Annotated in this window: 50 protein-coding genes and 1 tRNA gene (1 of these 51 running past the window's edge); 14 read left to right on the top strand and 37 right to left on the bottom strand. The window is 52.0% G+C overall.

All coding sequences use genetic code 11. From position 1 onward, the window contains the following. Window positions 1-367, top strand: partial view of an alpha/beta hydrolase family protein gene (locus CWI71_RS09965; protein ID WP_126755120.1) — the final stretch only. 524 nt of this gene lie to the left of the window's left edge; the window shows 367 of its 891 coding nt (coding positions 525-891); its start codon lies beyond the left edge, outside the window; its stop codon occupies window positions 365-367. After that, window positions 363-1631, top strand: coding sequence for a kynureninase (kynU, locus tag CWI71_RS09960; RefSeq protein WP_126755172.1), 1269 nt, complete (start codon window positions 363-365; stop codon window positions 1629-1631). The genes CWI71_RS09965 and kynU overlap by 5 nt, the downstream gene beginning before the upstream one ends. Before the next feature lie 12 nt (window positions 1632-1643). On the opposite strand, the gene CWI71_RS09955 is transcribed toward kynU, so the two are convergent. The 4 genes from CWI71_RS09955 to CWI71_RS09940 form a co-directional block, all read right to left on the bottom strand. Continuing rightward, the gene (locus tag CWI71_RS09955) at window positions 1644-2495 is read right to left on the bottom strand and encodes a universal stress protein (RefSeq protein WP_126755119.1); all 852 of its coding nucleotides are present in this window, start codon (window positions 2493-2495) and stop codon (window positions 1644-1646) included. Window positions 2496-2511: 16 nt separating this feature from the next. Next, window positions 2512-4002, bottom strand: a complete 1491-nt coding sequence (locus CWI71_RS09950) for a SulP family inorganic anion transporter (RefSeq protein ID WP_126755118.1) — start codon at window positions 4000-4002, stop codon at window positions 2512-2514. A gap of 232 nt (window positions 4003-4234) precedes the next feature. Then, window positions 4235-5539: an NAD(P)/FAD-dependent oxidoreductase gene (locus CWI71_RS09945; protein WP_126755117.1), complete on the bottom strand. Its 1305-nt coding sequence runs from the start codon at window positions 5537-5539 to the stop codon at window positions 4235-4237. After that, a complete protein-coding gene (locus tag CWI71_RS09940; protein ID WP_157981090.1) occupies window positions 5539-6957 on the bottom strand; it encodes a DUF945 family protein in 1419 nt (472 codons plus the stop codon). Before CWI71_RS09940 ends, CWI71_RS09945 begins: the two co-directional genes overlap by 1 nt. Window positions 6958-7075: 118 nt before the next feature. On the opposite strand from CWI71_RS09940, the gene CWI71_RS09935 reads away from it, so the two are divergent. Next, entirely contained in the window at window positions 7076-7624 is a 549-nt protein-coding gene (locus tag CWI71_RS09935; RefSeq protein WP_126755115.1) for a DUF3750 domain-containing protein, read from the top strand. A 2-nt stretch (window positions 7625-7626) separates the two neighbouring features. Here the strand turns inward: CWI71_RS09935 and CWI71_RS09930 are convergent, their stop codons facing one another. Both CWI71_RS09930 and CWI71_RS09925 read right to left on the bottom strand, forming a co-directional pair. Then, complete coding sequence (locus CWI71_RS09930; protein ID WP_126755114.1) at window positions 7627-7845, bottom strand: hypothetical protein; 219 nt, start codon at window positions 7843-7845, stop codon at window positions 7627-7629. A gap of 10 nt (window positions 7846-7855) precedes the next feature. After that, window positions 7856-9601 (bottom strand): sensor domain-containing diguanylate cyclase, encoded by a 1746-nt coding sequence (locus CWI71_RS09925; RefSeq protein WP_126755113.1) that lies wholly within the window; start codon window positions 9599-9601, stop codon window positions 7856-7858. A 134-nt stretch (window positions 9602-9735) separates the two neighbouring features. Between CWI71_RS09925 and CWI71_RS09920 the strand changes: the two genes are divergently transcribed. Further along, on the top strand, window positions 9736-11919 hold the full coding sequence (locus CWI71_RS09920; RefSeq protein WP_126755112.1) for an OsmC domain/YcaO domain-containing protein: 2184 nt from the start codon (window positions 9736-9738) through the stop codon (window positions 11917-11919). A gap of 35 nt (window positions 11920-11954) precedes the next feature. On the opposite strand, the gene CWI71_RS09915 is transcribed toward CWI71_RS09920, so the two are convergent. From CWI71_RS09915 to CWI71_RS09900, 4 genes are all read right to left on the bottom strand, one after another. After that, window positions 11955-14087 carry a TonB-dependent receptor gene (locus tag CWI71_RS09915; protein ID WP_126755111.1) on the bottom strand — a complete coding sequence of 711 codons (2133 nt, stop codon included), beginning with the start codon at window positions 14085-14087 and terminating at the stop codon, window positions 11955-11957. 113 nt (window positions 14088-14200) lie between these two features. Further along, window positions 14201-15499: an erythromycin esterase family protein gene (locus CWI71_RS09910; RefSeq protein WP_126755110.1), complete on the bottom strand. Its 1299-nt coding sequence runs from the start codon at window positions 15497-15499 to the stop codon at window positions 14201-14203. A gap of 34 nt (window positions 15500-15533) precedes the next feature. Beyond that, window positions 15534-16679 carry a hypothetical protein gene (locus tag CWI71_RS09905; protein WP_126755109.1) on the bottom strand — a complete coding sequence of 382 codons (1146 nt, stop codon included), beginning with the start codon at window positions 16677-16679 and terminating at the stop codon, window positions 15534-15536. Between the two features lie 5 nt (window positions 16680-16684). Then, on the bottom strand, window positions 16685-17314 hold the full coding sequence (locus tag CWI71_RS09900) for a protein-L-isoaspartate(D-aspartate) O-methyltransferase (RefSeq protein ID WP_126755108.1): 630 nt from the start codon (window positions 17312-17314) through the stop codon (window positions 16685-16687). Between the two features lie 205 nt (window positions 17315-17519). On the opposite strand from CWI71_RS09900, the gene CWI71_RS09895 reads away from it, so the two are divergent. Next, entirely contained in the window at window positions 17520-19094 is a 1575-nt protein-coding gene (locus tag CWI71_RS09895; RefSeq protein ID WP_241967702.1) for an amidase family protein, read from the top strand. Here CWI71_RS09895 and CWI71_RS09890 read toward each other — a convergent pair. The 3 genes from CWI71_RS09890 to arcC form a co-directional block, all read right to left on the bottom strand. Beyond that, on the bottom strand, window positions 19060-19944 hold the full coding sequence (locus CWI71_RS09890; protein WP_126755107.1) for a patatin-like phospholipase family protein: 885 nt from the start codon (window positions 19942-19944) through the stop codon (window positions 19060-19062). The two genes, CWI71_RS09895 and CWI71_RS09890, sit on opposite strands and share 35 nt — an antisense overlap. 7 nt (window positions 19945-19951) lie before the next feature. Continuing rightward, on the bottom strand, window positions 19952-20653 hold the full coding sequence (locus CWI71_RS09885) for a tetratricopeptide repeat protein (protein WP_126755106.1): 702 nt from the start codon (window positions 20651-20653) through the stop codon (window positions 19952-19954). Between the two features lie 128 nt (window positions 20654-20781). Further along, entirely contained in the window at window positions 20782-21684 is a 903-nt protein-coding gene (gene arcC / locus CWI71_RS09880; protein WP_126755105.1) for a carbamate kinase, read from the bottom strand. Window positions 21685-21870: 186 nt separating this feature from the next. Here arcC and CWI71_RS09875 point away from each other — a divergent pair, with 186 nt between their 5' ends. Then, window positions 21871-22962: a zinc-binding metallopeptidase family protein gene (locus CWI71_RS09875; RefSeq protein WP_126755104.1), complete on the top strand. Its 1092-nt coding sequence runs from the start codon at window positions 21871-21873 to the stop codon at window positions 22960-22962. Here the strand turns inward: CWI71_RS09875 and CWI71_RS09870 are convergent. Further along, on the bottom strand, window positions 22959-23699 hold the full coding sequence (locus CWI71_RS09870) for a proteasome-type protease (protein ID WP_126755103.1): 741 nt from the start codon (window positions 23697-23699) through the stop codon (window positions 22959-22961). The genes CWI71_RS09875 and CWI71_RS09870 overlap by 4 nt on opposite strands. A 150-nt stretch (window positions 23700-23849) precedes the next feature. On the opposite strand from CWI71_RS09870, the gene CWI71_RS09865 reads away from it, so the two are divergent. Next, window positions 23850-25301, top strand: coding sequence for a circularly permuted type 2 ATP-grasp protein (locus CWI71_RS09865; RefSeq protein WP_126755102.1), 1452 nt, complete (start codon window positions 23850-23852; stop codon window positions 25299-25301). A gap of 2 nt (window positions 25302-25303) precedes the next feature. After that, window positions 25304-26224, top strand: coding sequence for an alpha-E domain-containing protein (locus CWI71_RS09860; protein WP_126755101.1), 921 nt, complete (start codon window positions 25304-25306; stop codon window positions 26222-26224). 103 nt (window positions 26225-26327) lie between these two features. On the opposite strand, the gene CWI71_RS09855 is transcribed toward CWI71_RS09860, so the two are convergent. From CWI71_RS09855 to rpsU, 8 genes are all read right to left on the bottom strand, one after another. After that, window positions 26328-28358, bottom strand: a complete 2031-nt coding sequence (locus CWI71_RS09855) for a CocE/NonD family hydrolase (RefSeq protein ID WP_126755100.1) — start codon at window positions 28356-28358, stop codon at window positions 26328-26330. Then, window positions 28355-29686, bottom strand: coding sequence for an ATP-grasp domain-containing protein (locus tag CWI71_RS09850; RefSeq protein ID WP_126755099.1), 1332 nt, complete (start codon window positions 29684-29686; stop codon window positions 28355-28357). Before CWI71_RS09850 ends, CWI71_RS09855 begins: the two co-directional genes overlap by 4 nt. A 153-nt stretch (window positions 29687-29839) precedes the next feature. Next, window positions 29840-29915: transfer RNA gene (locus CWI71_RS09845), tRNA-Ile, on the bottom strand. Between the two features lie 76 nt (window positions 29916-29991). Further along, on the bottom strand, window positions 29992-30786 hold the full coding sequence (locus CWI71_RS09840) for an amidohydrolase family protein (RefSeq protein ID WP_241967698.1): 795 nt from the start codon (window positions 30784-30786) through the stop codon (window positions 29992-29994). Window positions 30787-30918: 132 nt separating this feature from the next. Next, the gene (gene rpoD / locus CWI71_RS09835; protein ID WP_126755098.1) at window positions 30919-32763 is read right to left on the bottom strand and encodes an RNA polymerase sigma factor RpoD; all 1845 of its coding nucleotides are present in this window, start codon (window positions 32761-32763) and stop codon (window positions 30919-30921) included. A 114-nt stretch (window positions 32764-32877) separates the two neighbouring features. Beyond that, on the bottom strand, window positions 32878-33270 hold the full coding sequence (locus CWI71_RS09830) for a DUF3192 domain-containing protein (RefSeq protein ID WP_126755097.1): 393 nt from the start codon (window positions 33268-33270) through the stop codon (window positions 32878-32880). A 198-nt stretch (window positions 33271-33468) separates the two neighbouring features. Next, on the bottom strand, window positions 33469-35220 hold the full coding sequence (gene dnaG, locus CWI71_RS09825) for a DNA primase (RefSeq protein ID WP_126755096.1): 1752 nt from the start codon (window positions 35218-35220) through the stop codon (window positions 33469-33471). Window positions 35221-35402: 182 nt separating this feature from the next. Next, window positions 35403-35618 carry a 30S ribosomal protein S21 gene (rpsU, locus tag CWI71_RS09820; RefSeq protein ID WP_026860840.1) on the bottom strand — a complete coding sequence of 72 codons (216 nt, stop codon included), beginning with the start codon at window positions 35616-35618 and terminating at the stop codon, window positions 35403-35405. A gap of 391 nt (window positions 35619-36009) precedes the next feature. Between rpsU and CWI71_RS09815 the strand changes: the two genes are divergently transcribed. Further along, window positions 36010-36657 (top strand): MarC family protein, encoded by a 648-nt coding sequence (locus tag CWI71_RS09815; protein WP_126755095.1) that lies wholly within the window; start codon window positions 36010-36012, stop codon window positions 36655-36657. 32 nt (window positions 36658-36689) lie between these two features. Here the strand turns inward: CWI71_RS09815 and tgt are convergent, their stop codons facing one another. From tgt to CWI71_RS09780, 7 genes are all read right to left on the bottom strand, one after another. Continuing rightward, window positions 36690-37805: a tRNA guanosine(34) transglycosylase Tgt gene (gene tgt / locus CWI71_RS09810; protein ID WP_126755094.1), complete on the bottom strand. Its 1116-nt coding sequence runs from the start codon at window positions 37803-37805 to the stop codon at window positions 36690-36692. A gap of 54 nt (window positions 37806-37859) precedes the next feature. Continuing rightward, window positions 37860-38906: a tRNA preQ1(34) S-adenosylmethionine ribosyltransferase-isomerase QueA gene (gene queA / locus CWI71_RS09805; protein WP_126755093.1), complete on the bottom strand. Its 1047-nt coding sequence runs from the start codon at window positions 38904-38906 to the stop codon at window positions 37860-37862. A gap of 109 nt (window positions 38907-39015) precedes the next feature. Next, entirely contained in the window at window positions 39016-39936 is a 921-nt protein-coding gene (locus CWI71_RS09800) for a hypothetical protein (protein ID WP_126755092.1), read from the bottom strand. 4 nt (window positions 39937-39940) lie between these two features. Beyond that, window positions 39941-40516, bottom strand: a complete 576-nt coding sequence (locus CWI71_RS09795) for a hypothetical protein (RefSeq protein WP_126755091.1) — start codon at window positions 40514-40516, stop codon at window positions 39941-39943. Beyond that, complete coding sequence (locus CWI71_RS09790; protein WP_241967696.1) at window positions 40513-41028, bottom strand: RNA polymerase sigma factor; 516 nt, start codon at window positions 41026-41028, stop codon at window positions 40513-40515. The genes CWI71_RS09795 and CWI71_RS09790 overlap by 4 nt, the downstream gene beginning before the upstream one ends. Window positions 41029-41187: 159 nt before the next feature. Continuing rightward, complete coding sequence (locus CWI71_RS09785; RefSeq protein WP_126755089.1) at window positions 41188-42456, bottom strand: inorganic phosphate transporter; 1269 nt, start codon at window positions 42454-42456, stop codon at window positions 41188-41190. Window positions 42457-42470: 14 nt separating this feature from the next. Then, complete coding sequence (locus CWI71_RS09780; RefSeq protein WP_126755088.1) at window positions 42471-43151, bottom strand: TIGR00153 family protein; 681 nt, start codon at window positions 43149-43151, stop codon at window positions 42471-42473. A 163-nt stretch (window positions 43152-43314) separates the two neighbouring features. Here CWI71_RS09780 and CWI71_RS09775 point away from each other — a divergent pair, with 163 nt between their 5' ends. Beyond that, window positions 43315-44058 (top strand): TerC family protein, encoded by a 744-nt coding sequence (locus tag CWI71_RS09775; protein ID WP_126755087.1) that lies wholly within the window; start codon window positions 43315-43317, stop codon window positions 44056-44058. Between the two features lie 41 nt (window positions 44059-44099). Here the strand turns inward: CWI71_RS09775 and CWI71_RS09770 are convergent, their stop codons facing one another. From CWI71_RS09770 to CWI71_RS09735, 8 genes are all read right to left on the bottom strand, one after another. Then, window positions 44100-44900 (bottom strand): DUF481 domain-containing protein, encoded by an 801-nt coding sequence (locus CWI71_RS09770; RefSeq protein ID WP_241967694.1) that lies wholly within the window; start codon window positions 44898-44900, stop codon window positions 44100-44102. Between the two features lie 75 nt (window positions 44901-44975). Next, complete coding sequence (gene fba, locus CWI71_RS09765) at window positions 44976-46040, bottom strand: class II fructose-bisphosphate aldolase (protein WP_126755086.1); 1065 nt, start codon at window positions 46038-46040, stop codon at window positions 44976-44978. A gap of 34 nt (window positions 46041-46074) precedes the next feature. Then, window positions 46075-47259 (bottom strand): phosphoglycerate kinase, encoded by a 1185-nt coding sequence (locus tag CWI71_RS09760; protein ID WP_126755085.1) that lies wholly within the window; start codon window positions 47257-47259, stop codon window positions 46075-46077. A 30-nt stretch (window positions 47260-47289) separates the two neighbouring features. Then, a complete protein-coding gene (epd, locus tag CWI71_RS09755) occupies window positions 47290-48318 on the bottom strand; it encodes an erythrose-4-phosphate dehydrogenase (protein WP_126755084.1) in 1029 nt (342 codons plus the stop codon). Continuing rightward, window positions 48318-50327, bottom strand: a complete 2010-nt coding sequence (gene tkt / locus CWI71_RS09750) for a transketolase (RefSeq protein ID WP_126755083.1) — start codon at window positions 50325-50327, stop codon at window positions 48318-48320. The genes epd and tkt overlap by 1 nt, the downstream gene beginning before the upstream one ends. Before the next feature lie 81 nt (window positions 50328-50408). After that, complete coding sequence (gene metK, locus CWI71_RS09745; RefSeq protein WP_126755082.1) at window positions 50409-51557, bottom strand: methionine adenosyltransferase; 1149 nt, start codon at window positions 51555-51557, stop codon at window positions 50409-50411. 96 nt (window positions 51558-51653) lie between these two features. Further along, on the bottom strand, window positions 51654-52709 hold the full coding sequence (locus CWI71_RS09740; protein ID WP_126755081.1) for an NAD(P)-dependent alcohol dehydrogenase: 1056 nt from the start codon (window positions 52707-52709) through the stop codon (window positions 51654-51656). 3 nt (window positions 52710-52712) lie between these two features. After that, window positions 52713-54584: a M1 family metallopeptidase gene (locus CWI71_RS09735; protein WP_126755080.1), complete on the bottom strand. Its 1872-nt coding sequence runs from the start codon at window positions 54582-54584 to the stop codon at window positions 52713-52715. A 51-nt stretch (window positions 54585-54635) separates the two neighbouring features. On the opposite strand from CWI71_RS09735, the gene CWI71_RS09730 reads away from it, so the two are divergent. Genes CWI71_RS09730 through ruvX form a run of 4 tightly spaced genes read left to right on the top strand, consistent with a single transcriptional unit; the run spans window position 54636 to window position 57341 of the window. Then, window positions 54636-55406, top strand: a complete 771-nt coding sequence (locus CWI71_RS09730; protein WP_126755079.1) for a 16S rRNA (uracil(1498)-N(3))-methyltransferase — start codon at window positions 54636-54638, stop codon at window positions 55404-55406. Window positions 55407-55410: 4 nt separating this feature from the next. Beyond that, on the top strand, window positions 55411-56355 hold the full coding sequence (gshB, locus tag CWI71_RS09725; protein ID WP_126755078.1) for a glutathione synthase: 945 nt from the start codon (window positions 55411-55413) through the stop codon (window positions 56353-56355). A gap of 15 nt (window positions 56356-56370) precedes the next feature. Further along, window positions 56371-56928: a YqgE/AlgH family protein gene (locus tag CWI71_RS09720; RefSeq protein WP_126755168.1), complete on the top strand. Its 558-nt coding sequence runs from the start codon at window positions 56371-56373 to the stop codon at window positions 56926-56928. Beyond that, a complete protein-coding gene (ruvX, locus tag CWI71_RS09715) occupies window positions 56925-57341 on the top strand; it encodes a Holliday junction resolvase RuvX (RefSeq protein WP_126755077.1) in 417 nt (138 codons plus the stop codon). The genes CWI71_RS09720 and ruvX overlap by 4 nt, the downstream gene beginning before the upstream one ends. The last annotated feature ends 330 nt before the right edge of the window (window positions 57342-57671 follow it).

The following is a 57671-nucleotide window of genomic DNA, read 5'->3' as shown; positions in this document are numbered from 1 at the left end:
CAGCATGGATCGGGTGTTTGCCCTTGCCGCGATTACGGACCTTGCCAGCTATGCGCAAGGCGCAAATGGCTGCCAGCAAGCCGCCGGTAAATTTATGGGAGAAGCGGATCATCATGCCTGGCGCAGCGCTAATCCGCAGTTTCTGCCATCCCAAATTCCTACCTATCTCTGGCATGGTACCGCTGATACTATTGTGCCTCGTGAACAGACAGAGAACTTCAGCCAGGCAGCTGAGCATAAGTGGCTCGATGGGGCCGGTCATTTTGACCTGATCCACCCGCAAACCCGGGCCTGGAGCGAAATTTTAACTGAGTTACAGCGGCTTTCCGGTAATGAAAATAAGAGAGTTTTAACGGAAAATGATTGATTTTGAAAAACTTGCGCAGCTCGATGCGGCAGATCCCCTCGCGCATTGTCGCGCGCAGTTCGTGATTCCAGCGGATACCGTGTATCTGGACGGTAATTCGCTCGGGCTACTAAGCCATGCGACCCAGGCGCGGGTGGCCGAAGTGACCGCCGGGCAATGGGGACAAGACGGCATTAAAAGCTGGAACAAACACCAGTGGGTGCAATTGCCCCAACGCGTCGGCGAAAAACTGGCTCCGCTTATCGGCGCTGCACCCGGTCAGGTGGTCTGCTGCGACTCTATTTCAGTCAATCTGTTTAAAGCGCTAAGCGCCGCTCTATCATTAGTGAAACAACAAGATGAGGGTGCCCGACCGCGTCATCAGGTGCTCTCAACACGGGATAACTTTCCTACTGACTTGTACATGGTTCAGGGACTGAGCTCTATCGTCGGGAGTGAGCGGTGTGAACTGCAGCTTGCCGATGAGAGCGAGTTACTGGCAAACCCGCAAGCCTTTATTACTGAGCAGACCGCAGTGGTTCTGATCACCGAGGTAAACTTTCGTACCGGGCGGCGTTTACCAGTGGCGAAGCTCATTGAGCACGCGCACCGGGTCGGCGCACGGGTCATCGTTGATTTAGCTCATAGTGCCGGCGCGATGCCGGTGGCGCTCGACGCGTGGCAAGCCGACTTTGCGGTGGGATGTACCTACAAATATCTGAACGGCGGGCCCGGCGCGCCAGCCTTTATTTATGTTGCCAAGCGCCATTTGCCTGCGATTTCACAGCCACTGGCGGGCTGGTTTGGTCACGCCAATCCATTTGCTTTTGAAGCCGACTATGAGGCCGCGCCAGGTATTGAAAAGATGCTGAGCGGAACGCCTGCGGTACTGGCCATGGCCGCAGTGGATGCTGCCTTAGACAGCTTTACCGGTGTCGATTTGCAGCAGCTGCGAGCGAAGTCAGTACAACTAAGTGAGTTATTCCTGGATTTATTAGAAAGTACTGGATGCGCCAATGAGTTTCGCTGCATCTCGCCAGCGCAAAGCCATGAGCGTGGCAGTCAGTTATCCTTTGCCCATGACGATGCTTATGCGATCTGCCAGGCACTTATTGACGCAAAGATTATTGCTGATTTCCGCGCGCCAAATTACTTAAGGGTTGGTTTCACCCCGCTTTATACGCGCTTTACTGATATTGGTCTGGCGGTAGAACGACTTGCGCAGATTATGGCCGATAAAAGCTACCTTGCGCCGCAGTTCCAGCAACGGCACAAGGTTACTTAAATAAGTCAATACCTAGCGTAATACCAGCACCGGCGTTACGCTTTCCTGCAACATCCGCATTGTGGTGCTGCCAACCAGAAACTGGCGAATACGGGAGTGCCCAAATGCTCCCATTACCATCAGGTCAATCGCCTGCTCGCGCTGATAGGCGTGCAGGCTGTGCTCAACATCGCCCGCTACCAGCGCACTGGTAACCTGATGCCCGGCGGCGGTTAATTTATTAGCGGCCCACTGCAACCGCTCACGGTTGTCAGCCGTCTCTGCATCAACCATCACAACGTGCAACGGCATGCCTTTGAAGAGCGGGCTTTGCGCCAACATTTCCACGCCCTTTTGGGTGGTTTTGCTGCCGTCATAGGCAAGCATCGCCGTTTTTGGCTGGGTATAACGATCCGGGGTCAACAATAGTGGCCGATGCACCGCGCGAATCACTGTTTCTAAATGACTGCCGACTTTATGCAACTGATTCACCGACCCTTCGCCATGAAGTCCGAGCACCGCCAGACGCACCTCTTCTACCATATCATTTAAGGTTGTCGCCAGCGCGCCATGACGTTGCCGCTGCTGAACTTTTTCCACGCCGAACTGCTGCACTTTTTGTTCTGCTTGCTCTAACAACACGTGGCCGTGCTGCAGCGCCAGCTTGGCGCGTTTTTCATCAAGCTCAGCCAATTGCTCCAATAAGTGCTCGCGCGTGCCCAGACCTATGTTTCCCGACACATCTGTTGCCGCTTCGCGCATGCGCTCTTCTAGCACATGCAGCAACATCAGAGGTGCGGACAGCTGGTTTGCCGCCCACGCCGAATAATCACATACCGCAGTCGAAGCGGTGGCACCATCAATACAGGCAACTACGTACGACATAACTTTCTCCCTTGGCTTAATGGCCGCCCATGATTTCATCTGTAGCACCGGGCTTATCGTGCACACCAAAGCGATCGACAATGGTCGCGCTCGCTTCATTGAGGCCGATCACTTCCACCTCGGCACCATCACGACGGAATTTAATGACCACTTTGTCGAGTGCGCCGACCGCGGTAATGTCCCAAAAATGCGCTTTGGTTAAATCAATGACCACTTTATCCAACGCTTCTTTAAAGTCAAAAGAAGCAACAAATTTATCAGCTGAACTAAAGAAAACCTGTCCTGTAACATGATAAATCCGTTCACTGCCGGCAGCGTCGATGGTCGGGCTGACATGCATGAAGTGTCCGATTTTGTTAGCGAAAAACATTGCCGCCAGCAAAACACCTACACCGACACCGATAGCGAGGTTGTGGGTGGCAACCACCACCACCACCGTCGTTACCATGACAATATTAGTCGACAGCGGATGTTTACGCATTTTGCGCAGCGAGTCCCAGCTAAAGGTACCAATTGAGACCATGATCATCACCGCAACCAGTGCCGCCATTGGAATTTGCTTCAGCCACTCATCGAGTACCAGAATCATTACCATCAGGAAAACACCGGCGGTAAGCGTCGACAACCGGCCGCGTCCACCTGATTTCACATTAATCACCGACTGACCAATCATGGCACAACCTGCCATACCACCCAACAAGCCAGCGCCGATATTAGCAATGCCCTGACCGCGGCATTCGCGGTTCTTATCACTTTCGGTATCGGTCAAATCGTCGACAATAGTGGCAGTCATCATTGATTCCAGCAAACCAACAACGGCAAGTCCTATCGAATACGGCAAAATAATTTTCAGAGTTTCAAGGTTTAGCGGCACGTCCGGCCACAGGAAAATTGGCAGCGTATCAGGCAACTGGCCCATATCGCCCACGGTGCGAATATCAATATTCCAGAAAATAGCGGCCAGTGTCAGCGTAATAATACATACCAGGGGCGAGGGCAATAACTTGCCCACTTTGGGCACGTAAGGGAACAGATAAATGATACCCAGGCCTGCAGCAGTCATTGCGTAAACATGCCAGGTAACATTGGTCAGTTCCGGCAGTTGCGCCATGAAAATCAGTATCGCCAGCGCGTTAACAAAACCGGTAACTACCGAGCGCGAAACAAAGCGCATCAAGTCCCCCAGCTTTAAATAGCCTGCAACAATTTGCAGTACCCCGGTCAGCAGCGTGGCAACCAACAAGTACTGCAGCCCGTGCTCTTTTACCAGCGTCACCATCAGTAAGGCCATAGCGCCGGTTGCGGCGGAGATCATGCCCGGACGACCACCGACGAAAGCAATAATCACCGCAATACAAAAAGACGCATATAAACCTACTTTAGGGTCGACCCCGGCAATAATTGAGAAAGCGATAGCTTCAGGTATTAGTGCCAATGCCACCACAATACCCGCAAGCAGGTCGCCGCGAATATTCCCCAGCCATTGGCTACGAATCATATTCATCATAATTTTCACTTCATTAAATGTTGCGATCAAGAGAGAGGCCGGCTCATTCAGAGCCAACAAAAAAACGGTGAGAAACTGTTACGTCTAGGGCGGCGTAAGCAGATACAAAGTGTCTATCTCCATGCGTTAAAATTGAGCGCGAAAGCACAAGAAGGTGGCGCGCGACGGCCTGTAACGGCAAAAACAGGCCGCGAATCATACATAAATTAGCGTTTGCGGGCAAATTTAATGGCTAATGCAGCTTCAAGCGAGGCCGCAGACCCCGACTGATCACATGCCCCAGCATCAGCAGAAATGTTTTAAAGTAACCGTGTACTGCAACCTGATGCTGGCGATACAGTCCCTTATAGATGATGCGGGCCAGGAATCCCTCGACTTTCATGGAGCCCTTGGTTAAGTTTCCCATCAAATTGCCCACCGCTGAGTAGCTTGATAACGATATCAGTGAGCCGTGATCACGGTACTTGAAATTAAGTAAAGGACGCCCTTTTTGCTGGCGCAGCATCGCTTTATAAAGGTGATTTGCCATCTGGTGGGCGGCTTGCGCACGTGGGGGGACGCGTGAGCCATCAGGTTGCTCAACAGCCGCGCAGTCACCCATTACAAAAATAGAGTCATGGGTCGAGGATTGCAGCGTACGTCGGGCTAAAATCTGATTGCCTTTGTTCGTTTCAAGGCCCTTGAGCTTGCTCAGGAAAGGGGGGGCTTTAACGCCGGCCGCCCACACTTTAATGGGTGCCTCAATAAGCTCGCCATCTTCCATGAGAAATCCCTTTTCAGTCGCCTCCGTCACTGGGGTTCCAGTTCTTACCTTTACACCTAAGCTCTCTAACTCGTCGCGTGCCGAGTCGGCAATGCGCTCAGGCAATGCCGGCAAAATCCGATCAGCGAGTTCTATCAGAGTGATTTGCAAATGATTCATCTCAAAATCGTCAAACCCATAGCTACGGATTAGTTCAGCCGATTTATGTAGTTCGGCTGAGAGCTCGACACCGGTTGCGCCAGCGCCAACAATCGCTACCTTCAAGGGTTGTGAATATTTACGTGCCTGTAATGCCAAAAAAGTATTCATCAGCGTGTGATGAAAACGCCGTGCCTGTTGCACACTATCAAGAAAATAACAGTACTCAGAGGCCCCCTTGATACCGAAGTCATTGGTTACCGAGCCAATCGCAAGAATTAACGTTGTGTAGTTCAGGGTGCGCTCAGCAACGACTTCATCACCAACATCGTCACGGATAGCGGCGAGGCGAATACAGCGTTGCTCGGCATCCACATCGATCAGCTCACCGGGTTGAAACCTGAACCCCGCATCCGCTGCCTGCACACGGTAATCAACGCCGTCCACATCGGAGTCCAGCGCGCCCGCTGCCACTTCATGCAGCAGCGGTTTCCAGATATGAGTCAGGTTACGATCCACAAGAGTGACATTGACATTGACATTGGTTCTGAACTTGCGGGCGAGCTTGGTCACTAACTCAAGTCCCCCTGCACCACCACCGACGACAACCAGCTCTTGCTTCTCGTTTTTACTCATTACATTGCTCCTAACCACTGTTCTAACGGCATGACTTGGCCGTTCACGGTCAATTCGCCGTTGGCGAAACTGACACTGCTCTGATAGGTCTGCTCAACCTCTCTCAAAAAGCCGCTTTGCAACAAGCCCTGCAGCATCTGAGCTTTCACCTGGGCGATGGCCGTTTGCTGTTGCTCTTCTGCTTGCTCGCTATAGCCAGGTTGCATCGCTAACAAGCTATATTCAACATAGCGTTCCAACACCCAGTCCATCAAACTTTTATCAATTTCTGTGAACATATCGCCGCGCAGATGAGCGAACCAAAAGTCAGGATCATCAGTCGTAGCTGGCAAGGAGGTGACACCATAAATACCTACTAAGGCATCGCCATGCACCCGACCCGCCGGAAATACCGCATTGAAGCGCTCAATCACAAACTCAGGCTCTGCCTGCAACAGTGCCAGCGCCTCTTGCTCCAGGAGCAGCTCAAATTCTTCTTCAACAATCTCCGGATCTTGCTGGTACAGCTTGTTGAATTGCTCTATGTAGCGCTGAATCACCTGGCGGTCTAAGTTGCGTAAAGCTACTTTCAATTGCATATCTGAGATACGCTCACCAGCGGCGAACATTTCGGCCAGCTCATAGTTCACCACCCCGTCCATGAGATCATCACGGAACATCAGTTCACTGGTCACCTGCAAACCATTAAGCGCGAATAACAGCTCGTCAGGATCGCTAACCTCAATAGCGGCAACGGTAAACCGAGCAGTATTTTCGTACAGTTGCCCCTGTAGCAGCGTTTCCATACTGGCGTGCGCGTTGAGCACCAGCGCCATCTGATCCATTACGATTTCATTTTCCTCAATGACAGCCATGAAGCGGTCAAAATCACCAGCGTATTCCAACACCTCATTCTGGTAAGTACCTGCGCCCCGGTATGCCGACAATGTTAAAAAGGCTTCCGACTCAAGGCTTTGCCATTGCAGCTCGGGGATGTAATCAATAAAAACCGCATCGCCAAGCAGATTGACCCGGCCTTGCTGTAAGTAAAGCGGCCGCTCACTGTCCCAGCTCAGCTGTTCACGCAGGTCGTTGCCCGTTGCCAGCAACTGCCACGAGTTGAGTCCCAGCTCCAGACCCTGATCGGTTAAAACCGGACCATGTTGAATGCTCAGCTCCATGGTCATCGAGAAATCAGATTCCATATCGTCCACCGCAGCGAACAAAGCGGGATCCATACTAAGTGAAATGGTCGCGTTGGCACCAAACCAGCTGCGCTCATAGCTCAGCAGCTCGGCATGATAGGTTGGCTGGCCTTCAGAAAATAGTTGCACATAACGGGTGACCTTAGTTTCGACCTGCTGGCCAATCCACCACGGTGCAACTACGAGCGCCGCTGCCGCCACCACGGCGCCAATGATAAGTCCCTTGAATTTCATTATTTTTATTCCGTTTTGTGAAGTTGATGTTGGCTCTACTTTAACAAAGAAATACTTGCACGACGATACAGCAGCGTGAAAAATAGTCGGTAACATCTAACCAGCGCAGACTGATCGTATGTATAAGCATCTGATAATATTTTTGGCGTTATTACTGAGCGGTTGTTCCAGCAGTGACTGGCGCGATGCCTCGCGTGAGCCTGCCGGACTGGCGCTAAGTCCGCTGACGACACAACAGGCAGTGATTGAAGTTTACGCCGCGGATGCATTTGGCTGGCGCGGATGGTTTGCAGTGCATACCTGGCTGGCAGTGAAGCCTGAAAGTGCCAGTGAGTATACCGTTTATGAGGTGGTCGGTTGGCGTGTGGATAATGGCGAGCCAGCACTGCGAATTTATCAGACGGCAACTCCGGACCGTTACTGGTATGGCGCCCGGCCCGAAAAACTACTCACCATGACTGGAGCAAAGGCCGCGGAGCTGATTCCGCGCATTGCCGTTGCCGCCGACGAATACCCCTGGGCAAATGAGTACCGCGCCGTTCCCGGCCCGAATAGTAATACTTTTCCGGCCTGGATCGGGCTGCGCTTTCCCGAGCTTGGCTTGCGTTTACCTTTTAGCGCCATTGGCAGTGGTTTCGCCGATAACGACACTGGCTTAACCGAGTAGCTTTATCTGGTCTGTTGCGGTGGCTTTTTTACATCTTTTTTCAAAGCTAATACCAACAGATAAATCAGCGCCAGCGGTGGCAATAATGCCAGTAGTACGCCCACCGCAGTCGCTATCATAGGTGAGTGCGTTTTGCGCTTACCCAGCAAGTAACTTAGCGCGGCGACTACTAACATAAAAACCGCCATGAATTGGCCCATAACGGTCATGTTGATATTCATTTGCAAATCCTTAATTTGACTCGGTCGTCATTTCCAGCTCGGGGGATTCTCCGTACACAACTACTCTGTCCCGACCGCCGCCTTTGGCCTGGTACAAAGCAGTGTCTGCGTCATGCAACGCCAGCTCGATGGACGAGATATTCAGATCGACCTCAGCAACCCCGATACTTACGGTTATAGACAGCTCCTGCGATTCTGACAAGTTTACCTGCATCTCTTTACACGCCAGACGTAGGGTCTGTGCGATCGCTTCCGCGCTCGACAGCGACGTGCGATACAGCAACACCACAAACTCCTCACCGCCGAAACGGGCGACGACATCATTGGAACGACACGAGGTACGTAACAACTCGGCCAGCTTAACCAGTACCTGATCACCTACCTGATGCCCAAAGTGATCGTTAACCTGTTTAAAGTCATCAATGTCGATGGCCAATACTGCCATCGGCACGCTCTGGGCTCGGGCTTTTTCGAGCAGTTCATTGGCACGGCGGTAAAAATAACGGCGATTGTGAAGCAGTGTCAGCGAGTCGGTCTGTGCCTCAATACGCAAGCGTTGCTCACTTGCTTTAATTTGTTCAAGCATCTTAATGCGATAGGCCACGATAAAGGCCAGCATCAGCGCCTCAAGCATAATGCCGATACCGACGCCATGCTTGGTGATATAGCTAAAATCGAGAATCGATTTGTAATAAAGCACGGCAAGCGCATTAAAAATAAAGAAAAAGCTATGGCCGAGCAGGAAAAACTTGGCAAGCGGATGGCCTTTACGCCAAATGGAAATGCCGACAGACAAGGTAAGCACGATCATCAAGGCGGCAATCGAACTGGCATAGCTGAGCGCCGCTACCATATCAAACAAGCCATAAATCAGATCGGCAACCAGAATGACTAATAGAAACAGCAAAACTTTATGCTCGCGGGGAAAGCTCTTACGGGTATCGAATACTGCCGTCATAAACAAAATAAGGAATATCGCCATGGTCATCAGCGATAGATGGAACTGTAACGCAACCTCGCCAAACAGACCCAGCATATTGCCAAGTAAACCGTATGACAGCGCAATCCAGAGGGCGCCGGAAATCAGGTACAAAGCGTAAAAAACATTGTCGAGCGATCGGGCTGAAATATACAGCAGGAAGTTAAAAATGATGAGCGCCAATAAAATGCCGACCATTAACGCAATATCGAGCATAGTGCCGGCAAGGGCGTCACGCGAATGCGCTTCATCATAAACCTGCACTTCAAACCACTGATGGGAATAAGACCAGCTATGTACGTATAGGGTAATGGTCTCGCCAGCGCCGATTTCAGTTGCGTAAACCGCCTGTTCGCGCACCATATAGGGACTTTCGGTGGCATGATTAAGATCAATTTCCGCCGTATTAGTCAGTTGCCCGCCACGAACTTCATAAAAACCTACCGCACGGTTGTGATAAGCCTCGGGGAAGTGAACAAACACTTCGCGAGCATTGGCCAGACTATTATGCAGCCGAAAACGCAACCACACTGATTTGGCATCGGTGCCTAACGCCAGTCGGCTTTCATAGTGGGTATATTGCTTACTTCTCACCTGCGCAAACGCCTCGCCGGGCTCTGTCACGACATATTCAATCGGGAAGTTTTCCAGCTCAATCGACGGCTCGTCAAGAACAGTCAGCGGAGGCTCACTGGCATAAGCACTGCTACCGCCGCTAAGGGCAATAACTAAGGTCAGCAGAATAAGTCCGGCAAGCCGGCAAGAGAAAGCGCTCATGTAAAAAATTATTAGCCGTTTATTAAGTTATTATTGCGTCCAGCATAATACGAAATGATCTGAATTTCCACGCAGACGAGAGCCCCCCAACTATGGGATAATACACACCGCAATTTATTCATTAAGCGTGTACCATGGAAATCAAAGTAAACTTTCTCGACAACCTTCGCCTCGAAGCTAAATTTGACGACTTTACCGTCATCACCGATCAGCCGATCCGCTACAAGGGCGACGGCTCAGCACCCAGTCCATTTGACTACTTTCTGGCATCATCAGCCATGTGTGCGGCGTACTTTGTCAAAGTTTACTGTGTGTCACGCAATATTCCGACCGACAACATCCGTCTGTCACAAAATAATATTGTTGATCCTGAAGATCGCTATAACCAGATCTTTAAAATTCAAGTCGAGCTACCTGAGGACATTTCCGATAAGGATCGGCAGGGTATCTTGCGCGCGATTGACCGCTGCACAGTGAAAAAAGTAGTACAGACCGGTCCTGATTTTCAGATTGAAGTCGTCGAGAATCTTGACGAAGACGCGCAAGCCTTATTAATGGGCGCACAGGAAGGTAGTTCACTGACCTATATTGAAGGTAAAGATCTGCCGCTGGAAAAAACCATCGCCAACATGACCCAGATTCTTGCTGACCTGGGCATGAAAATTGAAATCGCCTCGTGGCGTAATATCGTTCCTCACGTGTGGTCGTTACACATTCGCGACGCAGCCTCGCCGATGTGCTTTACCAACGGTAAGGGCGCGACCAAAGAGGCCGCGCTGGCTTCGGCGCTTGGCGAGTTTATTGAACGACTGAACTGTAACTTTTTCTATAATGACCAATATTTTGGTGAAGAAATCGCCGCCAGCGAATTTGTCCACTACCCCAACGAAAAGTGGTTTAAGCCAGGGCCGGGTGACGCCCTGCCCAAAGAGATACTGGATGAACACTGCTTAGCTATTTTCGACCCCGATGGCGAATTACGCGGGTCACATTTAATTGATACCAATTCAGGTCGTACAGACCGTGGCATCTGCTCATTGCCCTTTACCCGTCATTCCGACGGCGAAACCGTGTATTTTCCATCAAACCTGATTGAAAACCTGTACCTGAGTAACGGTATGAGTGCGGGCAATACATTGCCAGAAGCAGAGGTACAATGCCTGTCAGAGATTTTCGAGCGCGGCGTGAAGCGCTTTATTCTGGAAAATGAGATAGCACTGCCTGACGTGCCTGACGAGGTCATGGCGCGCTACCCGCATCTGGTCGAAGGGGTGAAAGCTCTTGAAGCTCAGGGCTATCCCGTATTGGTTAAAGACGCTTCCCTTGGCGGACAGTTTCCGGTGGCCTGCGTTACCTTAATGAACCCACGTACCGGTGGTGTTTTCGCATCTTTCGGTGCGCATCCGAGTATGCACGTGGCGCTGGAGCGCAGCTTAACCGAACTGATGCAAGGCCGCAGTTTTGAAGGTCTTAACGATTTCCAGCCGCCGACCTTTAACTCGATGGCCGTGACTGAGCCAAATAACTTTGTCGAGCACTTTATCGATTCATCGGGCCTTGTATCCTGGCGCTTTTTTAGTGCTAAAAGCGATTATGCTTTTAGCGACTGGGATTTTTCCGGAAGTAATGAAGATGAAGCTGCACAGCTATTCCATATTCTGGCCGAGAACGGACTGGAAGCTTACACCGCAGTTTACACCGAGCTCGGCGCACCTGTGTGCCGGATTCTGGTACCGGGCTATTCTGAAGTTTATCCGGTCGAAGATCTGGTCTGGGACAACACCAATGTCGCACTTCAGTACCGCAGCGATATTCTCAACCTGCATCGCCTGAATGACGCGCAACTTAAAGATTTGGTGGAGCGACTGGAAGAGAGCCAACTCGACAACTACACCGATATTATCACCCTCATCGGTATTGAGTTTGACGAGAATACGGTCTGGGGCCAACTGACCCTATTGGAATTAAAGCTGTTGATTTATCTGGCACTGGGCCAACTGGAAGATGCGCTTGATTTGGTCGAAATGTTCTTACAGTACAACGACAATACTGTCGAGCGCGTACTTTTCTATCGTGCCGTTCAGGCTGTACTGGAGATTGAACTCGACGAAGAGCTACAATTGGATGACTTCATTGTGAACCTGCAGCGCATGTTTGGCGTCGATACCATGGCCGCCGTCGTGGGTTCAGTGCATGGCACGGAGCGTTTTCACGGTCTGACGCCTACGAACCTGCAGTTGGAAGGCCTCGATAAACACTTACGTCTGATCGACAGCTACAAAAAGCTGCACGCTGCCCGCGCGTTAGCTACTTCTTAAAAGAGGACGCGCCCCCTGAGGGCGCGCCCCTACTTTTAAAAATGGTAAGTAAAACCTAAGTTCGCGGTCGCGCCTTTACCTTTCACACTATATCCGGTGCCATACCGGAAGGCTTGGGCACGTGCAGGGAAGTAATCACTGTTGAGGACATTTTCAATCCCCAGGAACAACTCCCAGTTAGCTAACTCGTAACGTGCGGAAAGGTTCACAACATCATAGTTTTCGATGGGCCCCTGATCGCCACTATAGAAACCTTCCAAATTGGGCTCAAAGCGATCACGGTCGAATACATGTAGCCAGTTAACGCTTAATTTAAGACCTTGCGGTAAATGATATCGTACTGATGTACTCAATTTTGGCGCACTTATTTGTCGCGCACCCAGATACTCATCGTTTTCAGTATCTTTACCCTCGGTATACCCATACGCTGCGATGAGCTGCCAGAAATCATTAAGACGGTAGTCCACCGTCGCTTCATAGCCCCAGATTTCCTGCGGCGCGCGCACCGGTCGGTAGATACCGCTTGTCGGATCGTACTCGCTTCGCGTGCCTAATTCTGAAGTACTTCTGAACGCCGCTAAAGTATAATAAAGGCGCTGCCATTCGCCGCTCAGACCGAGCTCGTAATTTTTAATAATGGAGGCCTCGCTGGCGATCAGAGATACATCTGTGACGGTTGCCGTCCGCATCAGCAGTCCTAAATCAGGAACCTCGAATCCCTCAGAATAACTGATATAGGGTGAGAGCCCTGAATCACTGCGATAGCGTAGTCCTATGTTGAAAGTCGTTGCCGCATAATTCATTTCACCGCCATCAACCATCATGGGCGTTGAGCAGGTTTGTGCGGTACGACATACCTTCAAGGTTTCATAGTCGTCAACTGCTACTGCTATATCTTCGTGCCGCACTCCTGCCTTCAGTGTCCAGTCATAACCGAGGTCCCATTTGGTCTGCAGGAATAAAGCTGTCGACTGCATATCCATTTCAGGTACCCAAATACGTCCATCCAGCAACGGCTGCGAGGTGACATCCTCGAGTAAATCAATGCCATAAATTAAGGTCGAAGGAACATTCATAACCTCAAGTTGGCTTGTGAGTACAGAGCGTACGCCCAACTTCTCAGATAAAATAGCGGACTGACCGCCCTCGTAACCCGCCTCAGGATTGCCCAGGGTGGGTGACCAGAAGAAGACGTTGTCGATGGTCTGCGCGTAAGCATCCAACGTCCATGCTGTGTTAGCAAATAGGTCGCGGTCCTCGTATTTAAGCATCAAATTCGAGTTCCCTTCGGGGCCCTGAGGTGCTCCCCGGTTACTCTCACCCTCAGTCAAAGGCACTGCGTAGGTTTTTTCCCCAAGATCGATGATTCCCGATACATCTTTATAGTCGGCGTTTTGGTCGGAATCGTAGAAGTTATAAGTCAACTGCACAGATTTTTCGGCGTCTATGGCATAGGTCAGCTTGGCAAAGATATCGCGCTGCGTACTATCTGACAGGCCATATTGCAGCCCCAGAATGTCGCCGTCAGCATCACGCTGTACGCCGTAGTTTTCCTGCGAGAGCTTCAGGACAAAACCTAAAGCATCGCGCGAGCCATGCGCTGATAGTACCGTGCGATAGCCAAGACTATCTTCGGTTTCGACCAGACTTGAATGTAGGGCTTGTGTCAGTGAGAACTGGACAGGCTCGGCAGTTGGCTTTTTGGTAATATAATTAATTACCCCGCCGGCAGCGCCGTTACCCCAAATGGAAGTGGCACCGTTGAGAACCTCTATTCGCTCTATCGCGGCTGGGTCAAGGGTACGGATGCCAAGCGCTCCGTTGCGTAATGGCGTATCCTGGGGAACACCATCGATCATAATGAGCATGTTTCGCCCACGTAAGGTTTGTCCAAAATTACTCGTACTGCCGGTAGCGGGCGCCATCCCCGGGACCACAAAGGACAGTAACGACTGTAACTCAGAACTGGTATTCAGGTTTTCTTCAATCGTCTGCTGATCAATGACGGTAATACTCGCAGGTACTTCGTCAAAGCTCTCGATAATACGACTGCCAGTGACCGTAATTCTTTCTAAGGATTGCTCCGCTAAGTTGTCCTTAGCGAGTGCAGGAGACAGAACACAGGTACTCAAAATAGCGCAGGTTAACTTGCTAAAAGAAGGGCTCATATCTTTATCTTTAATCCAAAAGTTAGGGTTAGCTACTGATATGAGCCGGGATATTAAATCGCTTTTTTGTAAATGACAATCATTATCATTGAGCGAGTGACATATGCCCCCTTTTAGAGTGCAAACGGATAGGTATCAGGGATAGTCTCAGAGTCTGCTTTAATATCGAGAGCGTGTAGCGCCCGACTCGCTGCAAAGAAAATGAAGTGATCGTAGCGCTTGGGAATCACGGTGGGAACGTAATTACCATAACGTTCATGCCGTGGATTATATACTACGCCGACGGCCCGATGGGCGATACGCCGCAACAAGGCATCATGCCTGGCCAAGTCGGCTGAGTTCAGGTAGAACTGCTCGCCCGCCCGGTTACACAAGTCTTCCCAACTACCCTCGCGGGCAGCCGGTAAGTCCATCTCGGCCATTGGGGCACCCCATGAGCTACCCGCCATGACACTGCCCTCATAACTGCCGAAACCCACCAACGCGACTTGCTTATTGCCATATTCTTCACGCGCCAACTGGCCAATATTAAACAGTCCCTGCGTACTCATATCGGTAAAAGTAGCGTCGCCAATATGGGTATTATGGGCCCAGACAATACCTTTCGCATCGCGCCCGTGAAATGCCAGCAGACGATTCAATGTGTCCATCATGTGGCGGTCGCGTAAATTCCAGGTGGACTCTCCGCCTCTGGCCATGATGCGATAGTAGCGCTCTGCGTTTTTACTTACATGAGCGTTTTGCTCAGCGCTTAACGCCTCCTCACGATCAGAATTATAGGTGGGGGCATTACGACGTACTTCGGCTAACAACCGGGTGACTTCATCGGCACAACCCTCAGGTACCAGTTGCGTCGAGAGTGCATACCGCTGACCATCTTCATCGCGGTAGGGTTCGAAACAACGCATCGCATCTTTGGCCGCTTCATAGGCTTGCGGGTCTTCTGTTTTCAGGTAATCCATGACCGCGTCCATTGACTCCCACAGGCTATAAACGTCCAATCCATAAAAGCCTTTTTGTTCCCCGGTACTGCGCTCCTGATTAAATCCCTTAAGCCAGCGGGCGAATTCGTAGACCTCCCAGTTGGCCCACATCCAGGTCGGCCAGCGTTCAAAGTGCTTCAGCGCGTCCGTGGTTTTTTCAGGCGCATCAGCATAACCTTTGACATGCCTGTTCAGCTCATAACAGGCGGGCCAGTCACCCTCTACTACAACGAAGTCAAAGTCATGTTCTTCCAGCAATTTTTTTGAGATGCGCGCACGCCACTGGTAGTACTCATGGGTACCGTGCGAAGCCTCACCGAGCATCACGATTTTTTTATCTGCAAGGCTTTCCAGTAAGGGCGCTAAGTCGTCTGTGCCGCTAAACTCATGCTTAGATTGCTCAATAATTTTAATCAGTGGGTCGCTCATGAACTACCTCCATGATTTTTTGGGTCTGGCGCATTCAGACACGAGTAAATATTTCCGGCTGGCTTGATGCCAGCAAGCTAGACGCCAGGGTGACCTCGTTAATATCCAGATGATTTTGAAAACTCGAAGCCTCCTGGTTTCGGGCATCGCTCCAGAAGTCTTCAATGTCATCTGCTAACTGCCAAATTTCCGGTTCGATTTGCACTTCCACGCCATTAGCTTCAATGAAAGGTACGCTCGCTTGCAGACAGCGTAAGCCCAGCGACAAGCCGCAGTCGCGAAAAGCTAATCGCGCATGCGCTGGAGCGCCAGTATCGAAATTCTCATAAATGACTTCCAGACTTTGCTGTGCATCACGCATCAGTCGCTGGGGCTTCACGGCTGGCGGTAACTCCATAAATGCTTGTAGTTCGGTCGCCCGAACCACGTCAAGTAACAACGAGCCAGCGCCAAGCGGGTCTTCAGTTGCCCAGTGGGAACTGGCACAGAGCTCTTTCAGCCTGGCAATGTAGCCGTCAAATTCATATTTGAAAGTGCCAGTTTCAGCGAACGTCTGCATCGCGCAGAGCAAGCCCTCCAGCGGATCATGGGCACCCATCATGGGTACCAGAGGACGGGATAAGTCGATACTCATCTTCCAGTACAGCCTGTTACCGCGGCCAACTTCATTACTCATAAACCGGGCGCCAGCCAGACTTAGCTCGGCGGCCCACAGTGCTAGCTGCTCGTTGTTAAAGTGTTTGCTCGCCCGCAGCAGTGCCACAATCCAGCGGGTATGGTAATGATAGTACTGACCGTCGCGCTGCCACTCCAGCTCAGCGTCATAAGACTCTTCGGGAGTGCGCTCAAGTAACTCTTTGCCTATTCGTAAACCGCCCACCGTGGGATGCTCAAGCGCATTGTCTCCGGTGAGGCCACTAATCCAGCCCTCGCGCTGATCGTCAGCGGCAAACTGCCCTAAGTGGCAGTGCACCTGCTTGATGGTGCGCAGTGCCATCGCCTCAAATTCGCGCGCATCGAATTGGCGCTTCAGCGCGAGAAAGTTTAATGTCGCAAAAGCGTCGGTCCAGAGATAACGACGGCTACTATCTGAGGCATCCTCGGTAAGTCCGGTACGCTGCGCGAAACCCATCATGATATCGCGCGCTTGCGCCGCCTTCGTCGCATTCGCTTCGGTCATGATAGTTACTCCTTCTCGGCCAGCCCGGTCATGGGGACAAAACGTACTAACAGTAATTTCGTTTCTTCGAAGGTATCTTCCCCGGTGCGCTCCAATACCACCAGCTCCTGGCGTTCGGTACCCACAGGTGCAAGTAGTCGGCCGCCAATTTTCAGCTGCTGTTTCAGGGTTTCGGGAATCTTCGCCGGCGCAGCGGTCAGTTCGATCGCGTCAAAGGGCGCGTTCTCAGGCCAACCCTGATAACCGTCGTCATAACGGGTCTGTACATTATCAATATCAGTTTTGGCCAGATTGTTTTTTGCCAGCTCGGCCAGCCACTCAATAATTTCAATCGAGTAAACCTCGCCGGCCAGGTGGGACAGTACGGCAGCGTTATAGCCGCAACCGGTACCTATTTCGAGAACTTTATCATTGGGCTTAAGGTCCAGCGCTTGTGCCATGTAGGCCACAATGTAAGGCTGGCTAATGGTTTGTCCTTTACCAATGGGCAAAGGCCTGTCATCGTAGGTATGTTGCTGTAGTTCCTCAGGTACAAACAGCGAGCGATCCACTTCTCGCATCGCCTCAATTACACGCTCATCCGCGATATCTCTACCCTTTAGATGGCGCTCTATCATGATTTCCTTGGTGTTCATGGTTGTCACCTTTGGCATGTTTTTTTGTGTGTCGCAATCTCCAGTTTTCATGTTTGTTACTTATATGCGTCACTAAGTGTAGTCACTCAGTTTTGAATCAGCCAAATTAAATAAAACACGACCATGACTGCCTGGCTGTTTATGTGCGGTTTTTTTTCTAGTATAAAAACAAGTCGTCACTCTAAATAATAAAAAGGAACATCTCGTGATCCAGCCTTACCTCACTAATCTACGGCTTCTGATACTCGCAACGGCTTGGATCATGACCGGCTGTAGCGCTTCGGCACCACAAGCCACCGGGTCAGCAGAGCTAAGCTTTACTGATACAGCAAAAGTACAGCAGCAGTTGACTGCCGGCACCCTTACCAGCGAGGCATTGGTACAGCATTACCTGGACGCGATCGCGGCTAATAATCGCGACGGTTACGAGATTCGGGCGATTATTGAAGTGAACCCGGACGCGCTGGCGCTGGCCAGACAAATGGATGAAGAGAGGCGCCGGGGCGTAATACGCGGCCCTCTGCACGGCTTACCTGTCGTGTTAAAAGCCAACATCGCAACCGCTGATAGTCTTGCAACCACGGCTGGTGCAAGTGTCATGCAAGGTTTTATTACCGCAAAAGACGCTACGCTGGTGACCCAACTACGGCAAAGTGGCGCCATTATTCTTGGTAAAGCCAACCTATCCGAATGGGCGAATTTCCGTGGCGAGAACTCCATCAGCGGCTGGTCGGGCATCGGTGGACAAACGCGTAACCCGCATTTGCTGACCCATAATCCCTGTGGCTCCAGCTCGGGTTCGGGTGCCGCGGTTGCTGCCGATTTCACCTTGCTTGCGGTGGGCACCGAGACCGATGGTTCCATTATGTGCCCGGCTTCGGTAAATGGTGTGGTGGGCGTTAAACCAACGCGTGGCGCGGTCTCAGGCTATGGCATTATTCCCATTGCCGCAGCACAGGATATCGCTGGCCCAATGACGCGCTCAGTTTATGGAGCAGCGCTATTGCTTGACACCATGGCAACTGCCGAGGCAAGAAGCCGGTACGGAGTCTCATTAAGTAACGCAGCGCAACAAGCTGTTGAGACCGAAAAAGTTATTGTGGTCAGAGCGTTCGACGATCAGTTCAGCGGCGTTAAAAACATGGTTGACGATGTTGTACGAACTTTGAAATCGCAAGGTTTCGAGGTGGTAGAAGTCGCCCAATGGGAGCTTCCTGATGCGCTTTATGCAGCCGAATTCGAAGTTCTTCTTTATGAGTTTAAACGCGATCTAAACGCCTGGCTGGCAGAATTTGGTGCACCAGCAGCTACCATGCAGGCGGTGATTGATTACAATAAAGCGAACGCCGAACGTGAACTTGCGCTCTTTGGCCAGGAGTACTTTGAGCAAGCGAACGCCATTGATCTTGCTGAAGCAGCCGAGAGCTACCACCAGGCGCTCACTGAAGGTCGCCGCCTTGCCGAAGCGCATCTGAATCAGTACTTAAAAGGTAAGGGTGCCAGCGCCATTCTGTTGCCCTCTTATGGTCCGGCATGGCCTACCCCGCCCGCAGAAGGCGGTAGCTTCAGTTTTGGCACTTCAACCGCTGCTGCGGTTTCAGGCTATCCGTCAATTACCGTGCCTCTGGGCATGCAGGAAGGCCAGCAGGGTTCACTGCCATTAGGTTTAAGCCTGGTGGGCTTGCCCTGGAGTGAGCCGCAACTCTTTAGCCTTGCGGCTATGCTCGAAGCGAAGATTGGTGGCTTTACTGCGCCAGAGTTTCTGGTTGGCGAGCAATAGGTTGCGCGCCTGAGAGCTTATCGATGTGCTCAAAGGCGGCGCGCAAGCCGGCATTATATCCCACTTCAAGGCGCTCACGCTGACGCGTGAAGCGCCCAACCGGCATATCTTTGGGCGGCGCAATAACATGAATGGTGCAGTCTGAGGGCGGGCTATTGATAAAGTCAATCGTCGCATTATAGCGCTCGGCACGAGCCTCAATGGCATCGCAGAGCTTCGGATAGTGACTTAATAACCGACGGGTAAAGCCCAATGTACGACTACCGGTTTTCCGGTAGCCTTCGGCTCTGGAAAGAACCACAGTAATTTCCCGCGCGCCCATTTCATAAGCTTTGACCACCGGAATTGAATCAGCGACACCGCCGTCGGTCATGGCTACGCCATCAACTTCAGGGAAGTCGCGAAACGCTATCGGTATGGCACACGAGGCCGGGAATAACTGGTGCAGATTTTGTTCGGTCACCTCAATGTAACAGGGCGCGCCATCTTCAACTCGTGTGGTCACCGCGTACAGCGGAATTCTTTGTTGCAAATAGCGCTCCAGATGAAGCTCGATAGTGTCATAGGAGGTGCGCCATAGCCACTCAACATCACATAGATGGCCACCGAGCATGCCCCGAATCGGATCAATAAAATGCTTCGATTGCGCAAGCTCAGTCAGGATCCGGTAGCTTCGCTGGTAGTCACCGGTCAGATAGCCGATAAGGTTGGTTGACCCCGACGATACGCCGATAGCGAAGTCGAAGGGCTTAAATGCCTCGCGCATGAAGCCATCCAGCACGCCAGCGGCAAAAATCCCACGCATTGCGCCACCCTCAACAACAATTGACCTGTGCCCGTGACTGCTCATTAATCGCCTACCCCTGACTACGCAACTGTTTAATATACTCAAGTTCCTGTAACGCGTTGAGATCCTGCTTATTCAGCTCTAAACACTCTTTAAATTTTGCCTCGGCTTCATCAAGTTGGCCAAGTTCAATCAGGCTAAATCCCATACCTCGTTTTGCCCGCCCGAGCTCTTCAACTTTGCGGTGCTCAGGCGAGTATGCCAGGGCATAAGACTCCGCTTTAGTAAAGACATCAAGCGCACCTTTCCAGTCCCGCTTAAGGTGATAGATGTGGCCTAACTCTGCCAAATACATGGCATTTGCCGGCGACAGCTCTAACGCCTGGCGTATCAGGCGCTCGGCCTGATCAATATCGCCCTGCTCAACACTGATATAGGTTCGTAAATACAACGCATCGCCGCAGCTCGTATCAATGTCTACCGCATCCGCGCCGCTCTGGGCGGCCATCAGCATGTAAAACATCGACTCCGCCATGCCGCGGGACGCATAATAACGTTGCTCATTACCTTCCAGCTCTTTCGCACACAGTGCCAGGGCTTGATCGATCGCGCTGCCGGCTAGCTGCATGTCACCTGCCGACAAGGCTTCGACACCACGATCAAGATGTTGTACGAGAGGACTCACCTGGGAGGCAACTTCCTGCGGTTGCTGGTTCTGGGTGGCTGCACAACCCGACAGCAAAAGAGCAATCGCAATAACACTGTATTTCACTATGATAATTCCTTTTCAAGTAAGCTTTGAGGCAACACGCCAGAAGACCCCTATCCTCAGCGAGAAGAATGTCATGAGCGTACACAACACCTTATTAACAGACAAGCGAAAAAAGCAGCGGAAATGACTTATCGGATACAGGTACCAGCACGGTGCTCCAGCATGGCCAGCGCGTCGTCCAAACAGCCAATAACGCTAAAATCTCCATGCTGCGCGAACTCTGCCGCGGCTTGAATTTTTGGCCCCATGGAACCTGCGGGGGCATCGAAATTTTGCGCCTTTGCAACCGTCATATGCGCGATCGCTTTTTGCTCAGAACTGCCATAATTTTCGTAAACGGCTGCGACATCCGTCAGCAGTAATAACGCGTCGGCATCGAGTTGGCGGGCCAATAAGGCGCTCGCCGCATCTTTATCAATGACTGCTTCAACCCCATGATAGCTACCATCAGAATGCTGTACGACGGGTATACCGCCACCGCCAATGCAAATAGGGATAATCTTGTGGGCAACCAGTAACTGCAAGACTTTCAAATCAAGAATTTTCTGTGGCGCAGGTGACGGCACTACGCGGCGCCACTTGTCGCCATCTTTCGCAATCGACCAGCCCCGCTCATCTTTCAACTGCTGTGCCTGCTCCTCGTCATAAACCGGGCCAACAAACTTGTGCGGATCAGCAAAGGCGGGATCATCCTCAACCACGGCAATTTGCGTCAAAACAGTGGCGACTTCAGGTTCCTCACCTAGCTCACTTTCCAGTTCCTGCTCCAGCATATAACCGATCATCCCTTCCGACTCAGCGCCCAAAATGTCGAGCGGGAAACTGTTATTTCGGTCGTAGGCATCATTTTGTAATGCTAGCAGACCGATTTGCGGACCATTCCCATGGGTAATGACCAGGTCATGACCCGCACGCACAATTTTTACCAGCGCCTGTACCGCTCCTTTTATATTTTCTCGTTGTTTCTCAGCGGTGAGTTTTTCGCCTCTTGGCGAAACAGCATTTCCCCCTAAGGCTGCTACAACCCGCATGACGTCCTCCCCTGTTTACCGCGCACACCCGTTTAAACTTTATTCGTTTAAGCATGGTATAAACTACTGATAATGCCAGCGGCTTTCACTCCTATTAGCTTCGTTTTGCTCACGAACATGCTAAGTTAGTTGCTGAAGTAGAACTAAAAAAGATGCGTTGCTCGTAAATGTCGGGAGAACTATACAATGCTCACCTTCTCGTGCCAGTGTGGAAACACGCTTTATTTCGCTAACACTCAGTGTGTAGCGTGCGGGCGCATGCTTGGTTTCATACCCGAGGAGAATAAGCTCAGCGCATTTAACCGTGAGCAAGATGGCACCTGGTTGGCAGCACTCAATGGTAAACGCTACCGTCCATGCCAGAACTATGTCGTGCAGGATGTATGCAACTGGATGATTCCAGTGGAAGACACGGGTGAATTTTGTACCTCCTGTGCATTAACCCGAACCATTCCAAACCTTGATATACGCGGCAACCGCAGGCTTTGGGCACGCATGGAGCAAGCCAAACGGCGCTTGCTGTACACTTTGTTCAAATTGGGATTACCAGTACGCTCGCAGCAAGAAGATCCCGAACATGGTCTGGCTTTTGAGTTTCTCGAAGATCAGACCGAAGACGAATACGGGAATGAGCTTACGGTCAAAAGCTTTGTTACCACCGGCCACAACGCCGGTGTGATCACGCTCAACCTAAAAGAAGCAAGAGCCAGTGCACGCGTGCAGATGCGCGAGCAGATGAACGAGCAATACCGCACCTTGCTGGGCCACTTTCGCCACGAGTCAGGTCATTACTACTGGGACAGGCTCATCCACAACAGCCCGTGGCTGGAGGAGTTTCGGGCGCTGTTTGGTGACGAGCGGCTCGACTACACGCTGGCCTTACAAAACTACTATCGAGAGGGGCCCGCGCCAGACTGGCACAAAGTGTGGGTAAGTGCTTACGCAAGCATGCACCCCTGGGAAGACTGGGCAGAAACCTGGGCGCACTACCTGCACATGGTGGATACCCTTGAGACCGCCAGTGACTATGACTTTAGTGTCTCAGCTCATCCGGTTATTAATCCGCTTCAGCAGTTACCGCCGACGAGGCCGGAGCAAACCACGGCGCATTTTAATCAGCTGTATGATGACTGGGTGCGCTTAACCGGGATGCTAAACGCACTTAACCGCAGTATGGGACACGGCGACGCTTACCCGTTTGTCTTTTCCAGTCTGGCACTGGATAAGTTGCGCTTTGTCGACAAAGTGATCTGCGCGGCCTGTCGCAACGGCACTTAATCTTCTTTTTCCCAGTCGAACCTTGGCAGGCCTGAGAATGCCTGCCGCAAACCCTCATTCCATTGCTTTTGCATGGACTTATACATGGGGCTTAGTGCACGATATTTGTTGTGCCAGGGCTCGTCCAGGCTGTCGTTCGTGTAAATAGCGAGCTCAAGAGGCAACCCTACACTGATATTACTGCGCACTGTAGAGTCAATTGAGATCATCGCGCATCGCGCCGCATCTTCCAGTGAGGTGTCGGGAGCGATGATGCGATCTAATATGGGTTTGCCGTATTTGTTTTCGCCAATCTGCAAATACGGCGTGTCTTCCGAGGCACTAATATAGTTGCCCTGCGGGTAAATCATGTAGGCCTCACAGGCTTTACCGGCAATTTGCCCGCCGATAATAAAGCTGGCCTCCGGGCTGGCGTTACTCTTCTCCAGTGCCTGCGCATGCTGTTGCTGTTCTTTTTGGCTTAATCCGCCAATATAGCTGGCCAGATCATAGAGGTGTTTACCTTTGCGCAGATTAAACGATGCGTCAGGGTCTTCTAGATCGGATTTGATGGCGTTAACCACCGCTTGCGAAGTCGCGAGGCTGCCCGCGGTCAATAACACCACACTGCGCTCGCCGGGCCAGACAAAGCGAAACATTTTACTGTAAGTTGCCACGTAATCGACACCCGCGTTAGTTCGCGAGTCAGAGGCAAAGACCAAGCCGTTATTCACATGAATTGCCAAACAATAAGTCACTAAATACTCTCCCCGGTGAGCAAGCGAAACTTCTTCCGAATGTAGCGTATTTGCAATGCAGTTCAAAACCAAAAGCAACAGTTTTTTGTCTTTTTGACGCATTTGCCACTATCTTTAATTAGGTTAGCAGAACAACAGAGGACGTCGTGTATGACCATTCGTTGGGGAAGTTACAAAACTACCAATCTTTACGATGAACTGCTGCGAGCTGCAGGAAAGCCGCGCGCCGCAGCCGAGATTATTTGTGGCTATTTGCGCAGCCTGACCGACAATGACCTGGAAGAATTTAAGGTTGCTGCCGAGTCTGCCATACATGTCATGGGCATCAGTTTTCGGGTGTACCATGAAGATGAAGGCTCCATCGACCGTGACTGGCCCTTCGATATCATCCCGCGCATTATCGACAAGCAAGAATGGCTGCAGATTGAAAAAGGTTTAAAGCAGCGGGTGAAAGCGCTGAACATGTTTATAGACGATCTTTACAACGAGCAAAAAATTGTCAAAGACGGCGTGTTCCCCGAAGAGCTGCTGAAAAAGTCGAAGAACTTCTTACCTGAGTGTAAAGGCGTACATCCGCCATTAGGCATCTGGGCGCATATCTGCGGTTCGGACCTGGTTCGCGACAGTGACGGTACTGTGTACGTGCTGGAGGACAATTTGCGCGTACCCTCAGGGGTTTCCTATATGCTTGAAAATCGCAAGGTGATGAAGCGCGTCTTCCCGGAAATGTTTGAGCAATACAGCATTTTACCGGTAGACGATTATCCGTCTCACCTGTACGACATGCTCTCGCAGCTGTCGCCGCGCGACATCGAGCACCCGGAAATTGTTGTACTGACCCCAGGTATCTACAACTCGGCCTATTTTGAACACGCCTACCTTGCCCAACAGATGGGCGCCGAGCTGGTTGAGGGCAGCGACTTATTTGTCGATGACGATAATGTGGTTTACATGCGCACCATTGAGGGCCCTGCGCGGGTGGATGTTATTTACCGCCGTATTGATGATCACTTTCTTGACCCCGAGGTGTTTAATCCCGACTCGATGCTCGGTGTACCCGGCCTGATGCGCGCCTGGAAAGCTGGCAAGGTAGCGCTGGCCAATGCGCCGGGCTCAGGTGTCGCCGACGATAAAGTGGTTTACGCCTTTGTGCCCGAAATTATTCGCTATTACCTCAATGAAGAGCCAAGTATTCCGAATGTACCTACCTACAAGTGCATTAATAAAGAGGACCGCGATTACGTTATTGAAAATATTCATAAGATGGTGGTCAAGCCGGCCAATGAATCCGGTGGTTACGGCATGCTGATAGGTCCGCACGCGAGCAAAGCCGAGTGCGAAAAATTTAAGCGCCTGATCCGCCGCGACCCGCGAAATTATGTGGCGCAGCCAATGTTGATGCTCTCTACCGCGCCAACGCTGGTCGAAACCAAGGCTGAACCGCGGCATCTCGATCTGCGCCCCTTTATTTTAAGCGGCAAAGATATCAAGGTCACCACCGGTGGCCTGACCCGCGTTGCCCTACGCAAAGGCTCCATTGTGGTCAATTCGTCGCAGGGCGGTGGCAGTAAGGACACCTGGATAGTGGATATGGAGGCTTAATCATGTTGTCACGCGTTGCAAGTAATATGTTCTGGATGGCACGGTATCTGGAGCGCGCCGAAAACACCGCGCGTTTGATTAACGTCAACTCGCACCTGTTAATGGATCTTCCCACTACGGTTAAGCTGGGCTGGGAGCCGATTATCGATATTCTCTCCGGCCGCGATGGCTTTTACGAGCGCTATGACAAGGCCGATGAAGCCAGTGTGGTGAAATATCTTGTCACCGACAAAGAAAATCCGGGCTCGATTATTAACTCACTCACCCAAGCGCGTGAGAATGCTCGCACCGTAAGGGAGATCATTCCGTCGGAGATCTGGGAGCAAGTCAACGGCTTATACCTGTCGGCGATGCAAAACCGCCAGGCTCTGTTAGGGCGCCGACGCCGCTATGAGGCTCTGAGTGGCGTCATCCGCGCCAATCAAACCATTACCGGCACCCTGGCCGGTATTATGACCCACGATGAAGGCTATGCTTTTATACGTCTTGGCCGCAATCTTGAACGTGGCGACATGACCACCCGCATTATCGACGTGCGCTCGGCATCGCTACTGCCCGAGCTTGACGGTGATCAGTCCACCTTTGAGAATATTCAATGGATGAGCGTACTGAAGTCCATGTCGGCATATCAGATGTACCGCCAGAAAGTACGACTGCGCATCAACCGCCCTGATGTGCTGAAATTTTTATTACTCGAACCGCGTTTCCCGCGGTCACTGCTGCACACCCTGCATCAGGTAAAAGCTTTACTAGAAGAGCTGCCACGCCATGAAAAAGCGGTCGAAGCCACTGAGAAGTTAGAAACGCAGCTCGTCGATGGCAAGCCGCAGTGCCTGGAGCAACAAGAGCTGCATGAGTTCATCGATGACATGCAGTTGGGCATGATAAAAATTGCTGAGCAGATTAATAAAACCTATTTTTAGTGGATTTAAGCGTAAAACTGCCAAGTTTTGCCAGGTGACCGCCCGTCGGTAATTTGCCGAGCGATCTTATTCCCTTTTCTCCATGTGCTTCTGATGGGTATCCTCAAATATGGTCGCGCGGGATCGTTTCGTCCCAGCTAAAGCAGCACACCCGCGTGTCGCCTTCATAGGCATCGAGTTCGGCGCGGATGTAGAAATTATTCGCGTCCGAGGTCAGGCAGGTATAGGTCCGGGTCTTGATCTTCCAGTCGTCGCGCTGGAGTGTCCGGATCCACTCGGTTGTCCCCCTTACACTGGTGAAATCGCCCGTGACGGCTGAATATTTCTCCACCGCATGGGTGCCGACCGTCAGGTCGATATCGTCGAACCGGAATAGGCCGCGATCATCGATGACCTCCAGTTCGGAGCGCTGGTCAGCAAGATCGCGATGGACCAGCCAGCGATGCGCGCCCGGTTCGTACACGGTGGTCGAAGGCGGATGCGCGCAGACCGGCGGATCAAAGCTTGCCTCCTCCTCACCGCCGATATTTTTCGTGCGGCAGGGCAGGATGATCCGGCTCTTGCCCGTATAGACCGTGAGTTTGGTCGATTCCGGTGGGGTCCAAGCCATTGGCCAGTAGACGGTGGATACCGAAACCCGAATTCGGTGGCCCTTCTCGAAGCGTTGGGCGATGTGGTTCAAGGGCACCTTGACCCTGTAGCGCTTGCCCGGTTCCAGTAATTCGGGGTGCTGGCGACTGTCACGATGGGTGAGGTTGAGCATTCCGTAGGTGACGCGCGTGATTTGATGGTCGGGCAAGAAATCCGACAGGCGCACCGCGACCATGGCGAGCGGCTGGTCGCTCTCCAACTCGAGTTCGACGACCGGCTGACCAAGAATCTCCACGTCCTCTTCCAGCTCGTGAGTCTGGAAGATCAGTCCGCCGCCGTCCTCGGAACGCTGGTCACCGGCGAGATCCGGCCCGTTGGCGTAGGAACACCATTTGCCGGCGAACAGTCCCAGCGTGACCGGGGACTGGACTTTCATGCCTACCTCCCCGGTCTCCTCCCCGCTATTCTCTGCGATGAGGTGGCGTCCGGTCCCGAAGGTGTAAGCGCGAGGCTCGATATCCGGGCTCGGCCATTCAGCCTCGACCACCCAGCGGCCCTTGCGGTATTTGTACTGAGGGTTGGGCGGGGCGGAGTCCTGCATGTAGGCGCATAGCATGTTCTCGTCGTCCATGCCGCGGTCCTTGCCTTTCAACCAGTGATCCCACCAATCGAGAAGCTCGCCGAGAAAGTCGATGGCCGGCCCGGGGCTGCCGATATGCGGATAGGTGTGACCCCAGGGCCCGACGAGGCCCTTACGCGGCACGTCGAGATTTTCCATGAGGCGGAAGACGGTATTGGTATAGCCGTCGGCCCACCCTGAGACTGCGAAGACCGGGATCTTGATGTCGCCGTAATGCTCAGAAACTGAGCCGTGCCGCCAGTAGCTGTCGCGGCGCTGATGCTGCAGCCAGGTCTTCAGCCACAGTCCGCTACCTTTCAGGCGCTCCATCCACATGTCCTTCCAGCGGTCCCCCACTAGCGCGGGATCGGGCGGCATGGTGTTGTAAGAGAACATGACGCCAGCCCAGGAGAGATTGTCGCCCAACAGCGTGCCGCCCATGTGGTGGATGTCGTCGGCATAGCGGTCGTCACTGGAGCAGACCGTAACGATGGCCTTGAGCGGTTCGGGCTGCATCGCCGCGATCATCAGACCGTTGAACCCGCCCCAGCTGATGCCCATCATTCCGACATTGCCATCGCACCAGTCCTGCTCAGCCAGCCAGTGGATGGCAGCCACGCCGTCATCGAGCTCGCTCTGCAGGTACTCGTCAGTCAGCACGCCCTCGGACTCCCCGCTGCCCCGAATGTCCAGGCGAACACAGGCATAGCCGTGCCCGGCGAGGTATTTGTGCGTGATCTCGTCGCGCACGGTCGAACCGAAGCGCTTTCTATAGGGAATGTATTCCAGGATCACCGGCACCGGATCGTCGCCTGAATCCTTTGGGCGCCAGATACGCGCGGCCAGCTTCAGGCCATCGCCGACCGGGATCCAGACATTCTCCTCCTCGATGATCTCGTGGGGAAAGTCGGATACGCTTTTCATACTTTCTCGGGGAGCGGTTGAATGTAAATGGGAAGCGAAGCCAGGATCCGGTTATACGCATCCTCCAGCATGTCCTTGTCGTCACCGCCGAGGAAAATGTCGGCAAGCTCGTACGAATAACTGTCCTGGAAAAACATGTCAGAGAGACGCTGATCCTTCTCGACAAGAACGTTCGCATCAAAATCGGGCAGGATGCGTTTCAATTCTGCGATCTCTTCGGAGCTGGGCACGCGCTTAACAATGCCATCGGCCTCGAAGCTTCTCAGCATGAATTTGCCCGCGATGGCGTCTTTTCCTTCGCGATGAGGCATGTCCGGCTCGAGCCCCATCGACAGCTCGATAGCCACCTTCTGGTGAGCCGCGCCGTCAACCATGTGGAATAACGGAGAGTGGGACTTCGAGATTCGGGCGTTGATTTCGAGCAGATGCAGGTCGCCGCTTTCGGGATCATAGAAGAATTCGACATTGAACGGTGAGCCGTCATAGCCGATCGCCGTCATCATCTTGCCGGTGATCTCGGTGGCGCGCTCGATGACCTCTTCGGGCAAATCGGCGGGATACTGATAGCGCGAGAAGCTGGACGCGTGCTCGCCCTCGCGCAGGGATTCCACCGCGCCGTAGATCCTAGTTTCGCCCTGCCAGACATAGCCTTCCAACGTGAACTGCCGCTTGGCCGAAATGAGTTGTTCGGCCACGGCGAAATTACCGTCGATACCGTCGATCTCGCTGCGGTCCTCAAGCTTGTCCAGGAAAGCGTTGAAAGGCTCGCCGATCAGATGAATCTTCTGGCGACAGGCGTGCAACGCCTCATCGAATTCTTCCTCGTCCTCGACCAGAAATCCGAGCACGGAGGAGTGACCTTTGACCGGTTTGAGCCAAAACGGATAGTCCGGCGCCTCTTTCTTGGCATTTTCCGGATCGAAGGGATTGATGGCACGCACCTCGGGTGTGCCATCGGGAAAGGCCTCTTTCTCCTTCAGGCGTGCCCAGTACTTGTGCTCGCATTTCGCGACCGCTTCGGGACTAGCACCCGGCATTGCGTAGTCGCGCCGCAGCAACGAAACGAGCGAGGTCACGGGAAAATCCAGATAGCCGATGATCGCATCTGGCTTGCCGCCATGCGCGTCGATAATGGATCTGGCATGCTCATAAAGCTCGTCGAAATCGATGCGGCCGCTGGCTGGCTGAACGTCAGAATATTCAAGTGTACGGATCAGTTCCCAGTTCTCCGAGCCTGGGATTTTCTCGATCAGGGAGAGATTGTAGTCGTCGGCACCGACGACGAAGATCTTTTTTTTGCCGCTGCTGGCCTGGGTCTCATCGTTCATCGTTAATATCCCTGTGCTCGCTCGACTTTCAAAAAGTATAGGACAGGTCTTAATAAATTTCCTATTTGGACGAGCCTGCTAATATACCAAGAGCGGGAGCACGGAGATTGCACCTTCAAAGGCTCAAGAAATACCGTAACTTAATGACTTTATTGGTGGCCCCTCCCAGATTTGAACTGGGGACCAACCGATTATGAGTCGGCTGCTCTAACCACTGAGCTAAGGGGCCATTTTGGAAGGAATGCAAAAGCGGGCGCAAGTATATGAAATTTCTGCCCGCTTGTCATGACCCCGCAGGGCTGTTTTTACAGTTTCAGGTTGTAGAATTCGGCGGCGTTGCGCGCGAAAACTTTGTCGATGGCGTCTTCGTCGTCCAGTGCCTGGGCGACGGTGGTGATATCGCTAATGTTGAACGGTCGCTCGGCGCGGTTTGACGGCAAGTCGGTGCCGAACATCAGGCAGTCGGGGTTGGTCTTGTACAACACCTTCACTGCTTCTGTGACGTTCACTTCGGTGCGGCCAAAGCCACTGGCTTTAATGTGAACACCCGCATCAGCAAGTCTTTGAACCTGTGACACGCCAGAGCGTGCCATGCCAAGGTGATCGACTGAGGCTTTTGGCAGCTTCACCAGTTTCGGGATGATTTCATCAAGTTCGCGGCTGTCGACATACATTTCCAAATGCCAGCCGGCGAGATCCCAAATGCGCATGCCAAAGTCGACCAGGTTGTCCAGGCCACTAACCACCCGACGTTTCAGGTTGACGCGTACACCGCGCACGCCCAAGTCGCGTAGTGACAATATTTTTTCGTCCGATACGCTGCTTGGCAGGTTGGTAACGGCGACAAAGTTATCACCGAATTGCTCAAGTGCCGGTTTAAGGTACTTTTGATCAAAACCATGAGCCGAACCCGACACCACCACACCACCCACGATGGGAAGATCGCGCGTGCGATGCTGATAGTCCTCAACCGAAAAAGGCGTCGGCAAAAACCCCTGATTTTCAATCAGCGGGTAAGAGTCATTATAGATATGCAAATGCGCATCAATAATCCGACGTGGTTTGGGCGTATCAGTCATTTTCTGATCCAGTGCGGTCATAAAGTATCCTTTTCAACGAAATTACGCACACCTTAACAAATCTGGCGCCGTTTTTCATATACAGGCTATAAAAAAGCCCCTGAAGCTTCAAGCTGCAGGGGCTTTATTCGGGTTCACACCGCGAGACCTCAATTACTCATCGAGGAAAGATTTCAGCTGCTCAGAGCGACTTGGGTGGCGCAGTTTGCGCAACGCCTTCGCTTCAATCTGACGAATCCGCTCGCGGGTGACGTCAAACTGCTTGCCGACTTCTTCCAGGGTGTGGTCGGTGTTCATATCAATACCAAAGCGCATACGCAGTACCTTGGCTTCGCGCTGGGTCAAACCACCCAGTACTTCGCGTACGGCATTGCGCAAGCTTTCTGACGTCGCCGAGTCCACCGGTAAATCAAGGGTGGTGTCCTCGATAAAGTCACCCAGATGCGAATCTTCATCGTCACCAATCGGAGTTTCCATCGAGATTGGCTCTTTGGCGATTTTCAGCACCTTGCGGATCTTGTCTTCCGGCATAACCATGCGCTCGGCCAGTTCTTCCGGTGACGGCTCGCGTCCCATCTCCTGCAACATCTGCCGTGAAATACGGTTCAGCTTATTGATCGTTTCGATCATGTGCACCGGAATACGAATGGTACGCGCCTGATCCGCAATCGAACGCGTAATTGCCTGACGAATCCACCAGGTCGCGTAGGTCGAGAACTTGTAGCCACGACGGTATTCAAACTTGTCCACCGCTTTCATCAGACCAATGTTACCTTCCTGAATCAGATCCAGGAACTGTAGACCACGGTTGGTGTACTTTTTCGCAATCGAAATTACCAGACGCAGGTTCGCTTCGACCATTTCTTTCTTAGCGCGGCGCGCTTTGGCTTCGCCAATCGACATACGACGGTTGATATCTTTAACCTTCGCAATTGTCAGACCGGTTTCCACTTCAACTTCAGCAAGCTTTGCAATGCAACGCTCAAGCTCTGGTCGCAATTCGGCCAGGTCTTCAGCATAACTTTCGCCGCTTTCAATGGCAGCATCGAGCCATGCGGTGCTGTTTTCATTACCAGCAAACGCCTTCATGAACGCGCGTTTCGGCATGTTTGCCTGCTCCACGCTCATTTTCATGATCAAACGTTCCTGCACGCGGACACGATGCATCATGTCACGCATGTCTTTCACCAGGCGGTCAAACTGCTTAGGTACCAGACGGAACTGCTTGAACAGGTCGCTCAGGGCATCAATTTCTTTGCGCGCTTTGGCGTTGTCACGACCATGCTTACTGATTGCGGCGCGGGTTTTTTCATACTGCTCGCGCAACTCAGCAAACTTCTGGCGGGCGAATTCCGGATCGATGCCGCCTTCTGATGTGTCATCATCGCTGTCATCTTCGTCTTCGTCGCCATCGTCATCTTCGTCCTCAAGCTCTTCTTCGGAAAGCTCTGAACCGATGTGAGTGGCGCTCACCGGCGCTTCATCGACTTCGTTCGGATCAATAAAGCCAGAGATGATGTCAGTTAAACGCATCTCTTCAGCTTCACACTGATCCCACTGATCAAGCAGAAAGTTAATGGCTTCCGGATATTCGGCAACGGAGCACTGAACCTGGTTAATACCTTCTTCAATGCGTTTGGCGATATCAATTTCGCCTTCGCGGGTCAGTAGCTCAACGGTACCCATTTCACGCATGTACATACGCACAGGGTCAGTCGTACGGCCTAACTCGCCATCAACACTCGCAAGCGCCTGGGCTGCGGCTTCCGCAGCGTCTTCGTCCGCGGTGTCTTCGCTCATCATCAGATCATCGGCATCAGGTGCACTTTCGAACACCTTAATACCCATGTCATTGATCATGGCAATGATATCTTCGATTTGATCGGAATCTACAATCTCAGAAGGTAAGTGATCGTTAACCTCAGAAAAAGTCAGGTAGCCCTGCTCTTTTCCTTTGGCAATAAGAATTCTGAGTTGCGATTGACGACTCTGCTGCATACAGATCTACCACCTGTGATTTCAAATGGATAACTAAAAACCGGTCTTAAAATGAGGTATCAAATTTAAGACCGGATAGTGTAGCAGATTATGCAGTTTTGAGCCAGAAATTAATCAGTCGTGCTGTGGGATGCGCTTCAGCGCCAGCTGGCCTGTACCGACCAGTTTACCGTTCTCAAAAACCAGTGGTGTGCACTCGTCACGAGTGGTGTTGCCGTCGCTCTCAACGCGCTGTGTCCGATAGTAAAGTACGTCATAGCGCTCACCGTCAACCGTGACGCGATCAGCGAATTCCGGCGTTCCCATGGTGTTACGGACGTAGTCCAGGGTGACCTGATTATCAAGCGCGGCGATCATTCGGCGGTTCTTTTCTTCCAGCTTACGATAATCACTTGCAGAGTATTCACCATCGTCCGAATACCCGTCCGCCACTATCAGACAACCTTGCAGGGTCATGACTGAAGTCAGCAGTACCGCGCCAGTGGCTAAAGCTTTCATTGTTTTCATTATGCTAATTCCTTTATTCAATTTGTCAGATAGGAGAAGTATGCCTTATAACCTAAGCAAATAAAGCAAAGATAATGCCAACTTTGTATCAATGTGTTAAAGACAATAATAACAGTAGCTTATGGGAATTTGGCAACCGTGGGGTCAGTTGGGATGGGTAGGCAAATTGACAAATTGTTTTGCAATTTCGCCAACTTTTTACGAAGAGTGCTTTTGCGCTTTATGTCGCAGTAATGCCATATATTCACGCTTTTCCGCTGCGGTCAGAGGTGCCTGACGTTCTTTGGCTAACAGTTCGTTCGCGCGCTGCTCGACGAACAGATCGATAAAATACAAGAAGGTGTCAAAAAACTCCTGACTGATTTTATCCTGCTCAAGATGATGCTCCCAACTCATTAACTGACGCAAAAGCTTCTCTTCGCGGGTGCCGCGCCACTGCTCCAGTAATTGCGCCGGGGTCAGGCTGTGCTCACGGGTTTGTCGGTGAAGTTTTAGTAGCACTGGAATGCCGGGAAGCTTTAGCTGTGCTAATTCTTCGTGCAAAGGAACTTCCTGCCCCAGTTGCGGGTATTGCAATAACAGCGCAATAGCGCGCCGTATCGGCGTCATTTTTAATTCGTCGCGATTCGCGGTAGGCGCCGCTTTTGCTTTCATCTGCCCCGCCACCTGCGAAACTTCACGGCGTAATAACCGTGCCAGCTCTTGCAGTAGCTCTTCGCGATAGTAATCACTCGCTACTTTTTCAATTAGCGGTTTTGCCTGGCTCAGCAGCATTGCGCGGCCACTGTCTGTGGCAAGGTCGAGTGTCTCGGTCAGGTGCGCGAAAAAGTACTGGGTAAAACTTTGTGCCTCGCCCAGCCGCGCTTTAAACGCTTCAGCACCTTCCTGGCGCACCAGGCTATCCGGATCTTCGCCATCGGGTAAGAACAGGAAATTCAGCTGCAAGCCGTCGGTCAGCAGCGGCAACGCATTTTCAAGGGCCCGCCAGGCAGCGTCACGGCCGGCACGATCACCATCATAACAGCAAGTCACCTGGCGTGTGGCGCGAAACAGCATTTGCAACTGTTCGGTCGTGGTCGCGGTGCCTAACGAGGCCACCGCAAAATCAATCCCCGCCTGCGCCAATGCCACCACGTCCATGTAGCCTTCAACAATAACGACCTGTTCAATACTACGATGTGCTTGTTTGACTTCATAGAAGCCATAAAGCTCGCGGCCTTTGTGGAAAATTCGCGTTTCAGGAGAGTTCAGGTATTTAGGTCCATCACCGCTGATGATGCGTCCGCCGAAGCCCACCACCCGTCCGCGTCTATCGCGGATAGGAAACATAATGCGATCGCGAAAAAAGTCGTAATAACGGCCATTGTCGTTGCGGTTTACCAGCTTCAGATCCACCAGTTGATCACGTGATCGCTGATCTTTGGCCAGCGACTTCAGCAGATCATCCCAACCATCGGGGGCGTAGCCAATCTGAAACTGCTTCACGATCTCACCACTCAAACCACGCCCTTTCAGGTACTCAATGACTTCCGGGGCTTTTTTGTGCTTTCGTAGCTGATAACTGAAAAACTGGGTGGCCCGCTCCATTTGCTGATAGTCATCGGCCGCCTGTTGGCGTTTCCGTGCTTCAGCCTGCGGGTTCGCCGAAGTCTCGCGCGGCACTTCGACGCCCATCATCGACGCCAGCTCTTCAACCGCATCCGGAAACTCAAGACCGTCGTAGGCCATCAGAAAATCGATGGCATTACCGTGCTCGCCGCAGCCAAAGCAGTGATAAAACTGTTTATCGGGGGCAACAGTGAAACTAGGTGTTTTTTCGTTATGGAAGGGACAACAGGCCTGATAATTACGCCCGGCCTTTTTCAGCGGTACACGGCTATCGACGACTTCAACCACGTCAGCGCGGTCGAGCAAATCGTGAATAAAGCTTTTTGGGATAAGGCCTGCCATGAATATCGCGGTTCCGTTCGTTTACCAAGGCACTGATGATCGTCTGAGGATTGTACCCTGTATTCCAGAAATGAAAAAGCCGAAGCGTGGAAACTGCTCCGGCTCTCATACTGTCACTGAATTAGTTCAGAGACCAGTCGCGATGTAAAAGCTAGGCTTATTAAATGAAGCCCTGAATAGCCTTAGTACAGACGAGTACGACGCGCGTTCTCGCGCGACAACTTCTTCGCGTGACGTTTTACAGCTGCTGCTTTCTTGCGCTTGCGCTCTGCAGTAGGCTTTTCGTAGTGTTCGCGGCGACGAACTTCTGACAGTACGCCCGCTTTTTCGCAAGAACGTTTGAAACGACGCAGCGCTACGTCAAACGGCTCGTTTTCTTTTACTTTAACAACTGGCATTAAAATCTCACCTCAATGAAAATTCTGTTGTTTGGTTATCAAACTTTGGTCGTTTTCTGACCAAGACGAATAAAAATGGTGCTGAATTGTAGCGACTTCAGATCCTGATGTAAAGCCTGCGATCAATTTAATTCTGGGGGCAGGAAATAGGGAGATGGAAGCGGTGAAGCATGGTATCAGGCTGGTGACGAGACATCCATGCTTTTGAGTCACCGCTTCCAAAAGTGGAGAAGCTGGTTTTTATGGTTTATGTATTAATTTTGTAATTCTTATTATGGCATTTTATTGCGCCAACGGCTGTCGCACAAAATCTTTTTTTTGTTTTTTTACCAACATTTTAAAATCTTGATACAATACCGCTACTTATCGCCCTGATGGTTCGGAGCCCGGCATGTTCGAAACCTTTATTTTCCAGTTCACCTCACTGTTTACCATGATCAACCCGGTAGCAGCGGTGCCTATTTATATAGCACTTACCGAAACCATGACGCCAAAAGCCGCGCGTTGGGTTGCGATGCGTGCTGCGGTGACCGCTTTTATCGCCTTGACTGTGTTTGCGCTGCTCGGTGAAGTCATTTTCAGCTTTTTTAATATCTCGGTGAACGGACTGCGTGTGGCCGGTGGTATTTTGTTCTTCGTGATGGGCTTTGAAATGCTGCGCGGACGCACTGTACCTAAGCGGGTTGACGGCGAAAGTGATGGTGACTTTGGCTCCGATGTTGCGGTCACGCCCATTGGTATTCCGATGATTGCCGGACCAGGCGCGATTACCATGGTCATACTGGTTATTCAGGAAAGTAAAACAGCGGCCTCGACTGCGACAGCAACCATCAGCTTGTTTATCGCCATTGCCGTGGTATGTGCTTTGACCGCAGTGGTGCTTGCCAGTGGACGTCAGTTACTGGCGAAGCTCGGTCGCAGCGGCAGTAAAATACTGATGCGCCTGATGGGCTTAATTGTAATGTTGATTGCGGTAGAGTTCTTCTTTGCCGGTATTAAGCCGTATGTGATTGACATTGCCAGAGCGATCCCCGCCTAAGCGCAGGGATCAACTCTTACCGGTATGCGCTATCAGGCCAGTTCAGGCACTTCCATGTCGCGCTTACGGTAAAATTCCGCAACGTGTTCTTCCAGGCGATCATCAGCAATCGCATCACGCAGATCCTGCATGACTTTTTGATAGAAGTGCAGGTTGTGGATGGTATTCAGACGGCCGCCAAGCATTTCGTTTGAGCGGTCAAGATGGTGCAGATACGCCCGTGAGTAATTCTTACAGGTATAGCAGTCACATTCCGGATCGAGTGGTCCGGTGTCCGTGCGATGCACGGCATTGCGGATCTTCACCACCCCGGTGCTGATAAACAGGTGACCGTTGCGGGCATTACGGGTGGGCATGACACAGTCAAACATATCGATACCACGACGCACTGCCTCGACCAAGTCTTCCGGCTTGCCTACACCCATCAGATAACGCGGCTTATCGGCTGGCATCTTTGGCGCGATGTGATCAAGAACGCGCATCATGTCTTCTTTCGGCTCACCCACTGACAAGCCACCAATGGCATAACCATCAAAACCGATGTCTGTCAGGCCATCGAGTGAAATGGTACGAAGCTCTTCGTACATACCGCCCTGAATGATACCAAACAGCGCCGATGGATTATCGCCATGTGCGGTCTTTGAGCGCTCGGCCCAACGCAACGACAGTTCCATTGAACTGCGCGCCTCAGCCTGTGTCGCCGGATAAGGGGTACACTCGTCGAAAATCATGACAATATCTGAGCCCAGATCACGCTGCACTTCCATCGACTTCTCCGGCGTCAGCAAAATCTTTTCACCATTGATAGGTGAACGGAAAGTAACCCCCTCTTCGGTAATCTTACGCAGCTCACCCAAGCTAAATACCTGAAAACCGCCTGAGTCGGTCAGAATGGGTTTATCCCAGTTCATGAAATCGTGCAGATCGCCATGCTGCTTGATAATCGACGTGCCAGGTCGCAGCATCAGGTGGAAAGTATTGCCCAGACAGATATGCGCCCCGGTGTCTTTAACTTCTTCCGGAGTGAGACCTTTGACGGTACCCGCTGTACCTACTGGCATAAACGCGGGGGTTTCGACCACGCCCCGGTCAAAGATCATACGCCCACGGCGGGCTTTGCCGCAGGTCTTTAATAATTCAAACTTCATTTCATCACCGTTCGGTTAAATCACGGAAAAACAGTCCGAGTGCGACAGTATACCTTAGCTGGGTTTGCGGGTCACAAACATCGCATCGCCATAACTAAAGAAGCGATAACGCTCGGCGATGGCCTGCTCATAGGCATGCAACACATTTTCACGTCCTGCGAAAGCTGATATCAGCATAATCAGCGTCGACTCCGGCAGATGGAAATTAGTCACCATGGCATCCACTATCTGAAACTCATAGCCCGGATAGATAAAAATATCGGTATCAGAGAAAAACGGCGCCAATGTTTCACCCTTTTCTCGCGCCGCTTGTGCTGCCGACTCGAGCGAACGCACTGAAGTGGTACCAACGGCAACCACGCGCTTGCCAGCGGCGCGCGTGGCCGCGATGGCGGCAATCGTTTCTTCTGGCACTTCCGCGTACTCGCTATGCATGTGATGCTCTTCAATCTTATCGACACGCACCGGCTGGAAAGTACCCGCCCCCACATGCAGTGTGACGTAAGCAAACTTCACACCCTTGGCTTCTAAGGCTGCCAGAATCTGCGCGTCAAAATGCAGACCCGCTGTGGGTGCGGCTACCGCGCCTGGCTTTTTATTATAAACCGTCTGATAGCGCTCACGATCACTGGCTTCGTCGGGTCGATCAATATAGGGTGGCAAAGGCATATGACCGTACTGCTCAAGTACCTCCAGAACCGGCGCGTCAGTTAAAAAACGCAGTTCAAACAAGGCACCCTGGCGGGCAATCATTTCCACCTCGACGGCGCCTTCGAGCAACATCTTTTGTCCGGCCTTCGGCGCGCGATTGCTGCGTACATGCGCCAGCACACGTTGCTCATCGAGCAAGCGCTCAACCAACACTTCAACTTTACCGCCTGAAACCTTCTCGCCAAGCAGTCGCGCCGGAATCACCCGGGTGTCGTTGAACACCAGCAGATCGCCCGCTTCGAGTTCATCGACAATGGCTTTAAACTGAGAATGTTCGACCGCGCCGGTGGCGCCATCAAGGCGCAGCATACGGCTGGCACTGCGATCAGGTTGCGGGTAACGGGCAATCAGCTCGTCAGGTAATTCGAAAGTAAAGTCTTTAAGATCCATGGTTTTCACTGCCGTTATTTTGAGCGCGTACTTTACCCGTTTTGGCAGATAAAAAAAAGCACGCCAGATGGCGTGCTAAACAGAGATGACAACCGGTCTAACGGACCAGTTAAAAGCTATACGTGGTCGCCTTACTTAAAAGATCACCTGGCGACTGACATTGTTCTAACTGGCGCTTGGAAAAGATATAAATTTTGTCATCACCACCGTGCTCTTCAACACCTGCGCCTTCGATAACAAAGGTCACATGTTCTTGTGCCGGCAAGGCCCGTAAAGTGCGACCGTAGTCACATAAGGTACTGGCCATGGTTTGTTCAAATTTAGCCAGACGCTCGGCTTTTTCTTCTGCCAGCTTCGCGCGTCGTGCCTGTCCTTCTTCACGCAACTGTTCACGCGCTTCGGTTATCTCAGCACGCGCCTCGTCCAGTGCTTGCTCAGTTTCACGCAATTCAGCACGAACCTGCTCGAGCTTGCGATTGAGTTCAGCGCTTTGCTCACCGTTGGCATTTTCCTTTGCCAGCTCCAGATCCCGCTCGCGACGCCGTAATTCGCGTACCTCACGGGCGTTCTCACGGACATTGTCGGTGACAGTACGAATGACACGAATATTACCGTTTTCATTGCCGTAAACATCTTCGGTCACAATCTCGATATTCTCCAGTGCTTCTGATGCAGCAGCCAAGCCCTCGGCCGCGGCAGCCCGCAATTCAATGTGTGAGATACCTTCAATTTCGGGCATTTCCGGCATCGGCGGCAAAGGTACATTTCCGTCAAAAAACATAATACGACTGCCACCAATACGGGTGCGATAGACCACCCCTTGACCGGCCAGATAGTTGTAGCTCAGGCGATCACGGGCAATCATGCGCGCCTTTTCACCCTGTTGTTCTTGCTGAAGTGCTGTGGAGAAAATACTGTTCATAATTTCTAATTGCTTTCGCAATTCACCGCGCTGCTGTTGATCCGTCTGTGCCATAGCACTTGTGGTCAAAGCCAGCGCTACCGCTGATACTGCCATTAATGTACGCATGGGATTACTCCTTCGTGTCAAAAGTCGGATTACCGTCCAGGCTGCCGGGCTCTACTAACTGCTCGGTGACCTGAGAAAGTTGATAAGCGAAGTACACCTGATCATCCTCACGCTGCGCGTTGACGTAACGAATCAGGTCCTCCATATCTTGCTGGCGTTCACTGCGACTGGTGGTGAGGACATAATTCACCAGTTGCTGATTGGCAGCGGCCACGTCATCACGAAAATCTTCGCGCAGGTTCGCTGCGTAGTCGGCCATTTGCAGCTGCTGCTGAGCCTTATAGGTCGTCATCTGCTCGGCCACTGCGGCCTGCAATTGTTGCTCCGTCAAGCCGCCACCAAAGTGAACATTAAAGCCGTTGTCGGTGACCTGTACCTGTAACTGGCTGACAATGGCCAGCAACGCCAGCGCTGAGCAAGCCAATGAGGCGACCGGCAACAATGGCCGCTGCCACCACCGCAATTTCGGCTCGCGCGTGGCGCGAAACGTCAGCTCCCGCGGCCACTCTGGTACGGCCTCACCCCGCGTCTCATCGGCTGTTTGCTGAACCCATTGTTCAAATTCGTGTGACTTATTCATACTTCCTCCACCAACTTTTGCAGGTTTTCAACCGCCTTGTATAGACGTGACTTGACGGTATTCAGTGGTACATCAAGTTGCTGACTAATTTCTTGTAGCTTCAGGTGCTGAAAAAACTTTAGTTCCACCACCAAACGTTGCTCTACCGGTAGTTGCTGCATGGCACGAACCAGCTGTTGCGTGCGCTGCTGCCCCTGATACACGGCTTCCGGACTATCCCAGTCAAGCGAACTTTCCTGCTGCTCAAAGTCGTAATCCTCGGCGTAGTCTTTGCGGCGGCGAAAATGCTCAACACAGCGGTGATGGGCAATGGTCATTAACCAGTTCTTAAATGAACTTTCACCGCGCCAACCAGCCAGATTACGGAACAACGACATGAAAACGTCCTGCATCAGGTCCATGGCGTCATCACGACTGCCGCTCATGCGTAAGGCATAGTTAAACACCAGCCCTTCGTAGCGCCTGACGATTTGCAGCCAGGCCTGCTTGTTGTTGTCTAAAGCTCGCTTCACGAGCCGTTCATCTGATGGAGCAAACACAATTGGATTCCTTTGTTCTTTGCTACTGTAGTCGTGACCCATTCGAAAAAAGTTTTGCGTACATTAAAAAATTTTCATTCGGGCACAAAAAAAGGCGACCGGAGTCGCCTTTTGATAATGACTTAAATTGTCTTACGCGCCAAATGCCGCCTTCAGAATATAGAAGAAAATAATCGACATCACGGCACCCGCAGGCAAGGTAATTACCCAGGAGACGACAATTTTACGTACCACACCCAGGTTCAGCGCCGCGATACCACGTGCCATGCCGACACCTAAGACCGCACCAACCAGAGTTTGAGTGGTAGAAATTGGCAAGCCAGTACCCGAGGCAAGTACTACCGTGGTAGCCGCCGCTAACTCAGCAGCAAAACCGCGGCTTGGCGTTAAGTGAGTAATTCCTTTACCAATAGTTGCAATAACGCGCTTACCCAGCATAGCGAGACCAAGCACAATACCAACCGCGCCTACCGGCAAGACCCACCACGCAAGCTGCGCTTTACCGGTAATCTGTCCGCCACTTTCAACGACGCTCACCACCGCAGCTAACGGACCGATAGCGTTTGCAACGTCGTTCGAGCCGTGGGCAAATGCCATGGCACAGGCCGTGACCACCATCAAAATAGCAAAGACTTTCTCGACGTTGGTGTAATGCATCTCTCTGTCAGCAGCAGGATCGAAGCGCAAGCGGCCGATCATAATCTTACCGAGGACAAAAACCACAATACCAATAGCACCTGCCAGCAGGAAACCTTCTCCGGTAGTGAAATTCAACCCGACATGCTTAAGGCCTTTGGTAATGGTAACCAAGGCAATAACGAAGCCGGTCAAGCCCATGTAAAAAGGCACGTAACGTTTTGCTTCTGCAAGTGGGTTTTCACGGTCAAAAATCAGTTTCTGTGCACTGAGGAATATAAAGTAAGCGATCAAGCCGGCAATCATCGGGGTAATGACCCAACTGCCGACAATGCCAAGGACTTTGCCCCATTCAACCGAGTCGGGGCTAACACCAATGGCGGCAAAACCAACGATTGCGCCAATAATTGAATGCGTGGTCGAAACCGGCCAGCCCAGATAAGAGGCGATAAGCAGCCAGAAGCCTGCCGCCAGCAGGGCGCCTATCATACCGAAGACTAACAGCTCGGGCGCATCGACAAAGTAAGCCGAGTCAATAATTCCCTTACGAATGGTAGAGGTTACTTCACCACCCGCTAAGTAGGCGCCGGCGAATTCGAAAATCATTGCAATGATAATCGCTTGTTTAATAGTTAATGCTTTGGAGCCGACTGACGTTCCCATCGCATTTGCGACATCATTCGCACCGATACCCCAGGCCATAAAAAACGCAAAAGCTGCGGCCATCAGGATCAGCGTGAGATTATAGGTAGAAATAATATCCATCGTTTATCTCCGACTTAGACGCGTGCCAGCATGAGCTCAAATCGTGCGCCCACACGCTCAGCCAGGTCCGCAAGATCACCGACCCAATCAAGAATTTTATAAAGGAACATTGCATCCAGAGGGTTCATGTCCTGCTCTATTGCCCGCAACTGACGGCGCAATTTAACCTGCAGTGCATCGGTGTCCTGCTCAATGCTGTCGAGCTCGGAAATAAGGCTGTCGACGATTTTTCGTTCGCGACCTTTAAAGCCGGCTTCGAGCAAGTCGTCAAACTCACCTATAGTTTCTTTTGCTTTGTCTGTTGCGTCGAGACAACGTTGCAAATAAGTATCAAAGCCATCCACCATGTCTTGTGGGATTTGTAGCTCACGACCGGTTATCAGCCCTGAAATATCTTTTGCTTTATTTGCGATGCGGTCTTGCTGCGATACCAGTTCGAGCAAATCGGTGCGCTCGACCGGCATAAACAAACCACCAGGAAGGTTTAAACGAATTTCACGCTTCAAATCATCAGCGGCTTTCTCTTTTTTAACAATGGCCTTGCGATGCTCTTCCGCGTCATCCCAGTTACCGGCGTAAACCGCCTGAAAGAAGGGTTTTAAAGTCATTGCGCAGTCATGCACCTGAGTAATGTGCTCGATCATCGGTTTGATCGGTGACTTTGCGAATACACCAAGAAACGAGTTTGCAGACATAAAAGTTCGCCTTGTTGCTGCTATTAGTATCATCGTGATCCCGACTGTCGGGGGGCGCATACTAGCCAAAATACCAGCTATGCGCAAAGAGTATTCCGCATTGTTTTTGCGAAATAACCCGTTTATTGTAATTCAATCTCACCACAATGTAAGAGTAAGCTAAATGTTTGAATGGATCTTTTTACCCGAAGCCTGGATTGCGCTGGCCACTCTAACCGCCCTAGAGATTGTATTAGGTATTGATAATATTATATTTATTTCAATCTTGGTGGGACGATTACCAGAGCAGCAAAGGCAAAAAGCGCGGCAGATCGGACTCATGCTTGCCATGGCGATGCGGATCGTTTTGCTGCTAAGTATTGTCTGGGTAATGGGCTTGACCGAGCCACTTTTCAGCGTACTCGGATACGCGTTTTCCGGACGCGACCTGATTCTGTTTTTCGGCGGCCTGTTCTTGCTCGGTAAAAGTACCCTTGAAATACATCACAGTCTGGAAGGGGTCGAAGAGCATACATCGACCTCTAAGGTGGCGACGTTCGGCGCCATCATTACGCAAATCGCCGTCATTGACATCGTCTTTTCACTCGACTCGGTTATTACTGCCGTAGGTCTGGTCGATTACGTCGCAGTGATGATCATTGCGGTTGTGGCAGCAGTATTGGTGATGATGGTGTCGGCAAAAGCAATTGGCGATTTCGTCGACCGACATCCTACTATCAAAATGCTTGCCTTGAGCTTTTTAATTCTGATTGGCTTTACACTAATGGGTGAAGGGCTTGGCTTCCACGTACCCAAAGGCTATGTCTACTTTGCTATGGCGTTCTCGCTGGCGGTAGAGCTGTTGAATATCCGCGTACGCAAACGTAATAAACCTGTGGAACTAAAAAAGCGGATTGCCGAGGACTAATCGGCAACCCGCTTTTTCACAAAACGATAACTGAACGCTGCTTAGAAGCTATAGACTAAGGTTACAGCCGTTTCAGTATCTAATTTTTCTTTCGACGCGTCTTCTAAATACGAGTTATGGTTCGCTGCCACTGAGAACTTCAGCGCCAGCGAACTATTGACGTTGGCTGAAACTGACAGCTCAGCACGCGATTTGGTATTTTCTTCACCGATTTCCGTCGATGCCAATGCGTTAAACTTCGAGGTTTTGCTGATATCCCAAACCAGGTTACCGGCCAGACGCAAAATCGCGCTGGTTTCCTGTTCCTGTATGGTGCCGTTCACAATCGGTTTATTGACCGAGAAACCCGGACCAATTTCATAGTCAGCAAACAACGACTGACTGTAGCGATAGCGCGCACCATAACCGACCGCCACGGTACCTTGGTATTCGTAACCGCTGAATTTGTCTTCTTCGTAAGAGCCAAAGACAAATACTGAAGAGCGGCTTTCCGGGCTGAATTTATAGTTCGACTGCGCTGAAATAAATAACCGATCACCGGTGACAAATGACTCGCCGGTGTCCTGATCTTCTTGCTCTGAGCGATAATAATCGATCATTCCTTTGTGGCGCCAGTTCTGATAGTCCCGGGCAGCGTTTAGCTTCGTCTTGAAGGTCTCGGTTTCGGTATTACCAGAAGTGAATAACAGGCCAAGCTCTGCCGAAGCATCCCAGTCTTGTTTTTCTTCAGTGTCGAGGTCGTTGGCGTCATCGTACATGAAAATAGATGCTTGCGCATAAGCCGCCGGCATCCCTAAACATACTAATACAGCCAGTGTTGATAAAGTCTTTTTAAATTCCACAAGCACCTCTTCTTATTACGCAATCCCACACTATTCAACAGTATAACGTGGGATTGCGGTCAAAAAGAACCCCGATTAGTTCACTTTGGCGTCTAATTCACCCGCTTCGTAGCGTTTGAACATTTCTTCCAGCGAAATCGGCTTAATTTTGCTTGCCTGTCCGGCACAGCCAAATGCTTCGTAACGCGCTTTACAAATGTCGTACATCGCATCGGTTGAAGCTTTCAGGAATTTGCGCGGATCAAAATTGCTTGGGTTCTGCTGCAGGTGACGACGCACCGCGCCGGTCGAGGCCAGACGCAGGTCAGTATCGATATTCACCTTACGCACGCCGTGCTTAATGCCTTCGGCAATTTGTTCAACAGGCACACCGTAAGTCTCAGGGATCTCACCACCGAATTCGTTGATTACTTTCAGCCACTCCTGCGGCACCGATGACGAGCCGTGCATAACCAGGTGCGTGGTAGGAATGCGCTTGTGGATCTCTTTAATACGGTCAATGGCCAGAATGTCGCCAGTCGGCGGACGGCTGAACTTGTAGGCGCCATGCGAAGTACCACAGGCAATGGCCAGGGCATCGACGTTGGTCGCTTTGACAAACTGTGCAGCTTCTTCCGGATCGGTCAGCAACTGCTCGTGACTCAGCTTACCTTCAGCGCCAACGCCATCTTCTTCACCAGCTTCGCCGGTTTCCAGCGAGCCCAGCACGCCCAGCTCACCCTCAACAGAAACACCACAGGCATGGGCCATGGCAACCGCTTCCTGGGTAACGCGCACGTTGTAGTCGTAATCAGCAGGGGTCTTACCGTCCGCCTGCAACGAGCCGTCCATCATGACCGAGCTGAAACCCAGCTGGATTGAACGCTGGCAGACTGCTGGCGAGGTACCGTGATCCTGATGCATCACCACCGGAATATGCGGCCACTCTTCAATGGCAGCAAGAATTAAGTGACGTAAGAAAGGGGCACCTGCGTAGCTACGCGCACCTGCTGACGCTTGCACGATGACCGGGCTGTCGGTGGCATCTGCCGCTTCCATAATGGCACGCATTTGCTCGAGGTTATTGACATTAAACGCGGGTACGCCGTATCCGTTTTCGGCCGCGTGGTCGAGCAATTGACGTAAAGAAATTAAAGCCATGAGTTATCTCCTGATAGTGTAATTGTAATGGCTATCAGCCATTCTCTGCGCGTTCTTCCAGAATCGCGACTGCAGGTAATTTTTTACCTTCTAAAAATTCAAGAAAGGCACCGCCACCGGTCGAAATATAACTGATTTTATCAGCGATGCCGTACTTATCAATTGCCGCCAGCGTGTCGCCACCACCGGCAATTGAAAACGCCGGGCTTGCAGCAATAGCTTCAGCCAGGGCTTTGGTGCCCGCGCCGAACTGATCAAATTCAAACACCCCGACCGGACCATTCCAGACAATAGTGCCGGCATTTTGCAGTATTTTTGCAAAGGCTTCAGCGGTATCCGGACCGATATCAAACACCATGTCATCGGCGGCAATGTCACTGACCGCCTTGGTCTGTGCTTGCGCATCGGCGCTGAACTCTTTGCCGGTCACCACGTCGGTCGGCAGCGGAATGTCGCCGCCTTTGGCTTTTGCCGCCGCCATCAGACGTTTGGCCTCGTCGGTTAAGTCGGCTTCATAAAGCGATTTACCCACGTTGTGGCCCGCTGCGGCAATAAAGGTGTTGGCGATGCCACCACCGACGATCAACTGATCCACCACGCCTGACAGTGACTCCAGCACGGTCAGCTTAGTCGACACTTTTGAACCGCCGACAATGGCAACCAGCGGCCGCGCTGGATCCGCTAAAGCTTTGCCTAAGGCGTCAAGTTCAGCCGCCAGTAACGGTCCGGCACACGCCACGTCGGCGTATTTTGCGACGCCATGGGTCGAAGCCTGAGCGCGGTGTGCGGTTCCAAAGGCGTCCATAACAAACACATCGCATAAGGCGGCAAGTTTTTGCGCCAGACTGTCGTCGTTTTTCTTTTCGCCTTTGTTAAAGCGAACATTTTCAAACACCACGACTTCGCCGCTGTTCACCTCAACTCCGTCAAGATAGTCTTTGGCTAAGCGTACTGGTACCGAAAGTGCTTCATTCAGATAGTCCACCACTGGCTGGAGCGAATACTCAGCGTCATACTCACCCTCTTCCGGACGGCCAAGGTGCGACATCACCATTACTTTCGCGCCGGCATCAAGTGCCTTTTGCAAGGTTGGCAGGGCTGCTTTCAGACGCGCGTCTGAGCTGACCTTGCCGTCTTTGACCGGCACATTAAGATCTTCGCGGATCAAGACGCGCAAACCTTCTAAGTCAAGGTCATCCATGGTTATTACTGCGGACATCACTGCTTCCTCCTGATTAAAAATTTTTGCTTATTGCTGCTGCGCCAGTATTACCTGCGCGGTATCGAGCATACGATTAGCGAAGCCCCATTCGTTGTCGCACCAGCACAGTACTTTCACTAAATGTTTACCGGCCACTCGCGTCTGGGTTCCGTCGACAATGCTGGAACGCGGGTCATGATTAAAATCAATCGACACCAGCGGCTCGCTGGTGAAGCCCAGAATCGCCGCCATGCCACTGCGTGCGGCCTGCGCTAACGCCTCATTCACCATTTCAATGGTCACGTCCTCGCGCACCGTCACGCTGATATCCATGGCCGTTACATTGGTCGTGGGTACACGCACCTGAATCGCTTCAAATTTACCGGCAAAATGCGGCATGATGCGCTCAATACCCCGTGCCAGACGGGTGTCCACCGGAATAATCGAGCGACCGGCAGCGCGTGCCAGACGCGGATCCTGATGATAGGCATCAATCACTTGCTGATCATGCATGGCCGCATGAATGGTGGTTATCGCACCGCTTTCAATGCCAAAAGCATCGTCGAGCACCTTTAATACCGGCACACTACAGTTCGTGGTACAGGAACCATTTGAGACAATCTTATGATCATCTGTCAGATGGTCAGTGTTGATACCATAGATTGCGGTAAAGTCGACATCGGGCGAACCCGGGTGCGAAAACAATACTTTCGGGAGCCCCGCTTCATGATAATGCGCGCCATCTTCGCGGGTACCGTGGACACCGGTGCAGTCGAGCACCAGATCAACGTTGAGATCACGCCACTGCAGGCAACTGATCTCCGCCTCAGCCGAAATACGGATGACATCATTGCCCACTTGCAGACGGTGTTCGCCTGGTGTCGCCACTGGTAACTGAAAGCGCCCGTGACTGGTGTCATACTTCAAAAGATGCGCCATCGCCGTCACCGGCGCCAGCTCATTAATCGCCACAATTTCCAACTGCTCGCGATAGCCACGCTCGTACAAGGCGCGCAGCACGCTGCGGCCAATACGGCCGAAGCCATTTAAAGCAATTCTTGTTGGCGTTGTTGGCATCAGCTTAACAGCTCCTCAGCAGTGGCTACAATGTGCTCAGCAGTAAAGTCAAAATGCTTGAACAAGTCGCCGGCCGGGGCTGACTCGCCAAAGCTGGTCATGCCCACAATACGCCCGTTCAGGCCAACGTATTTGTACCAGTAATCGGCAATACCCGCTTCAACCGCAATCCGCTTTGTTACTGCGGCAGGTAAAACCGCCTCACGGTAATCTGCTGATTGCGCATCAAACACGTCGGTGGCTGGCATGGATACCACCCGCACCTGCTGACCTTTCTCCTGCAGCGTTTTCGCTGCGGCCATGGTGATACCCACTTCAGAGCCGGTGGCGATCAAAATCAGTTCAGGTTGCTGCTCACAGTCAAGCAGGACGTAACCACCACGGGCAATATTGGCCAGTTGCTCAGAGGTACGTTGCTGCTGTGGCAGTCCCTGACGACTGAAGACCAGCGAGGTTGGGCCGTCAGTACGCTGCAAGGCCGCTTTCCAGGCCACGGCAGACTCGACCTGATCACAAGGACGCCAGGTACTCATGTTAGGTGTCAGGCGCAGGCTCGACAGTTGTTCAACCGGCTGGTGGGTCGGACCATCTTCGCCCAGACCAATGGAGTCGTGGGTGTAAACAAAGATACTGCGTTGCTTCATCAGCGCCGCCATACGCACCGCGTTGCGGGCGTACTCCATAAACATCAGGAAGGTTGCGCCATACGGCACCAGGCCACCATGGAGGGCAATACCGTTCATCATGGCCGACATGCCAAACTCACGCACGCCGTAATAGACGTAGTTACCGCTGGCATCGTCCGCGGTTACGCCCTTCGCGCCGCTCCACAGGGTCAGGTTTGAGCCGGCAAGGTCGGCTGAGCCACCTAATAGCTCTGGTAACTTCGGCGCAAAGGCATTAATGGCGTTTTGTGACGCTTTACGACTGGCGATGTCAGCCGGCTCTGCCTGCAATTGCTCAATGTAAGCTTGCGCATGGGCTTCAAAGTCATCTGGCAGCTCGCCTTTAAGACGGCGCTCAAGCTCAACAGCCAGCTCCGGATAGGAGTCACGGTAGGCCTTAAAGCGCAGGTCCCATGCTCTTTCATGCTCGGCACCGGCTTCTTTTGCCGACCAGGCCTGATAAACATCGTCCGGCACTTCAAAAGCATCATGATGCCAGCCCAACTGCTCGCGCGCAGCAGCAATTTCGTCATCGCCTAACGGCGCGCCGTGGCAGCTCTCTGAGCCTTGTTTGTTCGGTGCGCCGAAGCCGATAATGGTCTTACAAATAATCAGGGTCGGCTTGTCGGTCTCGGCGCGCGCAGCTTCAATTGCTTGCTTGACCGCTTCTGGATCATGACCGTCGACGCTTTCGATGACCTGCCAGCCATAGGCAGCAAAGCGTTTTGCCGTGTCATCGGTAAACCAGCCCTCGACTTCACCATCAATCGAAATGCCATTGTCGTCGTAAAAAGCGATCAGTTTGCCCAAGCCGAGGGTACCGGCCAGCGAGCAAACTTCGTGTGAGATCCCTTCCATTACACAGCCGTCACCAAGGAACACGTAGGTGTGGTGATTAATAATGTCATGGGTGGGACGGTTAAATTGCGCAGCAAGTACTTTTTCCGCCAGCGCCATGCCGACCGCATTGGCAACGCCTTGTCCTAACGGACCCGTGGTGGTTTCGACACCCGGGGTATAACCGTACTCGGGGTGGCCGGGGGTTTTTGAATGCAGTTGACGGAAGTTTTTCAGCTCATCGATACTCAGATCGTAGCCAGTCAGATGCAACAGCGAATAGATCAGCATCGAGCCGTGACCATTTGACAGCACGAAGCGATCACGGTCGGCCCAGTCGGGGTTCGCCGGGTTGTGTTTCATGTAATCACGCCATAACACTTCGGCGATGTCTGCCATTCCCATAGGTGCGCCCGGGTGGCCCGAATTGGCGCGCTGTACGGCGTCCATACTCAATGCACGAATGGCGTTGGCGAGATGCTTGCGCTCAGAAACTGCTGTCGTCATAACAAAAAACCCCGAATTGCTGCTTGAGAAAAATGCTCACTAGGTGCGCGTATTCTCCACAATTCGGAGCTTCTAAGCAAATTAGATGTCAGCGCGCAGCGCTTCCGCCTTATCTGTTTTCTCCCATGGGAATTCGTCGCGACCAAAGTGGCCGTAGGCTGCGGTGGCGCTATAAATGGGCTGCTCCAGATTCAGCATCTGAATCAGGCCATAAGGGCGCAGGTCAAAATGCTTGCGTACCAGCGCGATCAGCTGCTCTTCACTGTAGTTGCTGGTGCCAAAGGTCTCAATACTGATTGAGGTCGGCTCTGCCACACCAATAGCGTAAGACAACTGAATTTCACAGCGCTCTGCAAGACCAGCAGCGACCAGGTTTTTCGCTACGTAACGCGCCGCATAAGCCGCACTGCGGTCGACCTTAGACGGGTCCTTACCAGAGAAGGCACCACCACCATGGCGCGCCATGCCGCCATAAGTGTCGACAATAATTTTCCGGCCCGTCAGACCACAGTCGCCCATTGGCCCGCCAATTACGAACTTACCGGTTGGGTTGATAAAAATGCGATCTTGATTCTGCGGGAACCACTCTTCCGGTAAAACCGGCTTGATGATGGTTTCGATGACCGCTTCGCGCAGATCTTTCTGGGTAATACCATCGGCGTGTTGCGTTGATAGCACCACAGTATCAATCGCCACCGGCTTACCATCTTCATAAACGAAGGTCAGCTGACTTTTGGCGTCCGGGCGCAACCACGGCAAGGTGCCATTTTTTCGCACTTCGGACTGACGTTGCACTAAACGATGCGCATAGGTAATGGCGGCTGGCATCAGCACGTCGGTTTCGTTTGAGGCATAACCGAACATCAAGCCCTGATCGCCCGCGCCCTGTTCTTCAAGCGTGGCACGATCAACACCCTGATTAATATCAGGCGACTGCTTACCAATAGCATTTAATACCGCACATGAATCGGCATCGAAACCCATGTCAGAATGCACATAACCGATTTCACGCACGGTATTACGGGTAATTTCTTCAATATCCACCCAGGCTGTGGTCGACACTTCACCACCCACCAGTACCATACCGGTTTTGACATAGGTCTCACAGGCGACCCGCGCTCGTGGGTCTTGGGTCAGAATTGCATCAAGTACCGCATCAGAAATCTGATCGGCAATTTTATCAGGATGTCCCTCGGAAACTGATTCCGAAGTAAAAAGGTGCTTCGCCATAGTGTTCCTTTCTTTACCATTCATTCGGGCTTAAAAAATTGGGCGTAGTTTAGCGAAACCACACCCAATTTTCTACATTTAGACGTCTAAAAGTCTTTAAGGCTGTTTAAGTGTCGCCATATCAATGACAAAGCGGTACTTCACATCGCTCTGTAACATCCTTTCATACGCTTTATTGATGTCTTCCATCGCGATCAACTCGATATCGGAGGTAATGCCATGCTCGGCACAAAAATCGAGCATCTCCTGCGTTTCAGCAATACCGCCTATTAACGAGCCAGCGATACTGCGCCGCTTGGAAATCAGATTGAAGACCGCAGGTGAAGGGTGCGACTCCGCCGGAACGCCCACCAGACACATGGTGCCGTTGAGTCGTAACAAGCTTACGTACTCGTCCAGGTCGTGAGGAGCGGCGACGGTATTGATAATGAAGTCGAGCGAGTTCCGCCATTTTGCCATGGCCTCTTCATCTCTGGAAATGACCACATGCTTTGCGCCCAGTCGTTTGGCGTCTTCAACCTTATCCGGCGAAGTGGTAAACAAAGTGACTTCAGCGCCCATGGCTGCTGCCAACTTCACCGCCATATGGCCAAGTCCGCCTAAACCAACCACGCCCACTTTGTCACCGGCCTTGACGTTCCAGTGTCGCAGCGGCGAGTAGGTGGTAATGCCGGCACACAACAATGGCGCGACACCGGCCAGATCAAGCTTGTCTGAAACGCGCAGAACAAAGCTTTCTTTCACCGTAATACGATTGGAATAACCGCCATAGGTAACACCACCAAGGTGCTTATCTTCACCGTTGTACGTGGCAACGAAACCATTTTCACAATACTGCTCATGGTCTTCATTACAGCTATGACAATGACCGCAAGAGTCGACCATACAACCGACACCCACGCGGTCACCGACCTTAAACTTAGTGACTTGATTGCCCACCCGGGTCACTTTTCCGACAATTTCATGGCCGGGCACACATGGAAACACAGTGCCGCCCCACTCATCCCGCGCCTGATGTAAGTCTGAGTGACAAACACCGCAATAAATAATTTCTATTTCAACGTCGTCGACTTTTGGCTCGCGACGTTCAAATTCGAAATAATCCAGCTCTTTATCGGCAGCCGGAGCTGCATAGCCAAAGGCATGTGGCATGGTTTACTCCTGTTTTTGGTTTTCCGGGTATAACAAGTCTTCATTCACGGTCTGGGTCAACGGATGGTAGCCCGGCTTTGCTTGCTGATAAATTTCACGCGCCCACTTCAGATCTTCAGGCGTCTTCGCAAGCTCGCGATACAGCGGGCTGACCAGCTTGTTGCGACCGATCGTAAGCAAGTAATTACGCAAACGTTCCCGCGCTGGTTCATAGTCTTTGATAATTGCTAACTTCAGCCAGGCATGGGCGATTTCGGCGTTATTGCTTTGTGTCAGATTAAACTGCTCATCCAACCGACGCATGTTCACGCTCGAGATATCAAGCGGCAGATTATTGATAAAGTGCAACCACTCATGGGTGGTCCAGTCTTCTGTCTGTAGCTGACCGCCTTTGAGCCAGCGCTGCATTTGCTTTTCCACCTTGGCGAAGGCGTCCGAAGTTGGCTGCGGCGCATCTTCCGGCAGGCCCGGCTCATGAATCCACTCGTTGATCTTATCCATAGAAACGACGCCCGGGTGCTTCGCCAGCAGGTGCTCTTGCAGATAGTCTTTAAACTCTGCGGTCGAAATACTCTGGAACGCGAAATGATCAAAATAACCGCGTACGAATTCATCAAAGATTTCACGGCCAAATTTATTTTCCAGGTACACCAGGAACAACTGTCCTTTCACATAGGGCACCTGCGAGAACACGTCATCAGGATGACGGGTGCCTAGCTCAATATTCAGTACCGTGTCTTCCGGTGGCAGCCGTTTCATATCCTCAAGCAGATCCTGATAGCCAAGCGCCAACTCCATTTGCGCGCGCCGCTCACCAAACAAAGCTTCCATAATGCGGTTCTCAACATAGCTGGTAAAACCCTCGTTCAGCCATAAGTCGCGCCAGCTGGCATTGGTTACCAAATTACCTGACCATGAGTGCGCCAGCTCGTGCGCGATCAAGTTGATGAGGGTACGGTCGCCGGAGACCACCGTCGGTGTAATAAACGACAAGCGTGGATTCTCCATGCCACCGAACGGGAAGCTTGGCGGCAGCACCAGCAAGTCGTAACGATCCCAACGGTACGGGCCATATAATTCTTCAGTAGCCTCAATCATTGCCGGCGTATCGGCCCACTCCCAGGCTGCTTCATCAACAATGTAAGGTTCAGCGAACACCGCCACTTTGTCGCTGATCTTTTCAACTTCCAGCTCACCGGCTGCAATAGCAATCAGATAAGGTGGAATTGGCTGCGGCATACTAAAGCTGTACTGACCGTCAAGCTCAGGATCCAGACTGTTATTGGCACTCATCACCGCCAGAATGTTAGGCGGCGTGGTGACCTCGGCATTGTAGGTCAGCCGCAGTGCCGGCGTATCCTGTATGGGAATCCAGCTGCGCGCGTGAATAGGTTGCGACTGACTAAACATAAAGGGTAATTTACCGCTTTTTGTCTGTGCCGGCGTTAACCATTGCAGGCCACTGGCGGTTGGCGCAGTGGCATAGTGAATACGCACCTTGTCGCTTTCTTCACCAATCTCAATGGTCAGCTCCTGACCCAGGGTTTCATGGGGTTCGCCTAAAGTGAACTCGGTTTCCTGCCAGGCATTGTCCTGCCAGATTTCGGTTTTGCTGATGCTCAGATCACGGGTGTCCAGATGGACCGTGGTGGCGTCACTGCGACGCAGCAAATCATAGGTCGCGGTTCCGCGTAACTGCTGCGCGGCAAAATCCATATTGAGGTCGAGCTCAAGATAAGGCGTCGCCACCTCATCGAGCTTGGCATAACTGTGAGCGTCTTCTGCCCAGGCAGTGGAGCTTGTTGCTGCGGTGATTACCGCCGCGGCACAGGCCCAATGCGCTACGGTATGCACTATGTTTTGCTTTATCGCCATGTAGGGTTTCCTTCTGATAAGATGATGACGTTATTTAATTAGGACCATGTTATGCGAGTACCGCGAATTTATCATCCTTTCGCCGAAAATAGTGAGCAACCCCAGCTACAGCAAGGGCAAGCGCTTGATTTAAGTGATGAAGCTGCTAACCATGTCGGCCGGGTGCTGCGCATGAGTGCCGGACAACCACTCGAGCTCTTTACTGGTGATGGTTACGATTACGCAGCCGTTATCACCGACGCCAGCAAGAAAAAGGTTAGTATAAAGGTGCAGGGCGTGCGTAAAAATTCGCGCGAATCGGCGCTGAAAATTCATCTGGGTCAGGGCATTTCACGCGGCGATCGCATGGACTTCGTTTTACAAAAGTCGGTAGAGCTCGGAGTCGCGAGTATTACGCCTCTTTTTACCGAGCGCTGCGGCGTGAAACTCAATGGCGAGCGGCTGCAAAAAAAACAGCAGCAGTGGCAAAAAATTGTCATCAGCGCCTGTGAGCAAAGTGGCCGTTCGGTCATTCCCACCGTCCATACGCCGGTGCCACTTACGACCTGGCTGGCAGAGTTAACACCAGCGTTGCGGTTGACGCTTGACCCCTATGCACAAAAACCGTTGCGCCAGCAAACGCTGAGTAACGAGCATCTGCAATTGCTGATTGGTCCCGAGGGCGGGTTAACCGACCACGAGGTCAGCGCTGCCGCCGCAGCAGATTTTCAGCCGGTACAGCTAGGTCCGCGGGTGCTGCGCACCGAAACCGCAGCCCTGACCGCCTTGTCCGTCGTGCAATATCAGTTTGGCGATCTCGCCGACACCTCAATTCAGGAGTAACGCAATGAAATTAGCGATGATCATGGACCCCATTGCCAAGGTGAAGACCTATAAAGACACCAGTTTCCGGCTGCTGCTTGAAGCGCAGGAGCGCGGCTATGAGTGTTTTTATCTTGAGCTGGGCGACCTTTCGCTGCTGCAAGGCAAGCCCATGGGCAGTGCCCGGGCAGTGAAAGTTGTTGATCAGGCCGAGGACTTTTACACCCTCGAGGAACGGGTGGATATGCCAATGGCTGATTTTGACGTGATCATGATGCGTAAAGACCCGCCGTTTGACAGTGAATACCTGTACGCGACGCACATTCTGGAACTGGCTGAAAACGCGGGGACGCTAGTGGTGAACAAGCCGCAAAGCTTGCGTGACTGTAACGAGAAATTATTTACCGCCTGGTTCCCGGAATACACACCGCCGACCATTGTGACCCGCCAGCCCGACCAGATTCGCGCGTTTCATAAAAAGCACCGTGACATTATTTTAAAACCGCTTGATGGTATGGGCGGCGCCTCCATTTTCCGGGTGGGCGAAGACGGCAATAACCTCGGCGTCATTATTGAAACCCTGACCGCCCATGGCACGCGTCTGGCCATGGTGCAGCGCTACATGCCAGAAATCAAAGACGGCGATAAGCGCATTCTGATCATTGACGGCGAGCCCATGCCCTACGCACTGGCACGCGTGCCTTCGGCTGGCGAAACTCGCGGCAATTTAGCCGCCGGTGGCAGTGGCCGACCGCAACCACTGAGCGACAGCGACTGGGAGCTGGCCCGTACCGTCGCGCCGGAACTTAAACGCCGTGGTCTATTCTTAGTAGGACTCGACGTTATTGGCGATCGCATTACCGAGATTAATGTCACCAGCCCGACTTGTATGCGCGAAATTGAAGCCGCATATGATATTAATATCGCCGGTAAATTATTTGCTGCCATTGAGGCACGTTGTAAGGCTTAAGGATATATGGAAGCACTGACGAATTTACAAAATCATTTTTTAATTGCCATGCCCGATATGGAAGATCCTTTCTTCCACCGTTCGGTCACCTACATTTGCGAGCATAACGAAGATGGCGCGATGGGGTTGATCATTAATAACCCCGTGGAATTGAACGTGGCGAAGGTACTCGAGCAACTTGAGATTGTTGTTCCCGAACGGTCGGTCATGTATGACAAGCCGGTATTTGCTGGCGGCCCGCTGGCGCGTGACCGCGGCTTTGTGCTGCATGCCCCAAGCGCGAAATGGAACAGCTCAGCGCAGCTCAGCGACGAGGTAATGATTACCACCTCAAAAGATATTCTTGAAGCCATGGGTCGTAATGAAGCACCTGAGAAATTTATCCTCACTCTTGGCTATGCCGGTTGGGAGTCGGGACAGTTAGAGCAGGAACTGGCCGAAAACAGTTGGCTGACCATTCCCGCTGATGCCGACATTCTGTTTAATACGCCAAGCTCAGAGCGCTGGCAGCGGGCCACCGAAAAGCTGGGCTTTCAGTCCTGGCAGCTGGGCCCGGGCGCAGGCCACGCATGAGTCAGTTACTCGGATTCGACTTTGGCACCCATAATATTGGTGTGGCGGTCGGCCAGACCATTACCGGCACCGCCTCGCCTTTATCGGCGCTAAAAGCCAAAGACGGCCAGCCTGACTGGCAAAAAGTGCAGGCGCTAATTAAGGAGTGGCAGCCGACCCGCCTGGTCGTAGGCTTACCTCTTAATATGGACGGCACGGAGCAACTGCTGACCGATAAGGCGCGCAAGTTTGCGAATCGCCTGCACGGCCGCTTTGGACTTCCCGTTGAGCTACAGGACGAACGCCTGACCACCGTCGCCGCAAAAGAAGAATTATTTGCCCGCGGCGGCTACCGCGAGCTCAGCAAAGACAAGATTGACAGCGCCGCAGCGCAGCTGATTTTGGAAGATTACCTAAGTCATCATCCAGGCTGACACAGAATATTGACCACCCTCGTTAAGTCGTCTGATGCTCGGGTTCAACCTACCACTTTACGGTCCCAGTGATATAGTTATCTTTAAGTTGCTAACTATTTCTTCCATCAAAATTAATCATCGGAGTGAGTTCGTTGCGTATCTTTAAATGCGAGAACACATAGCAATAAGCCTAGCGCATGTATAAAGCCAATAGGAATGGTCAGGGCAAGATCGTGAACGTTTCTTGACCAGTTGGGCTAATAAATAATTGATCGATTTGACGATCAGTTTTAGTCGTGATCATATACTCTCTTTTACGGAGAGCCATGATGAGCCTGACCTTGCTGA

The organism is Pseudidiomarina insulisalsae, assembly GCF_003987065.1.
GTDB lineage: Bacteria > Pseudomonadota > Gammaproteobacteria > Enterobacterales > Alteromonadaceae > Pseudidiomarina > Pseudidiomarina insulisalsae.
The sequence above is the reverse complement of the archived record's forward strand: the minus strand, read 5'-3'. Positions and strand labels throughout refer to the sequence as shown.

Excerpts from the sequence above, each read along its gene's own strand:
- CWI71_RS09775 (WP_126755087.1), top strand. The coding sequence starts at position 43,315 with ATGTTTGAATGGATCTTTTTACCCGAAGCCTGGATTGCGCTGGCCACT.
- CWI71_RS09890 (WP_126755107.1), bottom strand. The coding sequence starts at position 19,944 with ATGAGCAGTCACGGGCACAGGTCAATTGTTGTTGAGGGTGGCGCAATG.
- CWI71_RS09785 (WP_126755089.1), bottom strand. The coding sequence starts at position 42,456 with ATGGATATTATTTCTACCTATAATCTCACGCTGATCCTGATGGCCGCA.
- gshB (WP_126755078.1), top strand. The coding sequence starts at position 55,411 with ATGAAATTAGCGATGATCATGGACCCCATTGCCAAGGTGAAGACCTAT.
- CWI71_RS09900 (WP_126755108.1), bottom strand. The coding sequence starts at position 17,314 with ATGAACACCAAGGAAATCATGATAGAGCGCCATCTAAAGGGTAGAGAT.
- metK (WP_126755082.1), bottom strand. The coding sequence starts at position 51,557 with ATGGCGAAGCACCTTTTTACTTCGGAATCAGTTTCCGAGGGACATCCT.
- rpoD (WP_126755098.1), bottom strand. The coding sequence starts at position 32,763 with ATGCAGCAGAGTCGTCAATCGCAACTCAGAATTCTTATTGCCAAAGGA.
- CWI71_RS09920 (WP_126755112.1), top strand. The coding sequence starts at position 9,736 with ATGGAAATCAAAGTAAACTTTCTCGACAACCTTCGCCTCGAAGCTAAA.
- CWI71_RS09940 (WP_157981090.1), bottom strand. The coding sequence starts at position 6,957 with ATGAAATTCAAGGGACTTATCATTGGCGCCGTGGTGGCGGCAGCGGCG.
- CWI71_RS09815 (WP_126755095.1), top strand. The coding sequence starts at position 36,010 with ATGTTCGAAACCTTTATTTTCCAGTTCACCTCACTGTTTACCATGATC.
- dnaG (WP_126755096.1), bottom strand. The coding sequence starts at position 35,220 with ATGGCAGGCCTTATCCCAAAAAGCTTTATTCACGATTTGCTCGACCGC.
- CWI71_RS09740 (WP_126755081.1), bottom strand. The coding sequence starts at position 52,709 with ATGCCACATGCCTTTGGCTATGCAGCTCCGGCTGCCGATAAAGAGCTG.
- CWI71_RS09735 (WP_126755080.1), bottom strand. The coding sequence starts at position 54,584 with ATGGCGATAAAGCAAAACATAGTGCATACCGTAGCGCATTGGGCCTGT.
- queA (WP_126755093.1), bottom strand. The coding sequence starts at position 38,906 with ATGGATCTTAAAGACTTTACTTTCGAATTACCTGACGAGCTGATTGCC.
- rpsU (WP_026860840.1), bottom strand. The coding sequence starts at position 35,618 with ATGCCAGTTGTTAAAGTAAAAGAAAACGAGCCGTTTGACGTAGCGCTG.
- CWI71_RS09840 (WP_241967698.1), bottom strand. The coding sequence starts at position 30,786 with ATGACCGCACTGGATCAGAAAATGACTGATACGCCCAAACCACGTCGG.
- tkt (WP_126755083.1), bottom strand. The coding sequence starts at position 50,327 with ATGACGACAGCAGTTTCTGAGCGCAAGCATCTCGCCAACGCCATTCGT.
- CWI71_RS09875 (WP_126755104.1), top strand. The coding sequence starts at position 21,871 with ATGCTCACCTTCTCGTGCCAGTGTGGAAACACGCTTTATTTCGCTAAC.
- CWI71_RS09955 (WP_126755119.1), bottom strand. The coding sequence starts at position 2,495 with ATGTCGTACGTAGTTGCCTGTATTGATGGTGCCACCGCTTCGACTGCG.
- CWI71_RS09910 (WP_126755110.1), bottom strand. The coding sequence starts at position 15,499 with ATGAGCGACCCACTGATTAAAATTATTGAGCAATCTAAGCATGAGTTT.
- CWI71_RS09905 (WP_126755109.1), bottom strand. The coding sequence starts at position 16,679 with ATGACCGAAGCGAATGCGACGAAGGCGGCGCAAGCGCGCGATATCATG.
- ruvX (WP_126755077.1), top strand. The coding sequence starts at position 56,925 with ATGAGTCAGTTACTCGGATTCGACTTTGGCACCCATAATATTGGTGTG.
- CWI71_RS09915 (WP_126755111.1), bottom strand. The coding sequence starts at position 14,087 with ATGAGCCCTTCTTTTAGCAAGTTAACCTGCGCTATTTTGAGTACCTGT.
- CWI71_RS09760 (WP_126755085.1), bottom strand. The coding sequence starts at position 47,259 with ATGTCCGCAGTAATAACCATGGATGACCTTGACTTAGAAGGTTTGCGC.
- CWI71_RS09950 (WP_126755118.1), bottom strand. The coding sequence starts at position 4,002 with ATGATGAATATGATTCGTAGCCAATGGCTGGGGAATATTCGCGGCGAC.
- CWI71_RS09855 (WP_126755100.1), bottom strand. The coding sequence starts at position 28,358 with ATGAAAAGCGTATCCGACTTTCCCCACGAGATCATCGAGGAGGAGAAT.
- fba (WP_126755086.1), bottom strand. The coding sequence starts at position 46,040 with ATGGCTTTAATTTCTTTACGTCAATTGCTCGACCACGCGGCCGAAAAC.
- CWI71_RS09780 (WP_126755088.1), bottom strand. The coding sequence starts at position 43,151 with ATGTCTGCAAACTCGTTTCTTGGTGTATTCGCAAAGTCACCGATCAAA.
- CWI71_RS09730 (WP_126755079.1), top strand. The coding sequence starts at position 54,636 with ATGCGAGTACCGCGAATTTATCATCCTTTCGCCGAAAATAGTGAGCAA.
- CWI71_RS09830 (WP_126755097.1), bottom strand. The coding sequence starts at position 33,270 with ATGAAAACAATGAAAGCTTTAGCCACTGGCGCGGTACTGCTGACTTCA.
- CWI71_RS09865 (WP_126755102.1), top strand. The coding sequence starts at position 23,850 with ATGACCATTCGTTGGGGAAGTTACAAAACTACCAATCTTTACGATGAA.
- epd (WP_126755084.1), bottom strand. The coding sequence starts at position 48,318 with ATGCCAACAACGCCAACAAGAATTGCTTTAAATGGCTTCGGCCGTATT.
- CWI71_RS09850 (WP_126755099.1), bottom strand. The coding sequence starts at position 29,686 with ATGAACGATGAGACCCAGGCCAGCAGCGGCAAAAAAAAGATCTTCGTC.
- CWI71_RS09945 (WP_126755117.1), bottom strand. The coding sequence starts at position 5,539 with ATGAGTAAAAACGAGAAGCAAGAGCTGGTTGTCGTCGGTGGTGGTGCA.
- CWI71_RS09795 (WP_126755091.1), bottom strand. The coding sequence starts at position 40,516 with ATGAATAAGTCACACGAATTTGAACAATGGGTTCAGCAAACAGCCGAT.
- CWI71_RS09800 (WP_126755092.1), bottom strand. The coding sequence starts at position 39,936 with ATGCGTACATTAATGGCAGTATCAGCGGTAGCGCTGGCTTTGACCACA.
- CWI71_RS09935 (WP_126755115.1), top strand. The coding sequence starts at position 7,076 with ATGTATAAGCATCTGATAATATTTTTGGCGTTATTACTGAGCGGTTGT.
- CWI71_RS09860 (WP_126755101.1), top strand. The coding sequence starts at position 25,304 with ATGTTGTCACGCGTTGCAAGTAATATGTTCTGGATGGCACGGTATCTG.
- CWI71_RS09930 (WP_126755114.1), bottom strand. The coding sequence starts at position 7,845 with ATGAATATCAACATGACCGTTATGGGCCAATTCATGGCGGTTTTTATG.
- arcC (WP_126755105.1), bottom strand. The coding sequence starts at position 21,684 with ATGCGGGTTGTAGCAGCCTTAGGGGGAAATGCTGTTTCGCCAAGAGGC.
- tgt (WP_126755094.1), bottom strand. The coding sequence starts at position 37,805 with ATGAAGTTTGAATTATTAAAGACCTGCGGCAAAGCCCGCCGTGGGCGT.
- CWI71_RS09925 (WP_126755113.1), bottom strand. The coding sequence starts at position 9,601 with ATGAGCGCTTTCTCTTGCCGGCTTGCCGGACTTATTCTGCTGACCTTA.